56 protein-coding genes are annotated in these 55,286 nt (G+C 67.6%); 42 read left to right on the top strand and 14 right to left on the bottom strand.

The window, feature by feature from the left end; all coding sequences use genetic code 11:
- Positions 1-18: 18 nt before the first annotated feature.
- Positions 19-1,674, bottom strand: coding sequence for an alkaline phosphatase D family protein (locus AC1D1G_RS14135; RefSeq protein WP_283352429.1), 1,656 nt, complete (start codon positions 1,672-1,674; stop codon positions 19-21).
- A gap of 174 nt (positions 1,675-1,848) precedes the next feature.
- Here AC1D1G_RS14135 and AC1D1G_RS14130 point away from each other — a divergent pair, with 174 nt between their 5' ends.
- From AC1D1G_RS14130 to AC1D1G_RS14100, 7 genes are all read left to right on the top strand, one after another.
- Positions 1,849-2,052 carry a CopG family transcriptional regulator gene (locus AC1D1G_RS14130; RefSeq protein WP_095867225.1) on the top strand — a complete coding sequence of 68 codons (204 nt, stop codon included), beginning with the start codon at positions 1,849-1,851 and terminating at the stop codon, positions 2,050-2,052.
- Positions 2,049-2,423: a type II toxin-antitoxin system death-on-curing family toxin gene (locus AC1D1G_RS14125; protein ID WP_317568054.1), complete on the top strand. Its 375-nt coding sequence runs from the start codon at positions 2,049-2,051 to the stop codon at positions 2,421-2,423. Before AC1D1G_RS14130 ends, AC1D1G_RS14125 begins: the two co-directional genes overlap by 4 nt.
- A gap of 66 nt (positions 2,424-2,489) precedes the next feature.
- Complete coding sequence (locus AC1D1G_RS14120) at positions 2,490-2,702, top strand: DUF4287 domain-containing protein (RefSeq protein ID WP_087556750.1); 213 nt, start codon at positions 2,490-2,492, stop codon at positions 2,700-2,702.
- A 151-nt stretch (positions 2,703-2,853) separates the two neighbouring features.
- On the top strand, positions 2,854-4,782 hold the full coding sequence (gene htpG / locus AC1D1G_RS14115) for a molecular chaperone HtpG (RefSeq protein ID WP_477952559.1): 1,929 nt from the start codon (positions 2,854-2,856) through the stop codon (positions 4,780-4,782).
- Between the two features lie 6 nt (positions 4,783-4,788).
- Complete coding sequence (locus AC1D1G_RS14110; protein WP_283331330.1) at positions 4,789-5,778, top strand: SDR family NAD(P)-dependent oxidoreductase; 990 nt, start codon at positions 4,789-4,791, stop codon at positions 5,776-5,778.
- A complete protein-coding gene (locus AC1D1G_RS14105) occupies positions 5,775-6,344 on the top strand; it encodes a mismatch-specific DNA-glycosylase (RefSeq protein ID WP_280781570.1) in 570 nt (189 codons plus the stop codon). The genes AC1D1G_RS14110 and AC1D1G_RS14105 overlap by 4 nt, the downstream gene beginning before the upstream one ends.
- Positions 6,345-6,369: 25 nt before the next feature.
- Positions 6,370-6,720 carry a hypothetical protein gene (locus AC1D1G_RS14100; RefSeq protein WP_280781571.1) on the top strand — a complete coding sequence of 117 codons (351 nt, stop codon included), beginning with the start codon at positions 6,370-6,372 and terminating at the stop codon, positions 6,718-6,720.
- Positions 6,721-6,733: 13 nt separating this feature from the next.
- On the opposite strand, the gene AC1D1G_RS14095 is transcribed toward AC1D1G_RS14100, so the two are convergent.
- Complete coding sequence (locus tag AC1D1G_RS14095; RefSeq protein ID WP_317568051.1) at positions 6,734-8,128, bottom strand: acyl-CoA dehydrogenase family protein; 1,395 nt, start codon at positions 8,126-8,128, stop codon at positions 6,734-6,736.
- Positions 8,129-8,259: 131 nt separating this feature from the next.
- Here AC1D1G_RS14095 and AC1D1G_RS14090 point away from each other — a divergent pair, with 131 nt between their 5' ends.
- The gene (locus tag AC1D1G_RS14090; protein WP_477952556.1) at positions 8,260-9,069 is read left to right on the top strand and encodes a class I SAM-dependent methyltransferase; all 810 of its coding nucleotides are present in this window, start codon (positions 8,260-8,262) and stop codon (positions 9,067-9,069) included.
- A gap of 53 nt (positions 9,070-9,122) precedes the next feature.
- The gene (locus AC1D1G_RS14085; protein WP_477952554.1) at positions 9,123-9,791 is read left to right on the top strand and encodes a L,D-transpeptidase family protein; all 669 of its coding nucleotides are present in this window, start codon (positions 9,123-9,125) and stop codon (positions 9,789-9,791) included.
- A gap of 60 nt (positions 9,792-9,851) precedes the next feature.
- Here AC1D1G_RS14085 and AC1D1G_RS14080 read toward each other — a convergent pair whose 3' ends face one another.
- On the bottom strand, positions 9,852-11,549 hold the full coding sequence (locus AC1D1G_RS14080) for a fumarate hydratase (protein WP_005239073.1): 1,698 nt from the start codon (positions 11,547-11,549) through the stop codon (positions 9,852-9,854).
- Positions 11,550-11,726: 177 nt separating this feature from the next.
- On the opposite strand from AC1D1G_RS14080, the gene AC1D1G_RS14075 reads away from it, so the two are divergent.
- Entirely contained in the window at positions 11,727-12,497 is a 771-nt protein-coding gene (locus AC1D1G_RS14075) for a CPBP family intramembrane glutamic endopeptidase (protein ID WP_280781576.1), read from the top strand.
- 9 nt (positions 12,498-12,506) lie between these two features.
- On the opposite strand, the gene AC1D1G_RS14070 is transcribed toward AC1D1G_RS14075, so the two are convergent.
- Both AC1D1G_RS14070 and AC1D1G_RS14065 read right to left on the bottom strand, forming a co-directional pair.
- Complete coding sequence (locus tag AC1D1G_RS14070) at positions 12,507-13,751, bottom strand: esterase/lipase family protein (protein ID WP_317568048.1); 1,245 nt, start codon at positions 13,749-13,751, stop codon at positions 12,507-12,509.
- A gap of 325 nt (positions 13,752-14,076) precedes the next feature.
- Positions 14,077-14,214 carry a hypothetical protein gene (locus tag AC1D1G_RS14065; protein WP_009479155.1) on the bottom strand — a complete coding sequence of 46 codons (138 nt, stop codon included), beginning with the start codon at positions 14,212-14,214 and terminating at the stop codon, positions 14,077-14,079.
- 304 nt (positions 14,215-14,518) lie between these two features.
- Here AC1D1G_RS14065 and AC1D1G_RS14060 point away from each other — a divergent pair, with 304 nt between their 5' ends.
- Entirely contained in the window at positions 14,519-15,037 is a 519-nt protein-coding gene (locus tag AC1D1G_RS14060; protein ID WP_280781579.1) for an OmpA family protein, read from the top strand.
- Positions 15,038-15,046: 9 nt separating this feature from the next.
- Here the strand turns inward: AC1D1G_RS14060 and AC1D1G_RS14055 are convergent, their stop codons facing one another.
- Positions 15,047-16,177 carry an NADH:flavin oxidoreductase gene (locus AC1D1G_RS14055; protein WP_477952551.1) on the bottom strand — a complete coding sequence of 377 codons (1,131 nt, stop codon included), beginning with the start codon at positions 16,175-16,177 and terminating at the stop codon, positions 15,047-15,049.
- 138 nt (positions 16,178-16,315) lie between these two features.
- Here AC1D1G_RS14055 and AC1D1G_RS14050 point away from each other — a divergent pair, with 138 nt between their 5' ends.
- The 20 genes from AC1D1G_RS14050 (at position 16,316) to AC1D1G_RS13955 (ending at position 39,542) form a co-directional block, all read left to right on the top strand.
- Complete coding sequence (locus AC1D1G_RS14050; protein WP_317568047.1) at positions 16,316-17,947, top strand: amidohydrolase; 1,632 nt, start codon at positions 16,316-16,318, stop codon at positions 17,945-17,947.
- On the top strand, positions 17,944-19,347 hold the full coding sequence (locus tag AC1D1G_RS14045; RefSeq protein WP_280781582.1) for a chloride channel protein: 1,404 nt from the start codon (positions 17,944-17,946) through the stop codon (positions 19,345-19,347). The genes AC1D1G_RS14050 and AC1D1G_RS14045 overlap by 4 nt, the downstream gene beginning before the upstream one ends.
- A 42-nt stretch (positions 19,348-19,389) precedes the next feature.
- Positions 19,390-20,289 carry a restriction endonuclease gene (locus AC1D1G_RS14040; protein WP_005253670.1) on the top strand — a complete coding sequence of 300 codons (900 nt, stop codon included), beginning with the start codon at positions 19,390-19,392 and terminating at the stop codon, positions 20,287-20,289.
- 166 nt (positions 20,290-20,455) lie between these two features.
- Positions 20,456-21,664 carry a serine hydrolase domain-containing protein gene (locus AC1D1G_RS14035; protein ID WP_280781583.1) on the top strand — a complete coding sequence of 403 codons (1,209 nt, stop codon included), beginning with the start codon at positions 20,456-20,458 and terminating at the stop codon, positions 21,662-21,664.
- A 106-nt stretch (positions 21,665-21,770) separates the two neighbouring features.
- A complete protein-coding gene (locus AC1D1G_RS14030; protein ID WP_283352419.1) occupies positions 21,771-22,193 on the top strand; it encodes an Rv3143 family two-component system response regulator in 423 nt (140 codons plus the stop codon).
- A 218-nt stretch (positions 22,194-22,411) separates the two neighbouring features.
- A complete protein-coding gene (locus AC1D1G_RS14025) occupies positions 22,412-22,771 on the top strand; it encodes an NADH-quinone oxidoreductase subunit A (protein WP_005239104.1) in 360 nt (119 codons plus the stop codon).
- Positions 22,772-22,820: 49 nt separating this feature from the next.
- A complete protein-coding gene (locus AC1D1G_RS14020) occupies positions 22,821-23,375 on the top strand; it encodes a NuoB/complex I 20 kDa subunit family protein (protein ID WP_005239105.1) in 555 nt (184 codons plus the stop codon).
- 132 nt (positions 23,376-23,507) lie between these two features.
- Positions 23,508-24,230, top strand: a complete 723-nt coding sequence (locus AC1D1G_RS14015) for an NADH-quinone oxidoreductase subunit C (protein ID WP_411194572.1) — start codon at positions 23,508-23,510, stop codon at positions 24,228-24,230.
- The gene (gene nuoD, locus AC1D1G_RS14010; protein WP_477952548.1) at positions 24,230-25,546 is read left to right on the top strand and encodes an NADH dehydrogenase (quinone) subunit D; all 1,317 of its coding nucleotides are present in this window, start codon (positions 24,230-24,232) and stop codon (positions 25,544-25,546) included. The genes AC1D1G_RS14015 and nuoD overlap by 1 nt, the downstream gene beginning before the upstream one ends.
- A 67-nt stretch (positions 25,547-25,613) precedes the next feature.
- Positions 25,614-26,573: an NADH-quinone oxidoreductase subunit NuoE gene (gene nuoE, locus AC1D1G_RS14005; RefSeq protein WP_418342157.1), complete on the top strand. Its 960-nt coding sequence runs from the start codon at positions 25,614-25,616 to the stop codon at positions 26,571-26,573.
- 1 nt (position 26,574) lies between these two features.
- Positions 26,575-27,873: an NADH-quinone oxidoreductase subunit NuoF gene (gene nuoF, locus AC1D1G_RS14000; RefSeq protein ID WP_477952546.1), complete on the top strand. Its 1,299-nt coding sequence runs from the start codon at positions 26,575-26,577 to the stop codon at positions 27,871-27,873.
- A gap of 76 nt (positions 27,874-27,949) precedes the next feature.
- Positions 27,950-30,415 carry an NADH-quinone oxidoreductase subunit G gene (locus AC1D1G_RS13995; RefSeq protein WP_477952545.1) on the top strand — a complete coding sequence of 822 codons (2,466 nt, stop codon included), beginning with the start codon at positions 27,950-27,952 and terminating at the stop codon, positions 30,413-30,415.
- Positions 30,412-31,764 (top strand): NADH-quinone oxidoreductase subunit NuoH, encoded by a 1,353-nt coding sequence (nuoH, locus tag AC1D1G_RS13990; RefSeq protein WP_477952544.1) that lies wholly within the window; start codon positions 30,412-30,414, stop codon positions 31,762-31,764. The genes AC1D1G_RS13995 and nuoH overlap by 4 nt, the downstream gene beginning before the upstream one ends.
- The gene (gene nuoI / locus AC1D1G_RS13985) at positions 31,757-32,323 is read left to right on the top strand and encodes an NADH-quinone oxidoreductase subunit NuoI (RefSeq protein WP_164061114.1); all 567 of its coding nucleotides are present in this window, start codon (positions 31,757-31,759) and stop codon (positions 32,321-32,323) included. Before nuoH ends, nuoI begins: the two co-directional genes overlap by 8 nt.
- Before the next feature lie 31 nt (positions 32,324-32,354).
- Positions 32,355-33,164 (top strand): NADH-quinone oxidoreductase subunit J, encoded by an 810-nt coding sequence (locus tag AC1D1G_RS13980; protein ID WP_198602243.1) that lies wholly within the window; start codon positions 32,355-32,357, stop codon positions 33,162-33,164.
- Positions 33,161-33,460: an NADH-quinone oxidoreductase subunit NuoK gene (nuoK, locus tag AC1D1G_RS13975; RefSeq protein WP_005239116.1), complete on the top strand. Its 300-nt coding sequence runs from the start codon at positions 33,161-33,163 to the stop codon at positions 33,458-33,460. Before AC1D1G_RS13980 ends, nuoK begins: the two co-directional genes overlap by 4 nt.
- A 72-nt stretch (positions 33,461-33,532) precedes the next feature.
- A complete protein-coding gene (gene nuoL / locus AC1D1G_RS13970) occupies positions 33,533-35,455 on the top strand; it encodes an NADH-quinone oxidoreductase subunit L (RefSeq protein ID WP_164061115.1) in 1,923 nt (640 codons plus the stop codon).
- Positions 35,452-37,023, top strand: a complete 1,572-nt coding sequence (locus AC1D1G_RS13965) for an NADH-quinone oxidoreductase subunit M (protein ID WP_280781591.1) — start codon at positions 35,452-35,454, stop codon at positions 37,021-37,023. Before nuoL ends, AC1D1G_RS13965 begins: the two co-directional genes overlap by 4 nt.
- Entirely contained in the window at positions 37,020-38,642 is a 1,623-nt protein-coding gene (gene nuoN, locus AC1D1G_RS13960) for an NADH-quinone oxidoreductase subunit NuoN (RefSeq protein ID WP_477952541.1), read from the top strand. Before AC1D1G_RS13965 ends, nuoN begins: the two co-directional genes overlap by 4 nt.
- 165 nt (positions 38,643-38,807) lie before the next feature.
- Positions 38,808-39,542: a DUF1906 domain-containing protein gene (locus AC1D1G_RS13955; RefSeq protein ID WP_280781593.1), complete on the top strand. Its 735-nt coding sequence runs from the start codon at positions 38,808-38,810 to the stop codon at positions 39,540-39,542.
- Between the two features lie 3 nt (positions 39,543-39,545).
- Here the strand turns inward: AC1D1G_RS13955 and AC1D1G_RS13950 are convergent, their stop codons facing one another.
- A complete protein-coding gene (locus AC1D1G_RS13950) occupies positions 39,546-40,049 on the bottom strand; it encodes a nuclear transport factor 2 family protein (RefSeq protein ID WP_283331319.1) in 504 nt (167 codons plus the stop codon).
- A 103-nt stretch (positions 40,050-40,152) separates the two neighbouring features.
- On the opposite strand from AC1D1G_RS13950, the gene AC1D1G_RS13945 reads away from it, so the two are divergent.
- Positions 40,153-40,299 carry a hypothetical protein gene (locus AC1D1G_RS13945; RefSeq protein WP_477952539.1) on the top strand — a complete coding sequence of 49 codons (147 nt, stop codon included), beginning with the start codon at positions 40,153-40,155 and terminating at the stop codon, positions 40,297-40,299.
- A 75-nt stretch (positions 40,300-40,374) separates the two neighbouring features.
- Positions 40,375-40,845, top strand: coding sequence for a MarR family winged helix-turn-helix transcriptional regulator (locus tag AC1D1G_RS13940; RefSeq protein ID WP_280781595.1), 471 nt, complete (start codon positions 40,375-40,377; stop codon positions 40,843-40,845).
- 10 nt (positions 40,846-40,855) lie between these two features.
- On the opposite strand, the gene AC1D1G_RS13935 is transcribed toward AC1D1G_RS13940, so the two are convergent.
- Both AC1D1G_RS13935 and AC1D1G_RS13930 read right to left on the bottom strand, forming a co-directional pair.
- Complete coding sequence (locus AC1D1G_RS13935) at positions 40,856-41,206, bottom strand: hypothetical protein (protein WP_280781596.1); 351 nt, start codon at positions 41,204-41,206, stop codon at positions 40,856-40,858.
- Between the two features lie 110 nt (positions 41,207-41,316).
- The gene (locus AC1D1G_RS13930) at positions 41,317-42,099 is read right to left on the bottom strand and encodes an Rv1157c family protein (RefSeq protein WP_198602241.1); all 783 of its coding nucleotides are present in this window, start codon (positions 42,097-42,099) and stop codon (positions 41,317-41,319) included.
- Positions 42,100-42,417: 318 nt separating this feature from the next.
- Between AC1D1G_RS13930 and AC1D1G_RS13925 the strand changes: the two genes are divergently transcribed.
- Entirely contained in the window at positions 42,418-43,749 is a 1,332-nt protein-coding gene (locus AC1D1G_RS13925) for a mannosyltransferase (RefSeq protein ID WP_280781597.1), read from the top strand.
- Here AC1D1G_RS13925 and AC1D1G_RS13920 read toward each other — a convergent pair.
- Complete coding sequence (locus AC1D1G_RS13920; RefSeq protein WP_005239148.1) at positions 43,697-43,981, bottom strand: 4a-hydroxytetrahydrobiopterin dehydratase; 285 nt, start codon at positions 43,979-43,981, stop codon at positions 43,697-43,699. The two genes, AC1D1G_RS13925 and AC1D1G_RS13920, sit on opposite strands and share 53 nt — an antisense overlap.
- A gap of 58 nt (positions 43,982-44,039) precedes the next feature.
- Between AC1D1G_RS13920 and AC1D1G_RS13915 the strand changes: the two genes are divergently transcribed.
- Positions 44,040-44,420 (top strand): (deoxy)nucleoside triphosphate pyrophosphohydrolase, encoded by a 381-nt coding sequence (locus AC1D1G_RS13915; RefSeq protein WP_477952561.1) that lies wholly within the window; start codon positions 44,040-44,042, stop codon positions 44,418-44,420.
- Positions 44,421-44,422: 2 nt separating this feature from the next.
- Here AC1D1G_RS13915 and AC1D1G_RS13910 read toward each other — a convergent pair whose 3' ends face one another.
- Positions 44,423-44,599, bottom strand: a complete 177-nt coding sequence (locus AC1D1G_RS13910; protein WP_005253649.1) for a hypothetical protein — start codon at positions 44,597-44,599, stop codon at positions 44,423-44,425.
- Positions 44,600-44,932: 333 nt separating this feature from the next.
- On the opposite strand from AC1D1G_RS13910, the gene typA reads away from it, so the two are divergent.
- The 6 genes from typA to AC1D1G_RS13880 all read left to right on the top strand — a co-directional run bounded on the left by typA (position 44,933) and on the right by AC1D1G_RS13880 (position 51,907).
- Positions 44,933-46,840, top strand: a complete 1,908-nt coding sequence (gene typA / locus AC1D1G_RS13905; protein ID WP_009479182.1) for a translational GTPase TypA — start codon at positions 44,933-44,935, stop codon at positions 46,838-46,840.
- A gap of 122 nt (positions 46,841-46,962) precedes the next feature.
- A complete protein-coding gene (locus AC1D1G_RS13900; RefSeq protein ID WP_477952535.1) occupies positions 46,963-48,783 on the top strand; it encodes an ABC transporter family substrate-binding protein in 1,821 nt (606 codons plus the stop codon).
- Positions 48,780-49,658, top strand: a complete 879-nt coding sequence (gene mshB, locus AC1D1G_RS13895; RefSeq protein WP_477952533.1) for an N-acetyl-1-D-myo-inositol-2-amino-2-deoxy-alpha-D-glucopyranoside deacetylase — start codon at positions 48,780-48,782, stop codon at positions 49,656-49,658. Before AC1D1G_RS13900 ends, mshB begins: the two co-directional genes overlap by 4 nt.
- A 99-nt stretch (positions 49,659-49,757) precedes the next feature.
- On the top strand, positions 49,758-49,916 hold the full coding sequence (locus tag AC1D1G_RS13890; protein WP_005239161.1) for a hypothetical protein: 159 nt from the start codon (positions 49,758-49,760) through the stop codon (positions 49,914-49,916).
- A gap of 14 nt (positions 49,917-49,930) precedes the next feature.
- On the top strand, positions 49,931-50,359 hold the full coding sequence (locus tag AC1D1G_RS13885; protein WP_477952531.1) for a hypothetical protein: 429 nt from the start codon (positions 49,931-49,933) through the stop codon (positions 50,357-50,359).
- A gap of 30 nt (positions 50,360-50,389) precedes the next feature.
- Positions 50,390-51,907 carry a catalase gene (locus AC1D1G_RS13880; protein WP_477952530.1) on the top strand — a complete coding sequence of 506 codons (1,518 nt, stop codon included), beginning with the start codon at positions 50,390-50,392 and terminating at the stop codon, positions 51,905-51,907.
- On the opposite strand, the gene AC1D1G_RS13875 is transcribed toward AC1D1G_RS13880, so the two are convergent.
- Positions 51,904-52,281: a VOC family protein gene (locus tag AC1D1G_RS13875; protein WP_477952529.1), complete on the bottom strand. Its 378-nt coding sequence runs from the start codon at positions 52,279-52,281 to the stop codon at positions 51,904-51,906. The two genes, AC1D1G_RS13880 and AC1D1G_RS13875, sit on opposite strands and share 4 nt — an antisense overlap.
- A gap of 39 nt (positions 52,282-52,320) precedes the next feature.
- On the opposite strand from AC1D1G_RS13875, the gene AC1D1G_RS13870 reads away from it, so the two are divergent.
- Positions 52,321-53,154, top strand: coding sequence for a uroporphyrinogen-III synthase (locus AC1D1G_RS13870; RefSeq protein WP_477952527.1), 834 nt, complete (start codon positions 52,321-52,323; stop codon positions 53,152-53,154).
- A 66-nt stretch (positions 53,155-53,220) separates the two neighbouring features.
- Here the strand turns inward: AC1D1G_RS13870 and AC1D1G_RS13865 are convergent, their stop codons facing one another.
- A complete protein-coding gene (locus AC1D1G_RS13865; protein ID WP_477952526.1) occupies positions 53,221-53,934 on the bottom strand; it encodes a uracil-DNA glycosylase in 714 nt (237 codons plus the stop codon).
- A partial coding sequence (locus AC1D1G_RS13860) for a PH domain-containing protein (protein WP_477952525.1) occupies positions 53,919-55,286 on the bottom strand: 1,368 nt, incomplete at its 5' end. The genes AC1D1G_RS13865 and AC1D1G_RS13860, both read right to left, overlap by 16 nt.

Below are 55,286 nucleotides of genomic sequence, written 5' to 3'. Positions count from 1 at the left end.
GGCGGCGGCCGAGCAGCGTCAGTAGTCGTTTCCCGTCGTCAACTCGAGGTCGGTCATGGTCTTGAACCGCGGCGTGCCGTCGCGGTCGTTGCGTGCCTGTTCCATCACGAGGCGGGCGGTCCGTCCGTTCAGGTGGAGCGTCGCGACCTGATCGCCGAAGAACGGTCCGGCGACCTTCGACCAGTGGATGGGTACGGGTGGCACTCGCGACACCCGGCCGAGGATGAAACGCACGGTCCGCTCGGTGGCGCGCCGCCACGAGATCCGGAATGCCACTTTCATGGCGGCCGGAACGTAGTTGTGCAGGGGAGAGCACGTCAGCTGATACACCAGTGACTGCAGCTTCTCGGCGTAGTGCGCCTGCGCGACGTAGGCGTGGTGGACGTCCCCGGACAGCACCGAGATGGTGGACGGCGCCCGCCCGGCCGGCCCGGCCTTGCGGCCCGCGCCGACCTCGGCGAAGAGGCGGGCCAACCGGTCGAACGAGTCACGGAACGCCGCCCAGTGCTCGAGGTCCGCCCCCCGCCGGATCTTCTCCGCCACGGCCGCCACCCGCGGGCCGCGGGACCCGGCGGCGAGCCGTTCGTCCCAGGACTCCAGGTCGTGAAGGGCGCGGGGCAGCAACCACGGCAGAGACGTCCCGACGAGCAGGTGGTCGTAGTCGCCCTCGGTCTGACGTTCGATCCAGGAGAATTCGGGGTCGGACACCATCTCGCGGCGACCGCCGGAGAGGACACGCCCGCACCGCGAGTCGATGACGAGCAGCCGCGCGACCCCGAGGTCCCGGCGATACGACCATTGCGTGCCCTTGGCCCCGTCCGCTTCYTCGTCGGCGGCAGACGCGAATTCGCGGAGCATCGGCTCGACGTCGCCACCGTGCTTCCGAACCCGTTGATACAGTTCGTTTTCGGCTAGGTGGCTCGGCGCCAGGTTCCCGAGGTGCTGGTACACCCAGTACGAGGACAACGCGCCGACGATGCGCTCCTCCCACCACGACGTGGCCTCGAGTTCGTCGCGCCAGGATTCCGAAGTGTTCCAGTCGTCCCGGACGTCATGATCGTCGAAGATCATCGACGTCGGCACGGTGGACATCAGCCAGCGCACCTGAGGGTCCGTCCACGATTCGGCGTAGAGCCAGGTGTACTCCTCGAAATTGCGCACCTGCGGCCCCGGTGGCTCGTTCACGTCGTGGATCTCGGCGACCCGGGCCTCGGTCTCGGGGGAGAGTTCGTCGGCGTACACCTGATCCCCGAGCAGCAGCAGGGCGTCGGGCCACTGGTCCGGGGACTGTTCGGCCATCCGCACCGCATACGCGTCCAGGGCGTCGGCGCCGAGGTGCCGGTTGCCCTCCGTCGTGGACATCGTGGCGAACCGGCACGACCCGAACGTGAGAACCAGCGTGTCGTCGTCCTTCCGGAGCGTGCGGATCATCGACGGGACGGCACTCGGCAACGGCCACACCGGGCGGCCGTCGAGCGTCACCTCGTACGGGGTGGTCGACCCGGGCTCCAGACCCTCCACGACGACGAGCGCATAGTGGTGACCCGACACGTTCCACGTGCGTTCCTCGTGGCCGAGGACCCGGACGGTGCACGCCTCCGACGTCTCGACCCACACCGTCGCGTCGCACGTGCCGACATGTCTCAGCAGTGGCCCCAGAATCAGCTCCGCCATGACGTCACCCTGCCGGAATTCTCTTCGCGCGTGACGGATACATACGCTCAGCCTACGGATCCCCGAGCAAACCCGAGAAGGCTTCCGTCGCGAAAGAGTCGTGCGGTTCGCGGCGGCTCGTGGTGATTCGCCGGGAGGTGCCGTCAGCTGGTACCACTTTGGTATCATTGGTACATGGCCATGACATTGCGACTGACCGAGGAGCAGGAGCGCGCGCTCACGCTTCTCGCCGACGCTCAAGGTGTCAGCAAACAAGAGGCGACCGTCCGCGCGATCGTGGAGGCTGCTGCCCGACACACCCATGACGAGCGGGTTCGCGCGCTGTCCCGTCGCGGCCGCGACCGGTATGCCACTTTGCTGGACCGCCTCGCTCAGTGACGATCGACTACCTGACTCTCGAGGACTTGCTCGCGCTGGCTGAGGATCTCGGCGTTGCGTCCGTCCGGGACCTCGGACTGCTCGACTCGGCGGCTCATCGTCCGCAGGCGTCATTGCTCGGCGAGGAGGCGTACCCGTCGATTCACGACAAGGCTGCCGTTCTGCTCGAGTCCCTGACCAGGAACCATGCGCTAGTCGACGGGAACAAGGGGCTGTCCTGGCTGGCGGTTCACGTGTTCTATGGACTGAACGGTTACGACCTGGATGCTCCCGAAGATCCGGCGTACGACTTGGTCATCGCTGTCTCGAGCGGGGAGCGGGGGTACCGGGAGGTGTCGCGGCAGCTCGCCGATTGGGCGCGTCCCGTCTGAGTGTCGCTACATCCGAAGATGCTTGTCGGACAGTATGTGTCGGAGGGTTCGGCTAGCCTGTCGCGCATGGCTGAACCAGTGAAGGGCCCCGCGTCCTATTTCCCGTCGATCGAGGAGAAGTACGGTCGGCCGATCAGTGAATGGCAGACGCTCATCCGGTCGTCCGAGCTGACCAAGCACATGGAGTTGGTGAGCTGGCTGAAGTCCGAGCACGGCCTCGGTCACGGCCACGCCAACGCGCTGGTCGCGCACACCCTGAAGGAGGACGCCGCCGGCTGACGGTCTCGGTCCAGGTCGGCGCCGGAGGTCCTCGCCGCCCTGGCGCAGCTATATCCGGACCTCTCGCCGCGATGAATCCGGTATTCGGCCGCGGGCTATCATTCCGACGACGAATCTGGTGTCGAGGGTTCTGCTGTCGAAGGGAATCGAAGTGAGCACGAAAATCGAACAACTGGAGTTCCAGGCGGAGACCCGCCAGCTCCTGGACCTCATGATCCACTCGGTGTACTCCAACAAGGACTCGTTCCTGCGGGAGCTCATCTCCAACGCGTCGGATGCGCTGGACAAGTTGCGGCTCGAAGCCTTCCGCAACAAGGAGCTCCACGTCGACACGTCGGATCTGCACATCGAGATCGAGGTGGACGCGGAGCAGCGCACGCTGACCGTCCGCGACAACGGCATCGGCATGTCGCACGACGAGGTCGTCGACCTCATCGGCACGCTGGCCAAGTCCGGCACCGCAGACCTGCGCCGCAAGTTGAAGGAAGCGAAGGACGCCGCCGCCTCCGAGGAACTGATCGGACAGTTCGGCATCGGCTTCTACTCGACGTTCATGGTCGCCGACAAGGTGACGCTGCTGACGCGGAAGGCCGGCGAGAGCGAGGCCACGCGCTGGGAGTCGAGCGGCGAGGCCACCTACACGATCGAGGCGGTCGACGACGCCCCGCAAGGCAGTTCCGTCACCCTGCACCTCAAGCCCGAGGACGCCGAGGATCACCTGCACGACTACACGTCGGAACGGAAGATCAAGGAACTCGTCAAGCGCTACTCCGACTTCATCGCGTGGCCGATCCGGATGAACGTCGAGCACACGGTTCCCGCGGAGGGTGACGGCGAGGACGAGGTCACCACGACGTCCGAGACGATCAACTCGATGAAGGCGCTGTGGGCGCGCTCGAAGGACGACGTCTCCGAGGACGAGTACAAGGAGTTCTACAAGCACATCGCCCACGCCTGGGACGATCCGCTCGAGGTCATCCCGATGAAGGCGGAGGGCACGTTCGAGTTCCAGGCACTGCTGTTCATCCCGTCCCACGCCCCGTTCGACCTGTTCATGCGGGACGGGAAGACGGGTGTGCAGCTGTACGTCAAGCGCGTCTTCATCATGGACGACTGCGACCAGCTGATGCCGGAGTACCTCCGCTTCGTCAAGGGTGTGGTCGACGCTCAGGACCTGTCCCTCAACGTGTCTCGTGAGATCCTTCAGCAGGACCGCCAGATTCGTGCCATCCGGCGCAGGCTCACCAAGAAGGTCCTCACCACGATCAAGGACCTCAAGGCCGGGCGGCCCGACGACTACCGCACGTTCTGGGCGGAGTTCGGCCGCGCGGTCAAGGAAGGCCTGATGTCGGACACCGACAATCGGGATGTGCTGCTGGGAATCTCGTCGTTCGCGTCCACCCACAGCGAGGAGGAGCTGACCTCGCTCGAAGACTACGTGGCACGGATGAAGGACGGTCAGGAGCAGATCTTCTACGCGACCGGCGAATCCCGGCAACTGCTCGAGAGCTCACCGCACATGGAGGCCTTCCGCGCGAAGGGCTTCGAGGTGCTGCTGCTCACCGATCCCGTGGACGAGATGTGGGTCGGCGCCGTGCCGGAATTCGACGGCAAGTCGTTCCAGTCGATCGCCAAGGGCGAGGTCGATCTCGACACCGAGGAAGACAAGAAGGCGCACGAGTCGGAGCGGGAGGAGCAGGAGAAGGACTTCGCCGGCCTGCTCTCCTGGATGGCCGACGCCCTGAGCGAGCAGGTCAAGGAGGTGCGACTGTCGACGCGGCTGACCACGTCCCCGGCCTGCATCGTCGGCGATGCGTTCAGTATGTCGCCGGCACTGGAGCGGATGTACCGGGCATCCGGGCAGCCCGTCCCCGTCACGAAGCGCATCCTCGAGCTGAACCCGACCCACCCGCTCGTCACCGGGCTGCGGGAGGCGCACGGCGAACGCAACGAGGATCCGGCGCTGGGGGAGACCGCGGAGCTCCTCTACGGGATGRCGTTGCTGGCCGAAGGCGGCGAACTCGAGGATCCGGCCCGGTTCACCACCATGCTYGCCAACCGTCTCGCCAGGACGGTGTAGTTCACCTTGCTGGTATTGGTCACGGGGGGAACAGGGTTCGTCGGGGCGTGGAGCGCGAAGGCGGCGGTGGACGCCGGTCACCGGGTGCGCTTCCTCGTGCGGGATCCTGCTCGCCTCGTGACCAGTGCCGCGGCACTCGGACTCGACACGTCCGATCACGTGGTCGGTGACATCACGGACGCCGAGTCCGTGCGCCGCGCGCTCGACGGCTGCGACGCCGTCATCCACGCCGCGGCCGTGGTCGCGGTCGACCCGCGACGGGCGGAGGAGATGCTGCAGACCAACCTGGCAGGTGCGCAGAACGTGCTGGGAACCGCGGTCGAGCTGGGCCTCGATCCGATCGTCTACGTCTCGAGTATCGCCGCGCTGTTCCAGCCGGGGGCCCGGCTGCTCACTCCCGAACTGCCGGTGTGCGGGCCACCCGACGCGTACGGCCGGAGCAAGGCACGTGTGGAGCAGTACGCCCGCGACCTTCAGGCCGACGGCGCACCGATCGCGATCACCTATCCGGGCATGATCGTCGGCCCGCCGGCGGGGACCCAGTTCGGTGAGGCCGCCCAGGCGGTCGAGGCCGCCGTCCACCTGCGGGGTCTGCCCGGGCGGGGCGCCGCGTGGACGATGGTCGACGTCCGGGAGGTGGCGAGCGCGCACGCAGCGCTCCTCGAGCCGGGAGGCGGGGCCCGCCGGTACATGCTCGGTGGTCCCCGGATTCCGATCGCGGGGATCGCCGAGATGCTGGGCGTGATCACCGGCAAGTGGATGGGGGTGTTCCCGATTCCGGACGCCGCGTTGCGCCTGGTGGGCAGGCTGGTCGACGCCGTCGACCGGTTCGTCCCTATCGACACCCCGATCTCGGAGGCCGCGATGGAGTACTACACGCGGATGCCGGACACCGACGACCGGCCGAGCGAGAGCGAACTGGGTGTGAAGTACCGCGATTCGGCGGAAACCCTGGCCGACACCGTCGCGGGATTAGCGGAGGCGGGCCGGCTGTGAGCTTTACGCGTGCGGAGTTGGAGTCGTTCCGCGACGCGGAGGTTCCGGACCTCATCGGACCGGGCTGCCGTCTGCTGTTCGTCGGCATCAACCCGGGACTGTGGACGGCCGCGACCGGGGCGCATTTCGCACGCCCGGGCAACCGCTTCTATCCGGCCCTGCTGGCCGCCGGAATCATCGAGCGTCCGATCGATCCGACGGCCGGGATGTCGGACGCGGATCGCGATCACCTGATCGGGCGGGGCGTCGGCATCACCAACCTGGCCCCGCGGGCCACGGCGAAGGCGGACGAGTTGTCTGGTGAGGAACTGGCCGTCGGCGCCGAGCGCCTGCGCGCGGTGGTCCGCGACACCGCTCCCCGGGTGGTCGCCGTCGCCGGAATCACCGCCTATCGCACGGCTTTCGGGGAGCGTGCCGCGAAGAAGGGTAGGCAACCCCGCGATCTCGAGGGCGTGGAGTTGTGGCTGGTGCCCAATCCCAGCGGGCTCAACGCTCACGAAACAGTCGCCACGCTGGCCGCGTCGTACCGGGAGGCGGCGATCGAGGCGGGAATCGTCTCCGGTTGACCGGGCAGATCGCTAGGCTGCGGAGATGACCGTCGTCTACAACCTCTTCCTCGTCTGCCACCTGCTCGGCATGGCTGCCCTCGTCGGCGGTTATTTCGCGGTGCTCGGAGCGCCGCGGATCTCCGAGGTGATGGTGTGGGGTGCGCGGCTCCAGTTCGTGACGGGACTGATCCTGGTCGGGCTCGGGGAGGCAGTGCTGGACAAGGACTACAACCACGTCAAGATCGGCGTGAAGCTTCTGCTCTCACTGGTGGTGGTCGCGCTCGCCGAGATCGTCCGGGGCAAGCAGAAGAAGGGGCAGGAGAACCCGAACCTGGTCCACGTGACCGGTGGGCTCGGCATCGTCACCGTCTTGGTGGCCGCCCTCTGGACCTGATCTCGGGCGGGTATCACTTCTTCGGCGGGGCAAGGATTTTCATCGCCAGTCGCTGCGCGGAGTCGGGCATCCGGTCTTTCATCGACATCGCGAACTCGCCCGCCTTCGTGCGCACGGACGTGCCCCTGCCGAACCGCCGGTTGAAGGCGGATCCCTCGGTCGGCTGATCGAAGTGGAGGGGCGGGGCCCCGTCCGCGGCGCCGAGTGCGCGCCCGATCACCATCCGCTGAATCTCGCTGGTGCCCTCGAAGATGGTGTACAGCTTGGCGTCCCGGTACCACTTCTCGACGGGGTGGTCGCTGATGTATCCCCACCCGCCCATCGTCTGCAGTGCGCGTTCCGTGGTCTTCACCGCGACCTCCGACGCCGCGAGTTTCGCCATCGAGCCCTCGCCGTGGCGGAACTCCACGCCCGCCGCCGCCATCCACGACGCCCGCCACGTGAGCAGTCGCGCGGCGTCGATCTGGGTTGCGAGGTCGGCCAGCGGAAACGCGATGCCCTGGTTGTCGATGATCGGGCCGCCGAACGCCTCGCGGCGGTTCGCGTACTCGGTGGCGTATTCGAGCGCGGCGCGGGCGATGCCCAGCGCCTGAGCGGCGACCATGGGGCGTGTCTGCTCGAACGTGCCGAGGGTGGCCGACTTCCGCCGGGGCGCGCCGGTGGCCACCTCCTCCTGCACCTCACGGGCCTTCCGCATGCGGTTTTGCAGCTTGTCGTCGCCGCCGAGCAGATGGTCGGAGGGGACCCGCACCTGATGGAATTTCAGCTCCGCCGTGTGCGACGCGCGGCAGCCCAGCTTGTCGAGCTTGCGGACGAGTTCGATACCCGGGCTTCCTCCGGGGATCACGAAGAGCGCCTGCCCGCGATGGCCCAGATCCGGATCGACGGTCGCGTTCACGACGTGCACGTCGGCGATGCCCCCATTGCCGATCCACATCTTGTGGCCCTCGATCACCCACTCGTCGCCGTCGCGCGTCGCGGTGGTCCGCAGATTGCGGACGTCGCTGCCGCCCTCGGGTTCCGAGATACACAGTGCGGCGAGTTTCAGGTTGCCGGGCTCGCCGAAGCATTCCGGTGCCCACCGCAGCATCTGCTCCGGCGTGGCGGCCTGCCCGATCGACGACAGCGCCAGCGCGGGCATCACGACGGCCAGCCCGATTCCGGCGCAACCCCAGAACAACTCCTCCATGAACAGCGGGAGGGACAGCCCGGTCGGGTCGCCGATGAGGTCGCGGTAGAACAGCGGACTGTAGAAGCCCTCTTGCGCGGCCTTCTCGAGAACGTCCCAGGGGAACTCCTGCGCGCGGTCGTGCTCGGCCGCCACCGGCCGGATGACATTCTCCGCGAAGGCGTGCGTCCGCTCGACGAGGTCTTTCTGCGCCGGTGTGAGAGCGAGGCTGAAAGTCATGGCAGTCCCTCGGTTGCCGCGTTGGTGTGCAACAACGTAACACTCACGACTCGCCGCTACCGGAATTCACGATATCTTGAAGGGTGAGAGCACTATCCCATTATCTGGTCGACATTGCTAGCGTCGAAGACATGAACGGCGACGAGACGGTCTACACCCACGGTCACGACGAATCGGTGCTGCGTAACCATCGGTGGCGCACCGCCGAGAACTCCGCCGGTTATCTGCTCCCGCACCTGCGCGCAGGCATGACCTTGCTCGACGTCGGGTGTGGGCCGGGCACGATCACCGCCGACCTCGCCGGACTCGTCGCACCCGGAGTCGTCACCGCCGTCGAGATGAACGACGAGGCGCTGTCCCTCGCCCGGAACGAGTTCGCGAAGCGGGGAGTCCCGAACGTCTTGACCGTGGTGTCGGATGTCCACGCCCTCGACTTTCCCGACGACAGCTTCGACATCGTGCACGCGCATCAGGTCCTGCAACACGTCGGTGACCCGGTGCAGGCACTGCGCGAGATGAAGCGAGTGTGCAAGCCCGGTGGGATCGTCGCCGCCCGCGACGCGGACTACGGCACCTTCACGTGGTTTCCGGCGACACCGGAACTCGACGAATGGCTGACGCTCTACAAGAAGATCGCTCGGGCGAACGGTGGTGAACCGGACGCCGGTCGACGCCTGCGGGCCTGGGCACATGGGGCGGGTCTTGGCGACGTCGTGAACACCGCGAGCACGTGGTGTTTCTCCTCCGACGAGGACCGCGAATGGTGGGGAGGATCCTGGGCCGATCGCTCGGTGCAGTCGAACTACGCGGACCGGGCGCTCGAACTGGGGCTCGCCAGCGAGGCGGACCTGGAACGCATCGCGGCGGGCTGGCGTTCGTGGGTGCGGGAGGACGGCGGCTGGTTCGCGCTCCTGCACAGCGAGATCCTCTGCCGCGTGTAGCAGCGCGGGGGGAAAATCTCGCGACGAGTGCCCGAGGATGGAACACTCGCCCCATGACGACGTTACGGGTGGGTCGACTGTGGTTGGCGGGACTGATGGTGGCTCTGATCGGGCTAATGCTCGTACCCGGCGCCTCCGCGGCACCGGACCGAGCAGTCTTCTCCGGCGGCTCGGACCAGGTGATCACCGTCTACGCCCCGTCCGCGGGGGCAGTGGTCGCCGAACTGACCGCCTGGGAACGGAATGCGGACGGCACGTGGCAGGTGTTCGCGGGCCCCGTCCCCGCCGACGTCGGCGCGGAAGGAATCGGCGCGGCGAACGAATTCTCCACCCGCACGCCTGCCGGTGTCTTCCCGCTGTCGCAGGCATTCGGCCGGCAGCCCGCACCTGAGACGGCGATGCCGTACTTCCAGTCCGATCGACGTGACTGGTGGGATGCGAATCCGCTCTCGCCGACCTACAACACGCACGTCCGTCAGGACGCGAGCCCCGGTGGGAACAGCGAGAACCTCTACGCGGCTGGACCGCTGTACGACTACGCGGTCGCGATCGGCTACAACGCCGCCCGCATTCCCGGCCTGGGTTCGGCGATGTTCCTGCACGTCACGGACGGCACCACCACCGAAGGGTGCGTCGCCATCGACCGCGACACGCTGACCTCACTCCTCGGCCGGCTCGACCCCGCGAAGAATCCGGTCATCGAGATCGCCGTAGGCGCGTAGCGCCCGTGCGCCTTTCTGGTTGCTCCAGCTACCAAAAAGGCGCACGGGCGGCGGAGCCGCCTACAGGCCGGGACGCTTGCCGATGGTGAGGGTGGGGGTGGAGACACCGGCGAAGAAGTCCTCGCCCTTGTCGTCGACCACGATGAACGCGGGGAAGTCCTCGACCTCGATCTTCCAGACCGCTTCCATGCCGAGTTCTTCGTACTCGACGATCTCGACCTTCTTGATGCAGTCGAGGGCGAGACGCGCCGCGGGACCGCCGATGGACCCGAGGTAGAAGCCGCCGTACGACTTGCACGCGTCGGTGACCTGCTTGGAGCGGTTGCCCTTCGCGAGCATCACCATCGAGCCGCCCGCGGCCTGGAACTGCTCCACGTAGGAGTCCATGCGACCGGCGGTGGTGGGTCCGAAGGAACCGGACGCCATGCCGTCGGGGGTCTTGGCCGGACCGGCGTAGTACACCGGGTGGTCCTTGAGGTACTGCGGCATGTCCTCGCCGGCGTCGAGCCGTTCCTTGATCTTGGCGTGGGCGATGTCGCGTGCGACGACGAGCGGGCCGGTCAGTGACAGCCGTGTCTTCACCGGGTGCTTGGACAGCTCGGCGAGGATCTCCGGCATCGGCTTGGTGAGGTCGATCTTCACGGCGGCGCCCTTGCCGGTGCCGGAGACGCCGTCGGTCTCGGCGTCGAGTTGGGCGTCGGTGACCTCAGGGAGGAACCGGCCGGGGTTGAATTCGAGCTGCTCGAGGAAGACGCCCTCGGGGGTGATCTTCGCCTTGGCCTGGCGGTCCGCCGAGCAGGACACGGCGAGAGCGACGGGCAGTGACGCGCCGTGGCGGGGCAGGCGGATGACGCGGACGTCGTGGCAGAAGTACTTGCCGCCGAACTGTGCGCCGATGCCGATCTGACGGGTCAGCTCGAGCACCTTCTCCTCGAGTTCCAGGTCGCGGAAGCCGCGGCCCGTGATCGCTCCCTCGTTGGGGAGTTCGTCGAGGTAGTGCGCGGACGCGTACTTGGCCGTCTTGAGCGCGAACTCCGCGGACGTGCCGCCGACGACGATCGCGAGGTGGTACGGCGGGCAGGCTGCGGTGCCGAGGGCGCGGATCTTCTCCTCGAGGAACCGCATCATGCCGTCCGGGTTCAGGATCGCCTTGGTCTCCTGGAACAGGTAGGACTTGTTGGCGCTGCCGCCGCCCTTGGCCATGTACAGGAACTTGTAGGCGTTCTCGTGGCCGGTCGCTGTGTCGGCGTAGAGCTCGATCTGGGCGGGGAGGTTGCTTCCGGTGTTCTTCTCGTCCCACATCGTGATCGGCGCGTTCTGCGAGTACCGCAGGTTGAGCCGGGTGTAGGCATCGTAGACGCCCCGGGCGATGGCCTTCTCGTCGTCGCCGGGGGTGAGGACGTGCTGGCCGCGCTTGCCCATGACGATCGCGGTGCCGGTGTCCTGGCACATCGGCAGCACGCCGGCCGCGGAGATGTTGGCGTTCTTGAGCAGATCCAGTGCCACGAACTTGTCGTTGCCCGATGCCTCGGGGTCGTCGAGGATGCTCGCGAGCTGCGTCAGATGGTCGCTGCGCAGGTAGTGCGAGATGTCGTGGAGTGCGGTCTCGGTGAGCAGGCGCAGCGCCTCGGGCTCGACGGACAGGAAGGTGCGGCCGTCGGGTCCTTCGACGGTCGACACCCCCTCGGTGGTCAGCAGCCGATATTCGGTGGGGTCCTCACCGATGGGCAGCAAGTCCTCGTAGAGGAAGTCGGCCATTCTATCTCCTGGACAGCGGGTTGTGTGAAGTTCGTATCCAGGCTAGACGCGGGCTCCGGCGGCCCTGTGACGCGGGGGCATGCTTCGACCTGCGCAGTGGCGTGGCTCACAGAGGTTTCACAGACGAATCCGTACACTTGACTTGATGCGTGTTCACGAACCAGATCGGCCGGCCGAATGACCCTTGAAGTCCAGTACGCCGGAGCTATCGACGGCGAGACGTCCGGTGCACGCGCGAAGCGGCCCGTGCTGCATGCCTACCTCGACATCGCGATCGTGGTGGTCGTCCTCGTGGCCACGAATCTGATCGCACACTTCACCACCGCGTGGGCGAGCATCGCCACCGTTCCCATCGCCGCTGTCGTGCTGCTCGTGCTCACCCGCCGCCGCGGACTCGGCTGGGTCGAACTGGGGCTCTCGCCCCGGCACTGGCGAAAGGGTTCGTTGTACGCGCTGGCGGCGATGGGACTCGTGATCGGCGTCGTGGCGATCGGCGCGGCCCTGCCGATCACCCGCCCCTTCTTCATGGCCGACCGGTACGCCACCCTGTCCGGTGCGCTCGTCGCGTCGATGATCGTCATCCCGTTGCAGACCGTCATCCCCGAGGAGCTCGCGTTCCGCGGCGTGCTGCAGGGCACCCTCGGCCGGGTCTACGGCGCACGTGGCGTGTTCGCGGCCGGATCGCTGATGTTCGGTCTCTGGCACATCGCGTCGTCGCTGGGACTGACGTCGGGCAACAAGGGACTGTCCGGGTTCCTCGGAGGCGGGGTTGCCGGTCAGGTGCTGGGCATCCTGGGGGCGGTCGTCGCCACCGCAGCCGCGGGCGTCGTGTTCACCTGGCTCCGCCGCCGCAGCGGCAGTCTGATCGCGCCCATCGCGCTGCACTGGTCACTGAACGGTGCGGGCGCGCTCGCCGCCGCCATCGTGTGGCACACGACCATGGCCTGAGTCCGGACGTCAGCCGGCTTGCGGCGTGCCCAGCCATTCGAGCAGCTTCTCGTACACCGACTCGTGGTTGAGCATCGTGAAATGGTTCGCGGGCGCGAGGTGCATGCCGTGCTCGGCGCGGAAGCCGATCATCCGCGTCCTGTTCCGGCCGGACGCGCTCGGCACGAGCACCATGCCGTCACCGAGCAGGCGACCCAGCGGATGCCTCGGGCTGCGCGTGATGGTCGCGGAGACGAAGTAGTACGTCACGCCGTCGAGGAGTGGGACCTCGCTGCACGCCGCGGCGCGGAGTGCGTCCGGATCGCGATCGCGCCAGTCCTCGTCGACGAGTGAACCCTGGTTCAGATCCCGGATGCCGGCGCTCCTTCTGCGCAGGAGCCCGGAGATCGCACGCGTCTCCGGCAGTGCGGCCAGGCCGGCACTCGCATAGTGGACGGCCTGCTCCAACGGGGCGCCGAGGTGGGGTGAGCCGAGACTCACGACGTGCCGAACCCGGTCCACCCACGGCCGGTCGTCGAGGAAGGCGATCCGGCAGGCGCTGCGGGCCACGAGGCCTCCCATGGAATGCCCGACGAGTGCGATCGACTCGACCTCGACCGGCCAGTTCTCGGTGACCGCGTCCAGAAGTTCGGACAGGCTCCTGCCGTTGTCCGAGATGTGCCTGCCGGAGTTGTACCGGATCTGCAGCGCTGTGTACCCCAGGTCGGTTCCGAGCCGTTCACCGTAGGTGGGACGGCGGCCCAGCGCCCACGCGTCCTCGGTCTCGACGAGTCCGTGCAGGAAGACGACGATGCGGCCGCCGGCGTGCGGGAAGGCGTCGGCGAGCGCGGATCTGTCCGGCGCGAGCGCGACACCGTTCACCCGTATCGCCAGGGGTTCGGCGAGCGGCGATCCCTCGGCTTCCAGTACGTCACCGATCAGCCCCTGGATCGCGGCGATGGCCTGGGCTCCGCGGCGTGTCTGGGACGGGGCGAGGTTCTCCGACGACGGGAGGTCGAGGAACCGACCTGCGAGGGAGCCGCCGAGACGCGCGGTGTCGGCGACAAGTGCGTACACGGCGCCCGAGATCTCGTCGTGGAGCAGCTTGGCAGGAAGGGCGTGGGAGCCGACGCCGAGTCGGACGCCGGCGAAGACGCGATCCGAGATCGCGCGGTGGATGCTGCCGATGCCGGTGGCGGCGCCTCCGATTTCCTCGAGGGCCAGCCGGGCGAGTGCCCGTACCTCGGAGCGGCGTCTGATCTGCGCATCGGTCACGAAATTTGAGTGTACGCATGTGCACTGAGATGTGCGCGTGTTACGGAAGTGCCGAGAATATGCAGTGCAGTCGATTATTTCGAGAATAAATCAACCGTGAAGCGGAAAAGTTGATCTTCGACGCTCCGCTCAATTGGTCGCCCGACCAATTTCGGGAAAAATGCTGGTGACGCGGATAATGAACATGTTCACGTAGGGAATTAGCCGTCGTTATAGATACGTGATTGAATCGATCGAAGAGCGCCGACAACGCCGTGACGGGGTCCGCGAGCCTGAAGCGTGCGAACCCCGTCTCGGGTGTTCAAGTCTTGTGCCAGCGGAAATGCTAGCCAATCGTGGCCGCGGCCGCGGTTGCGGCGTCTGCGCCACCGCCCAATGCGTCGGCGGAACCCGAGAAGAAGTCCAGGGCACCGGCGAGGTCGGAGAAGGCGGAGAAGAATTCGGACAGGAAGGCGAGATCCATGCTTTTAACTCCTTGCTCGGTTGTGGGCATTTATGTCGGCGCTGAGCGGGCGCCGGATTCATTCCTACCGTTATTGAAATGAGATCGCAATCCGAAGGTTTAACCGAAATGAAACGCGGGCTGAATTACCGGGTTCCGACCAGGTGAGAGGCCCGTGTCCGGATTCACATCCGACGCCTCGGATCCCACGATGTGGGAGCCGGGACACTGCCCGAATACCGCCGTCGAAGAGCGTCGGCGGGGCTATCCTCGTCCCACGACGTGTAGCGCCTTCCGGACATACCGACGTATAGGGGAATCCATCATGCGCAAGACAATCGTCACCGGTATCGCGGTCGCGGCCATCGCGCTGCTCGGCGCCGCCGGCTGTTCCGACGACTCGAACGAGGCCCCGATCGCGACCACGACGACCTCGTCGGCGTCCGAACGGGTGGAGGGCGCGATCAGCAGCGTGCAAGCCACGGCGTCGTCCGCCGTCAACACCGCGCGCGAGGCCACCCAGAACGCGATCAACTCGGCCATCGCGGCGGTCCCGATCGGATTCGAGTCGGGAACCGCCGAGCTCAACGCCGTCTCGGACGTGACGATCAAGGCGGTGGCCGCCGCGATGAAGGCCGGCGACAGCAAGATCGAGATCGAGGCGTACGCCACCAACTCGGACGAAGCGGCCGCCGAACTACTCGCCGATCAGCGCGCCCAGGCCGTCGCCAACGCGCTCGAAGCGCAGGGCGTCGACAAGGGCCGCATCTCGGTCGACGGAACGGCCAACCCGCCCGAAGGTGTCAACGTCGATCAGGCGAAGATCACCGTCGAGGACAGCTGACCGGCCCGGTCAGTGCAGGACCGCCCGGTGCTCGTTGCTGTACGGGATGTGCTCGGCGGTCCTGCCGTCGCGGAGTTTGAGCACCCACTCGGGATCGGACAGCAGTGCGCGGCCGACGGCCACGAGATCGAACTCGCCGTTCTCGTACTGCGCGAGCAGGCGGTCGATACCGGCGGTGTTCGACGCGCCGTCCGAGGTGAAGGCCGTCGTGAACACGTCGTCGAGACCCACCGAACCGACCGTGATGGTGGGTAGTCCGGTCAGCCGTTTGGTCCAACCCGCCAGACCGAGTTTCCCGTCGTCGCCGGCCAGCTCGGGGAAGGCGGGTTCCCAGTGCCTGCGGGTGGAGGGGTGCAGCACGTCGACGCCGGCGTCGACGAGGGGTGCGAGCACGGCCGCGAGWTCGTCGGGGGACTGCGCGATCCGCGAGTCGTAGTGGTTCGACTTCCACTGGCTGAACCGGTAGACCATCGCGAAGTCCTCGCCGACGGCCTCGCGGATCGCTGCAACCACCTCGACGGGGAATCGGGTGCGGGCCTCGAGGGATCCGCCGTAGCCGTCGGAGCGGACGTTCGTCCGATCCCACAGGAACTGGTCGAGGAGGTAGCCGTGCGCCCCGTGCAGTTCGATGCCGTCGAAGCCCACGTCGCGCGCGTTGACGGCGGCCGCCACCCAGGCCTCGCGCAGCGCGTCGAGATCGGACGCGGTGAATTCGCGTCCCAGGCGGGTCCCGTCCAGGGCGAGTCCGGACGGGCTGGCGGTGATCACGTCCGGATTCATGCGGGGCTGCGGGCCGCGTTCGACGCCCAGATGCCACAGCTGCGGGATGATCTGCCCGCCCTCGTCGTGGACCGCGTCCACCACCGATTTCCAGCCCGCAAGGCTGTCCCGCCCGTAGAGGACCGGCACCCGGGTGTGCGATCCGGCGGCCGGGTCGGGAATGTACGTGCCCTCTGTGATGACGAGTCCGACCCCGCCCGCCGCGCGTCGGCGGTAGTACGCCGCCACATCGTCCCCGGGAACGCCGCCGGGGGAGAAAGCCCTGGTCATGGGTGCCATCGCGAAGCGGTTCCGTAGCCGGAGGGATTTGACGGCGAACGACTCGAAGAGCCCGTCCACGGGTAGCGGTGTTTCGGTCATGCCTGTCTGCAACTGATCTTGGTTACGCACTATTCCTGCATACGGCCTGCTGTGTAGTTGTAATCTGAAGTCACAGTCGACACTCGCTGCCGGCGCGTGGGCTCTCGCCCACGCCCGGTCTGACGGGAGGGTGCACTGATGGGCACGAACGACGGAAAACCTGCCGATCTGGTGCTGTTCGGTGACGTGGTCACCATGAACGACGCCGCGCCACGCGCTCGGGCAGTCGCGGTGCGCGACGGGCGGATCGCCGCCGTCGGCAACGATTCCGCGGTGTTCCCGCTGATCGGACCGGCAACGATCACGGTCGACCTGCACCGCGCATGCATACTCCCGGGCTTCATCGAGGCGCACGGCCACCCGCTGAACTCCGCGGTGTTGCTCGGCGAACCGGTGGTGGACATCAGGCCGGTGACCATCGCCGATGCGGGGGAGGTGGTCGACGCCGTGCGCCGCGCCGTCGACGAACACCCCGACGGCGCCGTCCTCAACGGCTGGGATCCCCTGCTCCAGAAGGGACTGCCCGAACCGACCCGTGAATGGCTCAATTCGATCGCTCCCGACACGTCCCTGGTGATCCTGCACAACACCGGCCACGTGGCCTACTTCAACGACGTCGCCGCGCGGGATTCCGGATTGACCAAGGACACGCCGGACCCCGAGGGCGGTAGTTTCGGCCGCGACGAGTCGGGTGAACTGGACGGTTCGGCGTTCGAGGCGCCCGCGGTGATGGCGGTGGCCGCCACGATCCTCGCCGGCGCCAGCACCCGGCTCCCGGAGCTCCTCGCCGCGGAATGCGCGCGGATGAACGCGGCAGGGATCACCACCGCCAGTGAGATGGCGTTCGACCCACGCTTCCGTAGCGCCCTGACCGCGTTCGCGCGGTCCGGCGCTCTCACCACCCGGCTGCGGCTGTACGAGATGTCGAACCCGGAGCGCGCCACGGACGTGTCACCCGGAGTCGGAAACGACCTGCTGCGCCAGGTGGGCATCAAGATCTGGTCGGACGGCTCGCCGTGGGTGGGCAACGCCGCCACCAGCTTTCCGTACCTCGACACGGACGTCACCCGGTCGCTCGGCCTCGCCGGAACGCGTGGTGAGGCCAATTACACGACGGACGAGATTCTCGAGATCAGCAAGCCGTACTTCGAGAAAGGCTGGCAGATCTCCTGTCACGCCAACGGCGACGCCGCGGTCACCCTGGTACTCGACGCATGGGAGCGGATGCTGGCCGACTCCCCACGTGAAGATCACCGGCTCCGGCTCGAGCACGTCGGTGCGATGACCCCGGACCAGTTCCGCCGAGCGACCGAACTCGGCGTCACGTGCAGCATTTTCGTCGACCACCTCTACTACTGGGGCGACGTCCTCGTCGACGATCTGTTCGGTCCCGAGCGCGGAGCACGTTGGGCGGCTGCAGGTTCCGCGATCAAGGCGGGGCAGCGGATCTCGTTCCACAACGACGGCCCGGTCACCCCGACAAACCCGCTGCGCAACATCGCCGACGCCGTCACCCGCCGCACCCGGTCGGGACGTGTGCTCGCTCCCGAGGAACGGATCTCCGTCCCGGACGCCCTGCGGGCCGAGACGATCAACTCGGCGTGGCACCTCCGGAGTGAGGACGCCATCGGGGCGATCGTCCCCGGTATGCACGCCGATCTCGTCGTGTTGTCGGCCAATCCACTGCTGGTGGATCCCGACGACATCGCGGACCTCGAGGTGCTCGCCACGATCCTGGAGGGTCGGACGGTCTTCGGGAAGCTGGAGTGATCCGGGTGGCGCCCGGGTCGAGGGCTCTGCGGTCGATCGGGACGTCAGCCGGAAAGTGGATCCGGACTTCGGGTTACACCCGCAAATGGCTGGTTCTCGGCGTCGTGATCGGGATCGTCGCCGGGCTCGGAGCGGTCGTGTTCTACGTCGCGCTGAGGGAGGCGACGCAACTGCTGATCGTCGGCATCGGGGGCTACACCCCGCCCACTGCGGCGGGCGATGGTGGGGCGGTCGGCAGCCGGGAGTTCACGAGACCGTGGGCGATCCCGCTCGTGGTGTGCCTGGGTGGTCTGGTGTCGGGCATCATCGTGTTCACGCTGGCGCCGGAGGCCGAGGGGCACGGCACCGACGCGGCGATCGACGCCGTTCACCGGGACCCTCGGATGATCCGCGTCCGCGTCGTCCTCGTGAAGCTGGTCGCGTCCGCGATCACGATCGGGTCCGGCGGGTCCGGCGGTCGCGAGGGACCCACCGCGCAGATCTCGGCGGGTTTCGGATCGCTTCTCGCCCGCAGGCTGGACCTGTCCCCACGGGACGGTCGGATCGCCGTGGCGATCGGGATCGGCTCCGGCATCGGCGCGATCTTCGGGGCCCCGCTCGGCGGCGCGGTGTTGTGCTGCACGATTCCCTACAAGGAAGACTTCGATTTCGAGGTGCTCGTGCCGGCGCTGGTCACGTCGATCGTCAGCTACACCGTGTTCGGCAGCTTCCTCGGTTTCGGTCCACTGTTCGGGTATGCCGCTCAGGACTACGTCTTCGACAACCCGGTCCAGCTGGTGTGGTTCGCGCTCATCGGTGTGCTCGGCGGTCTGATCGGATTGCTGTACAGCGGGACGTTCTACACGGCCGTCGATCTCACCCACCGTCTGCCCGGCAGCCGGATCGTCAAACCGGCGGTCGGCGGGCTGCTCGTCGGGCTGATGGCGCTCGTGTTGCCGGAGGTGCTGGGCAGCGGTTACGGCTGGATCCAGCAGTCGATGGCCCGCGGCGACCTCACGGCCATCCCGTTGTGGGTGGTGCTGCTCCTGCCGTTCGCGAAGATCCTCGCGACGTCGCTGTCCATCGGCTCGGGGGGATCGGGCGGCATCTTCGGCCCGGGAATGGTGATCGGGGCGTTCACCGGCGCCGCGGTGTGGCGACTGCTGGAACCGATCGCCCCGGGCGTCCCCGACAATCCGGCGCCCTTCGTCATCGTCGGAATGATGGCCTGCTTCGGGAGCATCGCCCGCGCGCCGCTCGCGGTGATGCTGATGGTCGCGGAGATGACGGGAAGCGTCGGTGTGCTGGTGCCGGGGATGATCGCCGTCGGCCTCGCCTATCTCATCGTGCGCCGATCCGGGAAGACGATCTACCGGGCGCAGCTCGAGAACCGCGCGGAGGCTCGGCTCGCCCCGGGATGATCGGATCGGGGTCCGTGTGTGGAGGGCCGGGTGGATTCCGGCATGCTTGTGGCCATGACTGTTCACGTTCCTCAGTACGTCGACCTCCTCTGGCCAGCGCTTCAGGCTGCCATTGCTCTCGGTGGTTCGGCGTCCAACGAGGAACTCGACAGCGCCGTCGTTGAGCGAGAAGGACTTTCGTCCGACGTGCAGGGGGTGCTGCACGGTGACGGTCCGAGCACCGAGATCGAGTACCGCTTGGCGTGGGCCCGCACCTACCTCAAGGGGATGGGTCTGCTCACGAACAGCCGGCGCGGGGTGTGGAGCGTGACGGAGAAGGGCCGCGAGGTCGCCGAGAGCGAGATCCGCCCCCTGCACGCCGAGTTCTCCGCCGAGAACCGCAAGAAGAATGCTGCCCGCAAATCGGCGAAGGCGGCGTCCCGACGCAACGACGAACCGGATGCCAACATCGCCGAGGCCGAGAACGACGCCGACTGGAAGGACCTCCTGCTCGACACGGTCCTGAAGATGTCGCCGCCCGCGTTCGAGCGGCTGACCCAGCGGTTGCTGCGGGAGGCCGGGTTCTCGAGCGCATCCGTCACCGGTCGCGGCGGCGACGGGGACATCGAGGGACTCGGCGTGTACCAGTTGTCGCTGCTCAGTTTCCCCGTGTTCTTCCAGTGCAAGCGCTACAGCGGCAGCGTCGGGGCGGGTGCGGTGCGCGATTTCCGCGGCGCGATGGCGGGCCGCGGCGAGAAGGGCCTGCTCATCACCACCGGAACCTTCACCGGTGACGCCCGCACGGAGTCCAAGAGGGACGGTGCGCCGCCGATCGACCTCATCGACGGCGACCGGCTGTGCGACCTGTTGAAGGAGCATTCACTGGGTGTCCAGACCACCACGCGTCTCGTCGAGGACGTCGAGGTCAGGTCCGATTATTTCCACTCGCTGGAGCCGAAATGACGAGCGCCGGGTCACCTACCCGGCGCCCGGACACTCTTTCCCGTTGCGGTATGGCCACGAAGCGATCACGCAGGCCCTGAAGCGGTGCCGACAGCGTCTTCTCGYGTGTAAAGAGGAGGTTAAATACACATGTCGCTGACGTGAAAGACGATCGAGGGAAGTCGTAATGACGACCACGGCGCCGTGGCCGTTGAAGGGCCACAGGGCACGGCCGCCCGCCGGGATGCTCGCGGACCGTCGCTTCGGGATGCTCGTCGACCAGTTCTTCCGACTTTTCCACGACAGCAGCCAGGGCGGCGGCGCGCTGGCCGTCTATCTCCACGGTGAACCGGTCGTCGACGTGTGGGCAGGATGGGCCAGCCGCGACACGTTCTGGCAGGACGACACCGTCACCCTCACGTTCTCCACCGGCAAGGGTGTCGCGTCCACCGTGCTGCACCGTCTCGCGGGACGCGGGATCGTCGACTACGACACGCCGGTGGCGCAGTACTGGCCCGAGTTCGCCGCCGAGGGCAAGGACGAGATCACGGTGCGCGAACTGCTGTCGCATCGCGCCGGGCTGCACCGGGTACGCGGGCTCGTGCCCGGACCGCTGAGTCTGATGGACCATTCCCTGGTCAGCGCCGCACTGGCCGCGGCAACCCCGGATCAGCGGCGGCTGAAGGTCCCCGGCTATCACGCGGTGACGTTCGGTTCGCTCGTCGCCGAACTGACGTCCCGCGCGGCCGGGAAACCCTTCACGGAACTGGTCCGCACCGAGGTCGCCGAACCGCTCGGGGTGAAGGAGTTCTGGTACGAGGTGCCGCCGGCCGAGCGTGCCCGGATCGCGAGGACCTTCCCGCACATCAACCCGTTCGGCGTTCCGTGGGGTGCCACGTCGTTCGCGATGTCGCGGCTGCCCGGTCTGCGCAACGTGGCCGACGCCGGCATGCCCGCCGGATTCGATGCCCTCGTCCGCAACCCCGCGATCCACGACAGCGTGATGCCCGGGTGGAACGGCGTGTTCAGCGCCCGCGCGCTGGCGCGGATGTACGGGGCGCTGGCGAACGGCGGAACCGTCGGCGGTGGGGAGTTCCTCCCACCGGACGTCGTGGCGCAGCTGAGTCAGGTGCAGACGACGGCCCGCGACTACGTCCTGGGCATTCCGATGAACTGGCGGCTCGGCTACCACGCGGGGATGGTGGCACGCCGCAGGCAGCCGTCGAATACTTTCGGGCACTACGGGTTGGGTGGGTCGGGTGCGTTCGCCGACGCCGACTCCGGGCTGTCGATCGCCTTCGTCACCAACCGGCTCGGCAACATGCTGACCCCCATCGCAGATCTCCGCCTGCCGAAGCTCGGCTCGACGGCGCTCGCCATCGCCGAGAAGCTGTAGCCGGGCGGCTCGCGCCGCCGGTGGAACCAATTCGATGTCGACGCGCCGTTTTTCGATCGACGCGAGCCGCCGGTCTGGAGGGCGGGGTACCGGTAGCATCGGGTCCGTGACCGACGCGACCGCCCACACCAGCCGTCCTGATCGGTTGCGTGTCCTCGTCTACAGCGACGATGCGAACACCCGCCAGAAGGTCGTTCTGGCGCTGGGGACGCGTCCGCACCCCGACCTTCCGGAGTTGGAGTACGTCGAGGTGGCGACCGCAGCCGTGGTGATCCGGCAGATGGATGCCGGCGGTATCGACCTTGCCGTCCTCGATGGGGAAGCGGTGCCCGCGGGCGGGATGGGGATCGCGAAGCAGTTGAAGGACGAGATCGACGACTGCCCCCCGATCCTGGTCCTGACCGGCCGCCCGGACGACGCCTGGCTGGCCACCTGGTCGCGGGCCGAGGCCGCGGTGCCGCACCCGCTCGACCCGATCCGGTTGTCCGAAGCGGTCATAGCGCTGCTGCGCACCCGCCTCTCAGCTTAGGCTCGCCTGACTCCGTTTCCCGCCGCGTGAAGGTGCATCGAGCGCCTGTGCCGCAGGGGTTTTCCGTGCTTCGAGATCGCCTGGAACTCGCACGGTCAAATCGACCGGGCTCGACGACTTCCCTTGTACGCTGTGGCATAACTCACAAGAGCGTAGCTTCGGAAACGACCGTCCGGGAATCGGGCGGACAGGCTCGGGAAGAGGGGAGCTGAGACGGCGTGAATGTCTATGTGCCGATCCTCGTGCTCGGGGCGATTGCGGTCGCGTTCGCGGTCTTCTCCGTGATCGTGGCGAGGATCGTCGGTCCGAGGCGCTACAACCGTGCCAAGCTCGACGCCTACGAGTGCGGCATCGAGCCGACACTCTCGCCTCTGGGTGCCGGCCGCATCCCGGTGAAGTATTACCTGACGGCCATGCTCTTCATCATTTTCGACATCGAGATCGTGTTCCTCTATCCGTGGGCAGTTCACTTCGATGCTCTCGGCTTCTTCGGTCTCGGGGCCATGGCCCTGTTCATCTTCAACGTCTCCGTCGCCTACGCGTACGAGTGGCGGCGTGGCGGTCTCAGTTGGGACTGATCGGTCCCGTCAGCGATCCAAAAGCTAAGTCGGAAGAGAAGAGTCGGATATGGGCATCGAGGAGAAGCTGCCGAGCGGCTTCCTGCTGACCACGGTCGAGGGGCTCGCGGGTTATGTCCGCAAGGGCTCGCTGTGGCCGGCGAGTTTCGGGCTCGCCTGCTGCGCGATCGAGATGATGGCCACCGCAGGCGGACGCTTCGACATCGCCCGTTTCGGCATGGAGGCGTTCCGGGCGTCGCCGCGGCAGGCGGACCTGATGATCGTGGCGGGCCGGGTGAGCCAGAAGATGGCGCCGGTGCTGCGGCAGATCTACGACCAGATGGTGGAGCCGAAGTGGGTGCTGGCGATGGGCGTCTGCGCGTCGTCGGGCGGCATGTTCAACAACTACGCGATCGTGCAGGGCGTCGATCACATCGTGCCGGTGGACATCTATCTGCCGGGGTGCCCGCCGCGGCCGGAGATGTTGCTGAACGCGATCCTCACCTTGCACGAGAAGATCCAGCAGATGCCGCTCGGCGTTCATCGCGAGGAGGTGGCGCGGGCGGCGGAGCAGGCGGCGCTGGCCGCCACCCCCACCATCCAGATGAAGGGCCTCCTGAGATGACCGGCGCGGAAACGAGGGAGCGAAGCGAACCGGGCAGGTTGGAGCCGGGCCGTGGTTCGAGGGAGCGAAGCGAACCGAGCGGTTGGTGCCGGGGCCGTGCGGTCTGGACTGAGGAGCGAGGGAGCGTAGCGAGTGAGTGACGAAGGAAGACCGCACGACCAAGCCCCGGCACCCGCGAGCAAAGCGAGCCATGTCCCAGAACAGATCGGTGTGCGCAAGGGACTGTTCGGGGTGCGGGGTAGTGGGGATACGTCGGGGTATGGGCGGTTGGTGCGTCCGGTGTTGTTGCCGGGGAGTACGCCGCGGCCGTATGGCGGGTATTTCGACGAGGTCGCGGATGGGCTGGGGGCGGCGTTGGCGGACTCGGGTGTGGGTTTCGAGGTGGCGATCGAGTCGGTTGTGGTGTTTCGGGGTGAGGTGACGTTCGGTGTGCGGCGGGAGTTTTTGCCGTTGGTGGCGCGGGCATTGCGTGATGAGCCGGATCTGCGGTTCGAGATGTGTCTGGGTGTGAATGGTGTGCATTTCCCGCAGGATGCGGGCCGGGAGTTGCATGCGGTGTATCCGTTGTTGTCGATCACGCACAATCGTCGGATTCGTTTGGAGGTGGCGGCACCGGATGCGGATCCGCACATCCCGTCGTTGTACGAGGTGTATCCGACGAATGATTGGCACGAGCGGGAGACGTACGACTTCTTCGGGATCGTGTTCGATGGTCATCCGTCGTTGACCCGGATCGAGATGCCGGATGACTGGCCGGGTCATCCGCAGCGGAAGGACTATCCGCTCGGCGGCATTCCCGTCGAGTACAAGGGCGCGGAGATCGCGCCGCCGGACGAGCGGCGGGGGTACAACTGATGAGCGAGGACACGGTTTTCACTGTCGCCGGTCAGGACTGGGACGAGGTCGTCGATGCGGTGAAGGCGTCGTCGGGTGATGCGGGTTCGGAGGGCGCCGAGGAGCGGATCGTCGTCAATATGGGTCCGCAGCATCCGTCGACGCACGGGGTGTTGCGGCTCATCTTGGAGATCGAGGGTGAGACGGTCACGGAGGCCCGGTGCGGTATCGGTTATCTGCATACGGGGATCGAGAAGAACCTCGAGTACCGGACGTGGACGCAGGGCGTGACGTTCGTGACGCGGATGGATTACCTGTCGCCGTTCTTCAACGAGACGGCGTATTGCCTCGGTGTGGAGAAGTTGCTGGACATCACGGATGAGGTGCCGGAGCGGGCGAGTGTCATCCGGGTGATGTTGATGGAGCTCAACCGCATCTCCTCGCATCTGGTGGCGTTGGCCACGGGTGGTATGGAGTTGGGGGCGGTCACGGCGATGTTGTTCGGTTTCCGGGAACGTGAGCTGGTTCTGGACGTGTTCGAGATGATCACGGGTCTCCGCATGAATCATGCGTATATCCGGCCGGGCGGGTTGTCGCAGGATCTGCCGGAGGGTGCGGTGGAGAAGGTGCGCGAGTTGCTCGCGTTGATGCCGGAACGGCTGCGAGACATGGAGAATCTGCTCAACGACAACCGCATCTGGAAGGGGCGTACTCAGGGTATCGGGTATCTCGATCTCACGGGGTGCATGGCGCTCGGTATCACGGGTCCGATGCTGCGGGCGACGGGTCTGCCGCACGATCTGCGGAGGTCGCAGCCGTATTGCGGTTACGAGAATTACGAGTTCGACGTCAGTACCGATACGGGGTGTGACGCGTACGGCCGCTATTTGATCCGGGTCGACGAGATGAAGGAGTCGCTGAAGATCGTCGAGCAGTGCCTCGACAAGTTGCGACCGGGCCCGATCATGGTGGAGGACGAGAAGATCGCGTGGCCGGCGGATCTGACGTTGGGTCCCGACGGTCTGGGTAATTCGCCCGGGCACGTCCGCGAGATCATGGACTCTTCGATGGAGTCGCTGATTCATCACTTCAAGTTGGTGACGGAGGGTTTCCGGGTGCCGCCGGGGCAGGTGTATGTGGCGGTGGAGTCGCCGCGGGGTGAGCTCGGTGTGCACATGGTGAGCGACGGCGGCACCCGCCCGTTCCGGGTGCATTTCCGGGATCCGTCGTTCACGAACCTGCAGTCGGTGGCGGCTACGTGTGAGGGCGGCATGGTTGCGGATGTCATTGCGGCGGTTGCGAGCATCGATCCGGTGATGGGGGGCGTGGACCGATGAGGCCCCTGCCAAGGAGCTCGGTGGGTGGGCCGTGTGGTCTGGATCGAGGAGCGAGGGAGCGCAGCGAGTGAGTATCGAGGGAAGAGCGCACGACCAAGCCCAGGGACCCGCGAGCGTAGCGAGCCGAAGCGCACAAGTCTTCATCGAGTTCGGACCCCGGCCGGAGGAGAACGGGCTGTTGGTGCGGCCGGGTGCGCGTGAGGAGTATCCGCCGGAGGTCGGTGCGCGGCTGGACGCCGATGCCGACGTCGTCATCGGGCGTTACCCGAATTCGCGGTCCGCGCTGCTGCCGCTGCTGCATCTGGTGCAGGCGGAGGACGGGTGTATAACGCCGGCGGGGATCGAGTTCTGTGCCGGCCGGCTCGGGTTGACCGGCGCGGAGGTGGCTGCGGTGGCGACCTTCTATTCGATGTACCGGCGCGACCCGACGGGCGACTACTACGTCGGAGTGTGCACCAACACGTTGTGCGCGATCATGGGCGGCGACGCGATCCTCGCCGCGCTGGAGGAGCATCTCGACCTGCCGCACGGTGGCACGTCCGAGGACGGCAAGGTGACGCTGGAGCACATCGAGTGCAATGCGGCGTGCGATTACGCCCCGGTGGTGATGGTCAACTGGGAGTTCTTCGACAATCAGACCCCGGAGTCGGCTCGATCACTCGTCGATTCCCTGCGGTCGGGGGAGCGGGTGTCGCCGAGCCGCGGTGCGGCGCTGTGCACGTTCCGGGAGACGGCCCGCATTCTCGCCGGGTTCCCCGACGAGCGTCCCGGCGCGTCGGCAGAGGGCGGCACCGCGGGCGACGCCACACTGGCCGGCCTGCGTGTGGCGCACGAACGGGGCATGACGGCGCCGGATCCGGCGGAGACGTCGCTGATCCCGGAGCCGTCGTCGCGGAACACCGAGCCGGTGGCGGCGGAATCGGCGAAGGACCAGCCGGCGCCTGCCCCGTCCGCGACGGTGCCTGCGGAGCGGTCCACCTCGGAGACGGATCCGGCGGCCACCGACCCGGGTCGAAAGGGAGACTGACATGCCGCTGACCCCTGTCCTGAGCCGCTACTGGGACGAGCCCGAGTCGTGGACCCTCGACACGTACCGTCGCCACGACGGGTACGAGGGCCTGCAGAAGGCGCTGCGCATGGACCCGGACGAGGTCATCTCGACCGTCAAGGAGGCCGGACTGCGGGGTCGTGGTGGTGCCGGGTTCCCGACCGGGATGAAATGGTCGTTCATCCCGCAGGGCGACGACAAGCCGCACTACCTCGTGGTCAACGCCGACGAGTCGGAACCCGGCACCTGCAAGGACATGCCGCTCATGCTGGCGACGCCGCACGCGCTCGTCGAGGGCGTCATCATCGCGGCGTACGCGATCCGCGCAGGGCATGCCTTCATCTATGTGCGCGGTGAGGTGGTGCCGGTGCTGCGCCGGCTGCAGGCCGCGGTTGCGGAGGCGTATGCGGCGGGCTACCTCGGCACGAACATTCTGGGCAGCGGTTTCGACCTCGAACTGGTCGTGCACGCGGGTGCGGGGGCGTACATCTGCGGGGAGGAGACGGCGCTGCTCGATTCGCTGGAGGGTCGCCGCGGTCAGCCTCGGTTGCGTCCGCCGTTCCCCGCGGTGGCCGGTCTCTACGCGTCACCGACCGTCGTCAACAACGTCGAGTCGATTGCGAGCGTCCCGCCGATCATCGTGAACGGCATCGAGTGGTTCCGGTCGATGGGCAGCGAGAAGTCGCCCGGCTTCACCCTGTATTCCCTGTCCGGGCACGTGAYGAAGCCCGGACAGTACGAGGCCCCGCTCGGAATCACCCTGCGGGAGTTGCTCGAGTACGCGGGTGGAGTCCGCGCCGGGCACCGGTTGAAGTTCTGGACTCCGGGCGGTTCCTCGACACCGATCTTCACCGACGAGCACCTCGACGTCGCCCTCGACTACGAGGGTGTGGGGGCCGCCGGGTCGATGTTGGGCACCAAGGCTTTGCAGATCTTCGACGAGACCACGTGCGTGGTGCGTGCCGTGCTGCGCTGGACCGAGTTTTATGCGCACGAGTCTTGTGGCAAGTGCACGCCCTGCCGGGAAGGCACCTATTGGCTGGTGCAGATCCTGGAGCGGCTCGAGCGAGGGGAGGGGACCGACGCCGATCTGGAGAAGCTGCTCGACATCGCCGACAACATTCTCGGCAAGTCGTTCTGCGCTCTCGGTGACGGTGCGGCCAGCCCGATCATGTCTTCCATCAAGTACTTCCGCGACGAGTACCTCGCACACTTCGAGCAGGGCGGCTGCCCGTTCGACCCGTATCAGTCCACGCTCATGGCGGGAGTACATGCATGAAGCCAGCRAGCGTAGCGAGCGATGTTACGGCGCGGAGGCCGCGCGTTCTGGACCGAGGAGCGAGGGAGCGCAGCGAATGAGCGACGAGGGAAGGGCGGGCGTGAAAGCCCCCGTGCCCGCGAGCGGAGCGAGCCCTGACGCAGTGAGCGTTGTCATCGACGGTGTCGAGGTCAGTGTTCCCAAGGGCACGTTGGTGATTCGTGCCGCGGAGATGATCGGCATTCAGATCCCGCGGTTTTGCGACCACCCGCTGCTCGATCCGGTCGGCGCCTGCCGTCAGTGCCTCGTCGACGTGGAGGGGCAGCGTAAGCCGCTCGCTTCCTGCACCACGACCGTCACCGACGRCATGGTCGTCCACACCCAGCTCACGTCGCCCGTCGCCGACAAGGCGCAGAAGGGTGTGATGGAGTTGCTGCTGATCAACCATCCCCTGGACTGCCCGGTGTGCGACAAGGGCGGCGAATGCCCGCTGCAGAATCAGGCGATGTCCAACGGGCGCGCGGAGTCGCGCTTCGGGGAGGTCAAACGCACGTTTCCCAAACCGATTCCGCTGTCCACGGAGGTCCTGCTGGACCGCGAGCGGTGTGTGTTGTGCGCGCGGTGTACCCGGTTCTCGCAGCAGGTCGCCGGCGACCCGTTCATCGAACTCATGGAACGGGGCGCGCTGCAGCAGGTCGGGATCTACGCGAAGGAACCGTTCGAGTCGTACTTCTCCGGCAACACCGTCCAGATCTGCCCGGTGGGTGCGCTGACGGGTTCGGCGTACCGGTTCCGGGCCCGCCCGTTCGACCTGGTCTCCAGCCCCAGCGTCTGCGAGCACTGCGCGAGCGGGTGCGCCCAGCGCACCGATCACCGGCGGGGGAAGGTGCTGCGCCGGTTGGCGGGCGACGATCCCGAGGTCAACGAGGAGTGGAATTGCGACAAGGGGCGGTGGGCGTTCGCCTACGCCACCGAGCGCGACCGGATCACCGCCCCGTTGGTCCGCGGCGACGACGGCACGCTGGCACCCGCCTCCTGGTCCGAGGCCCTGGCCGTCGCGGCGCGGGGATTGGCCGCCGCGCGGGGCAACGCGGGTGTTCTGGTCGGGGGCCGGTCGACATGGGAGGACGCCTACGCCTACGCGAAGTTCGCGCGAACAGCGCTCGGCACCAACGACATCGACTTCCGCAGTCGCGCGCACTCCGGCGAGGAGGCCGAGTTCCTGGCCGCCCGGGTGGCGGGGCAGCGACTCGCGGTCACATACGACGATCTCGACGCCGCTCCGGTCGTCCTTCTCGCCGCGTTCGAGCCGGAGGAGGAATCACCGATCGTCTTCCTCCGCCTGCGCAAGGCCGCGCGGGCGAAGGCCGTTCCGGTCTACTCGATCGCGCCGTACACATCCCGTGGCCTGGAGAAGACGTCCGGCCGGCTGCTCCGGTCCGCGCCGAATGCGGAGGCGGAGGTCCTCGACGGACTCCGCACGGGTGATCTGGACTCCGGTGTCACCGAGCTGCTGCGCAGGCCGGGTGCGGTCATCGTGGTCGGGGAACGACTCGCCGGGGTGCCGGGGGCCCTGTCTGCAGCGGTCCGGCTGGCCGACGAGACCGGGGCCCGGCTGGCCTGGGTGCCGCGACGGGCCGGCGAACGCGGTGCGCTCGAGGCGGGCGCGCTGCCCGGACTGCTCCCGGGTGGCAGACCGGTGGACGATCCGGAGGCGCGGCGCCAGGTCGCGTCGATGTGGAACGTCGCAGATCTGCCGGAGACGGCAGGCCGGGATACCGCGGGCATCCTCGCCGCGGCCGAGGCGAAGACGCTGGGGGCGCTCCTGATCGGCGGTGTCGAGGCCGACGATCTCCCCGACCCGCAGGCCGCGTTGGCCGCCGTCGAGGCGGCAGGTTTCGTGGTGAGCCTGGAACTGCGGCACAGTGCGATCAGCGAGCGCGCGGACGTGGTGTTCCCCATCGCACCGGTCATGGAGAAGCCGGGCACCTTCCTCGACTGGGAAGGGCGCGCACGCGATTTCGACGCCGCCCTCCGCGCCACCGGGTCGATGCCCGATCAGCGAGTCCTCCACGCGATCGCCGGCGAAATGGGTGTTCCGCTGGGTCTTCCGGACGCCGCGACCGCACGGCGCGAACTGGAGAGGCTCGGCGCCTGGGACGGTGACTTCCCGGATCCGCCCGGCCACCCGCAACCGCCGCGGCGGGAACCCGGGCCGGGGGAGGCGGTGCTCGCCACCTGGCGGATGCTGCTCGATTCGGGACGACTGCAGGACGGGGAACCGCACCTGGCGGGCACTGCCCGGACGCCGGTCGTGCGGATGTCCGCGGCCTCGGCGGCCGAGTCGGGTGCCGGTGACGGAGATCCGGTCACCGTGACGACGGAACGGGGCGCCGTCACCCTGCCGTTGGTGATCACCGACATGCCGGATCGAGTGGTGTGGCTGCCGCTCAACTCGCCCGGATCGGCTGTCTACCCGCAACTGGCTGCCCGGGCGGGGGACGTCGTGAACGTCCGCCGGGCGGCCGGCACCAACGGGATGGTTCCGGGAGGTCCGCTGTGACGATCGAGGGCGTCTACCCCGACCCGGCGCTGTTCGGGCACGACCCGTGGTGGCTGGTGCTCGGCAAGGCCCTGGCCATCTTCGTGTTCCTCGTCCTCACACCGCTTCTGACGATCCTGGCCGAACGCAAGGTCATGGCGTGGATGCAGATGCGCGTCGGCCCGAACCGGGTGGGCCCGCGGGGAATGTTGCAGAGTCTCGCCGACGGCATCAAGCTCGCGCTGAAGGAGGGGATCGTCCCGAAGGGTGTGGACAAGCCGATCTACATCCTGGCGCCGGTCATCGCCGCGGTACCTGCGTTCATGGCGTTCGCCGTGATCCCGTTCGGCCCGGCGGTGTCGATCTTCGGGCACTACACGCCACTACAGCTGACGGACCTCCCGGTGGCCGTCCTCTACGTCCTCGCGGCCACGTCGATCGGCGTCTACGGCATCGTCCTCGCCGGCTGGGCGTCCGGCTCCACGTACCCGTTGCTGGGARGGCTGCGCTCGACGGCGCAGGTGATCTCGTACGAGATCGCGATGGCGTTGTCGTTCGCGGCCGTCTTCCTGGACGCCGGAACGATGTCCACGTCGGGCATCGTCGCCGCCCAGGAACACACCTGGTACGTCTTCCTGCTGCTGCCGTCGTTCCTCATCTACGTCACGTCGATGGTCGGCGAGACCAACCGGGCGCCGTTCGACCTGCCCGAGGCCGAAGGCGAACTGGTCGGCGGGTTCCACACCGAGTACTCCTCGCTGAGCTTCGCGATGTTCATGCTCGCCGAGTATGTGAACATGGTGACGGTCTCGGCGCTCGCCACCACGCTGTTCGTCGGCGGCTGGCACGCCCCGTTCCCGCTGAGCCTGTGGGACGGCGCGAATTCCGGGTGGTGGCCGGTGCTGTGGTTCACGCTGAAGGTCTGGGGCTTCCTGTTCGTGTTCGTCTGGCTGCGCGCCACGCTGCCCAGGCTGCGGTACGACCAATTCATGGGTCTCGGCTGGAAGATCCTCATCCCGATCTCGCTGGTGTGGGTCATGATCGTCGCCACCGTCCGGGCCTTCCGCAACGAGGGGTACGACGCCCGGACGATCGCGCTCGTCGTCGCGGGCCTCGTCGTGGCCCTCGTCGTGGTGGTGCTGTTGTGGAAGCGGCTGCGCCCGGGTCGCGTTCGCGCAGCCGAGAAGCCGGTCGAGCCGCGCGGACGCGCCGAACTGTCCCCGGAGACACTCGAACCGTTCGACCCCATGGCCGGTGGATACCCGGTTCCTCCGATGCCGGGTCAGACGCTGCCTGCGTTCCGGCGCACGCCCGTCTCCGTCACCGGCGCGCACTCCACCGGATCGACCCAGGAGAACAGCGATGACTAAATTCCTCGGCCCCATAGCGGGTTTCGGCGTGACCTTCTCGACGATGTTCAAGAAATCGAACACCGAGTTCTACCCGGAGGAGAAGGTGCCGACGGCGGCCCGCTACCACGGCAGGCACCAGCTCAACCGTTACGCGGACGGGTTGGAGAAGTGCATCGGGTGCGAACTGTGTGCCTGGGCGTGCCCCGCCGACGCCATCTACGTGGAGGGCGCCGACAACACGGACGAGGAACGCTTCTCGCCCGGCGAGCGGTACGGCCAGGTGTATCAGATCAACTACCTGCGCTGCATCGGGTGCGGGCTGTGCATCGAGGCGTGCCCGACGCGGGCGCTGACCATGACCAACGAGTACGAGATGGCCGACGACAACCGGGCCGGCCTGATCTACGAGAAGGATCGGCTGCTGGCCCCGCTCGAGCCCGGCATGGTCGAGTCGCCGCACCCGATGGCCCCGGGCACCACCGCCGAGGACTATTACCGCGGCACGGTGACCGGGGGAGCGGCGGCTGCGGCTCAGGACGAGTCCGAGGTCGAGGACACGGCGGGGGACAGGCCGTGATCGCGGGAGGAGAGCCGACGTGGTGAACACGATGCCGTCCGCGGTCCAACTGGTCGCGGAACCCTTCACCCAGACCTCGACGGGCGAGGGTGTGCAGTTCTGGGTCCTCGCGACCGTGGCGGTGATCGGCGCGCTCGGGGTGGTCAGCGCAACCAAGGCCGTCTACTCGGCGATCTTCCTCGCGACGACCATGATCATCCTGGCCGTGTTCTACATCGCCCAGGGCGCGCTCTTCCTCGGTGTCGTACAGATCGTGGTGTATACCGGGGCGGTCATGATGCTGTTCCTGTTCGTGCTCATGCTCATCGGTGTCGATTCCTCCGAATCCCTCGTCGAGAACCTCCGCGGTCAGCGGGTGGCCGCGATCGCGGCGGGGCTGGGATTCGGACTCCTGCTGATCGGCGGCATCGGCAGTGCGTCCGTCTCCGCGTTCACCGGTCTCGATCAGGCCAACGCGGGAGGCAACGTCGAGGGGCTGGCCGAACTCGTGTTCGTCCGGTACGTGTGGGCTTTCGAACTCACCGGCGCGTTGCTGATCACCGCGACCATCGGTGCGATGGTGCTGGCCCACCGGGAGCGTTTCGAGCGGCGGAAGGACCAGCGCGAGCTGTCCCAGGACCGCGTCCGCGAGGGGGCCCGGGTCACACCGCTGCCCAGTCCGGGTGTGTACGCGCGGCACAACGCGGTCGACATACCGGCGTTGCTGCCCGACGGCACATTCTCCGAGCTGTCCGTCAGCCGATCGCTCGAACGGCGGCCGAGCCTGCCCGCGCGGGCGCTGGGCACCGCGGACGTCGCGACTCCCGAACCCGGTGCGACAGACGAGGAGGGTCGGCGATGAACCCCGAGAACTATCTCTACCTGTCGGCGCTGCTGTTCACGATCGGTGCGGCCGGGGTGCTGATCCGGCGCAACGCGATCATCGTGTTCATGTGCATCGAACTGATGCTCAACGCCTCGAATCTGGCGTTCGTGACGTTCGCCCGGATGCACGGCAACCTCGACGGTCAGGTCTTCGCGTTCTTCACGATGGTCGTCGCGGCCGCCGAGGTCGTGGTCGGTCTGGCGATCATCATGACCATATTCCGTTCCCGCCGTTCGGCTTCCGTCGACGACGCCAACCTCCTCAAGAACTGACGGGTCCCCGATGACGCACATCCTCGAGAAGGTGACTTTGCCCGACGACGACGCCCCGATCGGCGGTGCGGCATGAGCGGAACGCTCTCGTCGGCCGTGTGGCTGCTGCCGGTTCTGCCCCTACTCGGCGCCGCCGTGCTCCTGCTGGCGGGCCGCCGCAGCGATGCGTGGGGCCATCTCCTCGGCTGCGCGACGGCATTGGTCTCCTTCGCGCTCGGCGTCGTCTTCTTCGTCGACATGCTGGGCAGGGACGCCGCCGAGCGGGTCGTGCACCAGACCCTGTTCAGCTGGGTGCCGGTCGGCGAACTCCAGGTGGATTTCGGTCTCCAACTCGACCAGCTGTCCGTGTGCTTCGTTCTGCTGATCACCGGGGTGGGTTCGCTGATCCACATCTACTCGGTGGGCTACATGGCGCACGATCCGGAGCGCAGGCGATTCTTCGCCTACCTCAACCTGTTCCTCGCGGCGATGCTGCTGCTGGTGCTGGCCGACAACTTCCTGGGCCTGTACGTCGGCTGGGAGGGCGTCGGTCTCGCCTCGTACCTGCTCATCGGGTTCTGGCAGTACAAGCCGTCCGCGGCGGCGGCCGCGAAGAAGGCGTTCGTGGTCAACCGCGTCGGCGACATGGGCCTGGTCCTCGCGATCATGATCATGTTCTCGACTTTCGGCTCGATCGAATTCGCCGACGTGTTCACGCGTGCCGACGCCGCGAGCGAGGGGGTGCTCACCGCGATCGGGCTCGCGCTGCTGCTCGCCGCCTGCGGCAAATCGGCGCAGGTCCCGTTGCAGTCCTGGCTCGGTGACGCGATGGAGGGCCCGACACCGGTGTCGGCGCTCATCCACGCCGCGACCATGGTCACGGCGGGTGTGTATCTGATCGTCCGGTCCAACGCGATCTTCGACCTGGCCCCGAATGCCCAGCTCGCCGTGGTGATCGTCGGGGCGGTGACCCTGCTGTTCGGCGCGATCATCGGCTGCGCGAAGGACGACATCAAGAAGGCGCTGGCGGCCTCCACGATGAGCCAGATCGGGTACATGGTGCTGGCCGCCGGTCTGGGACCGGCCGGGTACGCGTTCGCGATCATGCTGCTGCTCACCCACGGCTTCTTCAAAGCCGGCCTGTTCCTCGGCGCCGGCTCGGTGATGCACGGCATGAACGACGAGGTGAACATGCGCCGCTACGGCGGTCTGCGCACCGTCATGCCGATCACGTTCGTCACGTTCGGGCTGGGATACCTGGCCATCATCGGGATTCCGCCGTTCTCCGGCTTCTTCTCCAAGGACAAGATCATCGAAGCGGCGTTCGCCGCCGAGGGCGTCCAGGGCGTCGTCCTCGGAACGGTCACGCTGCTCGGCGCGGGACTCACCGCCTTCTACATGACCAGGGTGATGCTGATGACCTTCTTCGGACAACCGCGGTGGGCTTCCGGGGCGGGCGACGGAAAGGGGGATGTTCCCGTCGCCGACCCACACGAATCGCCAGGGGTGATGACGGTGCCGATGATCCTGCTCGCGGTGGGCTCGGTCGCCGCCGGCGCCCTACTCGCCGTCGGCTCCTCCCTGCAGCACTGGCTGGAACCGGTGGTCGGTGCCCACCACGGCGAGCCCGCCCTGCCCGTGTGGGCGATCACCGCACTCACGCTGGTGGTGGTGCTCGCGGGAGTCGCGGTGGCCTACCGGCAGTACGCCCGGCAGCCGATCCCCGAGGTCGCGCCTGCCGACGTCACCGCGTTCACTGTTGCGGCCCGGAAGGACCTGTACGGCGACGCGTTCAACGAGGCGGCGCTGATGCGTCCCGGGCAGGAACTGACGCGAACACTCGTGACCGTCGACGGCAGCGGCGTCGACGGTGCCGTCAACGGGTTCGCCGCGCTCGTCGGCGGAACGTCGATGCGGGTGCGGCGCCTGCAGACCGGGTTCGTCCGGTCGTACGCGCTGTTCATGTTCGCGGGTGCGGCCCTCCTGGTCGCCACGATGCTGGTGAGGCTGTGGTGAGCGGCTTCCCGTGGCTGACCGCCCTCTGGGTACTGCCACTCGTCGGCGCCGGTGTGGTCCTGGCATTGCCCGTCCACAAGCGCGCCCTCGCGAAATCCGTCGCCGTGGGCGTGTCCGTGGTGGTGCTGTGCCTGGCGGTCGTGCTGGCGATCCGGTTCGATCCGACCGGCGAGCAGTACCAGTTCGTGGAATCCCACGCCTGGATCCCGGCGTTCGGCACCCGGTACATCCTGGGCCTGGACGGCATCGCGCTCGTCCTGGTGCTCCTCACCACCGTTCTGGTGCCGCTGCTGTTGCTGGCGGGGTGGAACGACGGTGACACCGCGCCCGACTACGGGCAGCGGCGGATGGCCCACACGTACGTGGCGCTGACGCTGATGGTCGAGGCGATGGTGATCGTGTCGTTCACCGCCCTCGACGTCCTGCTCTTCTACATCTTCTTCGAGGCCATGCTCATCCCGATGTACTTCCTGATCGGAGGATTCGGCGGGGTGGGGAGGTCGTACGCCGCGGTGAAGTTCCTGCTCTACAACCTGTTCGGCGGCCTGATCATGCTCGCCGCGGTCATCGGGGTGTACGTGGTGACGGCGCGTCAGGACGTCTTCGGCGGCGGCACCTTCGACTTCCGGGTGATCGTCGCCGAAGGGCTGGACGCCGACCCCGGCGTGCTGAAGGCACTGTTCCTCGGTTTCATGTTCGCGTTCGCGGTCAAGGCGCCGTTGTGGCCGTTCCACACGTGGCTGCCGGGCGCCGCGGTGGAAGCCACCCCTGCGAGTGCGGTGCTCATGATGGCCGTGGTGGACAAGGTCGGGACGTTCGGCATGCTGCGGTACTGCCTGCAGATGTTCCCGGAGGCGTCCGCATACTTCGCTCCGTTCGTCACGGTGCTGGCGGTAATCGGAATCATCTACGGCGCGGTACTGGCCATCGGTCAGACCGACGTGATGCGACTGATCGCCTACACGTCGATCTCGCACTTCGGGTTCATCATTCTCGGCATCTTCGCCATGACGAGCCAGGGACAGGCCGGTTCGACGCTGTACATGGTCAACCACGGCATCTCGACCGCGGCGCTGTTCCTGATCGCGGGGTTCCTGGTGTCGCGGCGCGGCACCCGCCTCATCGCCGACTACGGCGGCGTGCAGAAGGTCGCGCCGGTGATGGCCGGGACGTTCCTCGTGGCGGGCCTCGCAACGCTGTCGCTGCCGGGGCTGGCACCGTTCATCAGCGAGTTCCTCGTCCTGGTCGGCACGTTCTCGCGCTACCAGATCGCTGCCGTGGTCGCGACTTTCGCGCTCGTCCTCGCCGCGATCTACGTGCTGTGGCTCTATCAGCGGATGATGACCGGGCCGCTGAAGGAGGGCAACGAGACCGTCCGCGATCTCGTGCGCCGTGAGATCGCGGTGGTGGCACCGCTGATCGCCCTGCTGCTCGTCCTCGGCGTCTACCCCAAGCCCGTGCTGGACGTCATCACCCCCGCGGTCGGCCACGTCCTCGTCACTGTCGGTCAGCACGATCCTGCACCCACCGTCGCCGGGCAGGACCCAGAGGGAGGCACACACCGATGAGTACCTCCGAACTCGTACTCGCCCAGTCCACGACGCTGCGCGCGCCGGACATCGAATACGGTCAGCTGGCACCCATGTTGATCGTGTTCGGCGTGGCCGTCGCCGGTGTGCTCGTCGAGGCGTTCCTGCCCCGGCGCGGCCGCTACTCGAGCCATCTCGTCCTCGCGCTCGGGGGACTCACCGCCGCGTTCGTGGCCGTCGTCATGCTCGCCGGGACCCGCGACTCCGCAGTCGGGGGCGCGGTGGCCGTCGACGGTCCGACGCTGTTCCTCCAGGGGACGATCCTGCTGATCTCGATACCCGCGATCCTGCTGATCGCCGAGCGGAGCGTCGACAGTGGGGTCCGAGTGGCGACCGCGGAGGTCACAGCCGCGAGCGGAGCCGAGCCGGAAGGCGGAACCGACGCCTTCACCCCGCAGGCGTTCGCCGTCCCCGGCAGCGTCGCCGAACGGGAGGCCACCAAGAACGCCCCGGGGCATACCGAGGTCTTTCCCCTCACCCTGTTCGCGGTCGGCGGGATGCTCCTGTTCCCGGCGTCCAACGACCTCCTCACCATGTTCGTCGCGCTCGAGGTGCTCTCGCTGCCCCTGTATCTGCTGTGCGGGCTGGCGCGGCGTCGCCGTCTCCTGTCGCAGGAGGCCGCCCTCAAATACTTTCTGCTCGGGGCGTTCTCGTCGGCATTCTTCCTGTTCGGTGTGGCCTTGCTGTACGGCTACGCGGGCACCGTCGAGTTGCCGCGGATCGCGGACGCGCTCGCCCGGGGCGCCGACGACAAGACGCTGGCGCTGATCGGTACCGCGCTCCTGTCGGTGGGCCTGCTGTTCAAGATCGGCGCCGTCCCGTTCCACTCGTGGATTCCCGACGTCTATCAGGGTGCGCCGACTCCGATCACCGCCTTCATGGCGGCGGCCACCAAGGTCGCGGCCGTCGGCGCGATGCTGCGCATCTTCTACGTGGCTCTGCCCGACCTGCGCGCGGACTGGCGGCCCGTGATGTGGGGCGTCGCCATCCTCACCATGGTGGTCGGTGCGGTCATGGCCGTCACGCAGAACGACGTCAAGCGGATGCTCGCGTACTCGTCGGTCGCGCACGCCGGGTTCATCCTCACCGGTCTGATCGCGGCCAACCGGGCGGGTCTGTCGTCCACGATGTTCTACCTCCTGGCATACGGATTCAGCACACTCGGCGCGTTCGCCGCCGTCACCCTGGTGCGGGACAGCCGGGGCGAGGCGACGGACCTGTCGCGGTGGGCGGGGCTGGGTCGGCGTTCGCCACTGGTCGGCGGGGTCTTCGCACTGTTCCTGCTCGCATTCGCCGGAATCCCGCTGACGAGTGGGTTCGTCAGCAAGTTCGCGGTCTTCCAGGCCGCCATCGAGGGCGGTGCCGTTCCGCTCGTCCTCGTCGGTGTCGTCAGCAGCGCGATCGCGGCGTTCTTCTACGTCCGCGTCATCGTCCTGATGTTCTTCTCGGAGCCGCAGAGCGACGCCCCGACGATCGTGGTGCCCAGCATGTTCACCGCCGCGGCCATCGCCGTCGGAGTGGTGGTGACGGTGGTGCTCGGAATCCTGCCGCAGGGGGCACTCGATCTGGCCGACCAGGCTGCGGTGTTCTTCCGCTGACGCGTTGCGCCACCCGGTTCGGCGCGGGTCGCGAGTGTCCGATGTGACGGATGTAGTCCAAGTGGCTGGCGGGACCCGTGTGAGTGTGGTGGAATGCAAACCGGACAACATACCGACTGAGCGAGAGTGAATGTCGGAGACACGCCGGAGCGCGACCGATCGGATATGGGGGCCACAGTGCAGATTTCTCGGAGAGACCTGTTCCGGTACGCGGCAGCGGGATCCGCCGTGGCCGGGATCGCGGCGCTCACGTCCACCACGTCCTCGGTCGCCGTCGCGAAGGCGGACAGTCTCGGCATCCTGATCGACTACGCCGGTGGGGTGCCGTCGGCGGACGCCATCCTCGAGGCCGGTTATGCCGGCGCCATCCGCTACGTGTCCGACCGCCGTCCCGGCGCCGAATGGATGGAAGGCAAGCCGATGCTCGCCGACGAGGCGCAGGCGTTGCTCGACGCCGGACTGTCGGTCGTCTCGTGCTATCAGTTCGGCAAGGGTCCGACGGCCGATTGGCGCGGCGGTCTCGAGGCGGGCAAGCGGCACGCGGAGCGTGGGCTCGAATTGCATCTCGCCGCAGGAGGTTCCGAGGATCGACCCATTTACGCGTCCATCGACGACAATCCCACGCCCGCCGATTTCCTCACCATGATCGCCCCGTACCTCGCCGGGTGGGAGTCAGTGGTCGGCAAGGCGAACACCGGCATCTACGCCAACTCCACGACGCTGGATCTGGCGGTGCTCGCCGGCCTCGGGTCGTGGTACTGGCAGCACGACTGGGGCACACCCGAGGGGTACGTCCACCCGTCGGCGCACCTGCACCAGTACGAGATCGACGCGAGCAACGTCGACGGGATCGGTATCGATCTCAACGACATCCTCAAGCCCGACTACGGCCAGTGGTGACCGCTAGGCCGCCGGTTGCCCGCCCATCCTCGTGAGCCACTCCCGGGCGTCGTCGGGTAGCGTGCCAGCGGCTTCCGCTGCGCGACACCACTTCTTGGCCGCGGCGAGGAAATTCATCGGGTTGTACGCGTCTTCCTCACGCGACCACAGGTTGTCGCCGGCGTAGTGCAGGATCGTGATGTTCGCTGCGGCGTGCTCCGAACCGTCGCCGGGATCCTCCATGGGGTTGTCGATCTCGCAGATGACCCATCCGCGGTCCTCGTCGAGCACGTACCAGTTCGCCGGGAACGCGGTCATCCGGCTACCGGGGAAGGCCGACATGGTGCGCGTGACCCATTTCCGAATGGCCTCGCGTCCGTCGAAGTGTCCGAAGGCGTGCTCGACGTACACGGCGTCCTCCGTGAAGAGGTCGGCGAAGCCGTTCCAGTCTCCGAGTTCGACGCAGCGGCTGACGGTTCGCTGGTAGTGCGCGAAGGCCTCTTCGAGCTCGGCACGACTCCACGGCATGTGTGCATCCCCTTCTCTCGTCCGGCACCCGAGCGCGAGCGCCTCCGGAAATAAGAACACGTTTCAGTTCGTGGGTGGGGCATTTTCCGGTGGATGGGACGGCGTGAAACGCTCCTCGGCGCAACTCCGATTACCTGTTGTCGCTCTTTTCACTCTGGAACCCGGAGGTTCTCCCATGGAGCTGCTCGTCAATTTCGTGTACACCGTCGCCTCGGTCCTCTACACCGCGCTGTTCGTCAACGGGTCCTGATCGGGATGTGCACGCTACACATCTTGTGTATGGTGCACAATAATGCCTCGGGCAGAATGACGGTAACTACGGGAGGTGTCGGTGTCCGAACGCGACGAGGTGGCGGCTGCTGTCGAGAACGAATTGACATTGCTGTCGCGCTATCACGCCCATGCGCAACGGGCGGGATTCCAACTCGACCGTTCCGCCTACCTCCTCCTCGGACGACTGGAACTGGAACATCCGCTCAGCCTGAAACAGCTCGCCGAGGCCTTCCGGCTCGACATCTCGACGATCAACCGGCAGATCGGCGCCTTGCTGAAGCGCGGCCTCGTCGAACGCGTCCCCGACCCGGACGGGGGAATGGCCCGCAAGGTCGAGGCCACCGCGCTGGGACTCGAACAGCTTCACGCCGACCGGGCGCTGGGCCGAAAAGGCGTCGAGCGCATCATCGCCGAGTGGAGCGACCACGACCGGGGCGAGCTGCGCCGGCTGCTGACGAAGTTCAACGGCGAAATCGAGAAGTACGACGGCAACTCCTGGCCGCGCACCGGGCGGACGTCCTGACCGGACCGAGTCAGGACTGGACGTGCGCGGTCGCGTCCCGGGCGAGGTCCGGTTCCTCGGCGATGACCGTGAGGTGAGGGTGTTCCGGCGGCGAGTCGTGCCACCCCCTCCAGGACATCAGGGACCACCGCGACAGCCCCGACAGCGCAGACCCGAGGCTGGCGAACGAGGCGGTGCTCAGTGCCGAGCCGGCCGACCCGACCGACCCGATCGAGAGCACTGAGCCGACACTCCCGATGGACAGGATGGAGTAGGCGGAGCCGATCGAGAGAATCGACCCTTCCGAACGGATCGACAGTATCGAACGCCGGGCGTGTCGCGATCGCAGTGAGTGGTCGGGTGTGTGATGCGTCGAGGGCATTCCTCGGTCTACCACGGTGGTGCCGTCGGCAAACAGTGAACCGGTGCAGACGTGAGTGAAGGGCCCTTCCGAATTTTCCGGAGGGCCCTTCACTCGTCAGCTGTGAGGAGTTACGCGACCTGGAACATGCCGACGGTCGGGAGGAAGCTGCACGTGATCGGCGCGGCGCCCTCTTTCTGCGTGGTCAGTCCACCCGACACGACCGCGAGGACGCGGCCGGGGCCGGTGTCCGCGATCGCCGACAGGGTTGCCGGTCCGTCGGGGTTGATCTTGGCCTCGTTGGTGAGGTTCTGGGTGGCGCGGCGCTGGTTGTCCAGGTTGATCCACGTCACGGTCAGCGGCTCGGGCTGTTCGGCGGCAACGGAACTGGTTCCGAGGGCGGTGAACACGAAACCGGCCTGACCTGCCTTGGGTCCGGGCGGGGGCAGCTGGGCCGGACCGGGGACCGCGAGTGCGGTGCCCACGGAGTCGGCGCCCTCTCCGATGCAGCCCTTGCCGATCGTCGGGTAGAGGAACTGCGCGATGACGGGTGCGTTCTCCTGCGGGATCTCGGGGCCGCCGCCGCCGCTGCCGTCGAGGAACGTGATGACGCGCTCGAGAGTGGACTTGAGCTCCGGCGGGATGCCGGGGGACTCGAGGAGGATGCGGGCCTGGTCCAGGATCGCGTCCTGAGGTCCTGCGGCGATGTCTTCGGTACCAGCGGCTGCGCCGATGATCGCGGGTGCGAACGATGCGAGCATCTCCACGGGGATGCCTTCGGGCACGGGCGGCGGCGTCGGCTGCGCATTCGCCTGGGCCGGCACTGCCATTGCGGCTGCTGCGGCAACAGCGAGAGCAGTTACTGCTCTGCGCATACCTCGGGTTCGAAGCACAGTCTCCCCATCCTTAGTCATAACAGCGTGGACGACAACTCAATCCACGTCTGACGGCTCGGGGGGTCACTCTATGTACAGCGCCCCCGGGTTGTACAGCTCACGAGTTCGTTCACCGATAGCTGCGGCATCCCGGTGGGAGTGTATGGCATACAGACCCCGACGGTGATCTTCCGGTGACCATAGCTTGTGGCACGTGTGGTTCGTGTGATTGGTGATGCAACTGTTACGCGCGGCTACGGACACCTCGGGGTCCGCGGCGGGCGCCGTCTACGCTGTGCGGGACCGTTTCGGGATCGGCTGAGACATCTACACACCTCACGGGGAGAGCACCACACTGTGTCCGACCATGCAGCGTCCGACGACGGAGCAGCCTCCGACGACCCGTCATCCGAGCGTTCTCCCACGTCGTCCCGGGGAGCGTCCGCCCTGCACGGCCTGTTACGGTGCGCGCCTGTACTTCTCGTGCTGTCGGTGCTCGGGCGAATGGCGTGGACGCTGTTGAGTCCCAACGGGATGAACCTCGTCGACCTGCACGTCTACGTCGACGGTTCCGAGGCGCTCCGCGGTGGCAGTCTCTACGACTTCACCTATTCGGAAGTGACACCGGACTTTCCGCTGCCGTTCACCTACCCGCCGTTCGCCGCGCTGGTCTTCTTTCCCCTGCACTACCTGCCGTTCCCGCTGGTCGGGGTCGGCTGGCAACTGCTCACCATCCTCGCCCTGTACGCGCTGGCGCGCATGAGCCTCGGGCTCGTGCTCGGTGACGCCGCGCGCAGCCCACACTGGCGGGCGGTCGCGGTGCTGTGGACCACGGTGGGGGTGTGGGTGGAACCGGTGCGCACCACGCTGGACTACGGCCAGATCAACGTGTTCCTCGCGCTGCTCGTGATGACCGCGGTCCGCAGCTCCCGGTGGTGGCTGTCCGGTGCGCTCGTCGGTTTCGCCGCCGGGATCAAGCTGACCCCCGCGATCACCGGCCTCTATTTCCTGATGCAGCGCCGATGGAAGGCCGCGGTCTTCTCGGGTGTCGCGTTCGCCGCGACCGTCGGAGTCAGCTATCTCCTGATCGGCTCGGAGGCGCGGGAGTACTTCACCCACCTGCTCGGCGACGCCGACCGCATCGGGCCGGTCGGCTCGGTGTGGAATCAGTCCCTGCGCGGCGCGTTGTCGCGGCTGCTCGGGTACGACGTCGAGACGGGCGCCCTCTGGCTGCTGGCCGTGGCGGTCACGGTGGTCCTCGCCGTCCTGGCCTGGCGGGCGATCGCCCGGGACGATCGGCTCGGCACCCTCGTCATCGTCGAGCTCCTGGGGCTGCTCGTCTCACCGATCTCGTGGTCACACCACTGGGTGTGGGTCATTCCGATGCTGATCTGGCTGCTGCACGGCCCCTACGGATCGATGCTGGGAACCCGGATCCTCGCCGGATACTGGCTCGTCACCACCCTCATCGGCGTGCCGTGGGTGCTCAGCTTCTTCCAGGACTCGATCTGGCTGATCTCCCGGCCCGCGGTACTCGCGTGGCTGGGCACGGTCGACGTGGTCGGCGCGTTCGGTGTCTACGCCTGGGTGGCCTACGCCGGGCGCCGCCCGAAGCGTGCCGTGGCCGCCGCCCCGGTCAGCCCGCCAGTGAGTCGATCTGCGCAGCAAGATCCAGATCCAGCTGCGTGAGCCCGCCCGCGGAATGCGTCGACAGCGTGTAGGTGACCTTGCGCCACCTGATGTCGATGTCCGGATGGTGGTTCGCGGCCTCCGCCGCCTCCGCGACCTTCCGGACCAGCTCGACGGCTTCGGGGAAACTCGGCGACTCGACGGTGCGGACGAGGGAATCACCCGCCCGCCGCCACCCGGGCAGTTCTGCGAGCGCGGTGTCGATCTCTCCGTCTGACAGCAACTCGGCCATACCCCATGATGGTGCGGTGCCAGTGGAACGTGCAAGGCCTGTCGACCACGCCGGCGAGGTGGTGGCGGCCGCGATCATCGTCGACGGCCGGCTGTTGCTCGCGCAGCGGACGCGGCCACCGGAACTCGCGGGACTGTGGGAGCTGCCCGGCGGCAAGGCGGAGGCGGGGGAGACCGCCGAGGACGCGCTGCGCCGCGAACTGCGGGAAGAACTCGGGATCGAGGTGTCGGGCGGCGACCGGATCGGCGACGACGTGCCGTTGCCCGACGGCCGGGTGCTCCGCGCGTACCGGGTGGAACTGGTGTCGGGAACACCCGTCGCGCTCGACCACGCGGATCTGCGGTGGGTGGACGGACGGGAACTGGGGGRGATCGACCTCGTCGGCAACGACCGCGGGTGGGTGCCGGACCTGCGGCTGCACCTGAACGGGTGGGGCTGACCTCAGGCCGCGCGGGCCTTCTTGAGCCCCTTCTTCAGTTCCTTCTTGGACGCGCCCTCGTTCTCGAGCTTCTTCATGCGCATGATGACCACCGGGCACTTGATGCAGCGCGTCTTGCTGCGGCAGCACTTCTTCTTCGGCTTGAGACCCGAGACCTTGCTGGCCTTCACCTTGCCCATACTCGGCTCGGCCTTCCTACTACGGGGAACACCGGTATCGCCGGCTCCACCCAGGTTAGCGTCCCCTCAGCTTTCGGCCCCGACTCACGCGCGATTCGGGCCGAATTCGACGTGGCGCAGATCACTTTACGCTGGTCGGGCAGGGCTCGGGCAGCCGGCGATGCGCGAAGTAGCCGCTCGGGCGGGTAGTATTCACGTGGCCGCGATGCCTGCACTGGGCGATTTACCATCGCCTCGACGAGGATTCTGAATCGAGATGACAAGGCGGCCGCCAGAAAGCCGTGCGAGGGAACTTTCGCGTGGCCGAATCAACTCAGCCAGGAGAGCCACCGCGTGACCATCACCAGCTTCCGTAACGTTGCCATCGTCGCACACGTCGACCACGGCAAGACCACTCTCGTCGACGCCATGTTGCGTCAGTCGGGGGCATTCGAGGAGCGCGCCGAACTGGTCGATCGCGTCATGGACTCCGGCGACCTCGAACGCGAGAAGGGCATCACCATCCTCGCGAAGAACACCGCCGTCCACAAGCATCACGCCGACGGCAGTGTCACGGTCATCAACGTCATCGACACCCCCGGTCACGCCGACTTCGGTGGCGAGGTCGAGCGCGGCCTGTCCATGGTCGACGGTGTCGTCCTGCTCGTCGACGCATCCGAGGGCCCGCTGCCCCAGACCCGCTTCGTGCTGCGCAAGGCGCTCGCCGCGTCGCTGCCCGTCATCCTCGTGGTCAACAAGACCGACCGTCCCGACGCCCGCATCGAAGAGGTCGTCTCCGAGAGCCACGACCTGCTGCTCGACCTGGCGTCCGACCTCGACGACGAGGCCGCGGAAGCCGCCGAGCTCGCCCTCGACCTTCCCGTTCTGTACGCCTCGGGCCGCGAGGGCAAGGCGTCCAAGGTTCAGCCCGAGAACGGTCACGCACCGGACGCCGAGAACCTCGACGCCCTGTTCGAGGTGCTCCTCAACTACGTGCCCGCACCCAAGGGCAACGTCGACGCGCCGCTGCAGGCCCACGTCACCAACCTCGACGCCTCCGCGTTCCTCGGCCGCCTCGCCCTGGTCCGTATCCACAACGGCGAGCTGACCAAGGGCCAGACCGTCTCCTGGTGTCGCGAGGTGGACGGCGAGCCCGTCGTCACCAAGGCCAAGATCACCGAACTGCTCGCCACCAAGGGCGTCGAGCGTCAGCCCGCCGAGAAGGCCGTCGCCGGTGACATCGTCGCCGTCGCCGGTTTCCCCGACATCATGATCGGCGACACCCTCGCCGACCTGGAGAACCCGGTCCCGCTGCCGCGGATCACCGTCGACCAGCCCGCCATCTCGGTGACCATCGGCACCAACACCTCGCCGCTCGTCGGCCGGGTCAGCGGACACAAGCTGACCGCCCGCATGGTGAAGTCGCGTCTCGACCAGGAACTCGTCGGCAACGTCTCGCTCAAGGTCCTCGACATCGGTCGCCCCGACGCCTGGGAGGTTCAGGGCCGTGGTGAGCTCGCGCTCGCCATCCTGGTCGAGCAGATGCGCCGCGAGGGCTTCGAACTGACCGTCGGCAAGCCGCAGGTGGTCACCCGTCAGGTCGACGGCAAGGTGCACGAGCCCTTCGAAGAGCTCACCATCGACAGCCCCGAGGAGTACCTCGGCGCCATCACCCAGCTCCTCGCCAACCGCAAGGGCAAGATGGTGCAGATGGCCAACCACGGCGCGGGCTGGGTCCGGATGGAGTTCATCGTCCCGTCGCGCGGCCTGATCGGCTTCCGCACCGACTTCCTCACCGAGACCCGCGGCACCGGCATCGCGAACGCCGTGTTCCACGGCTACGCGCCGTGGGCCGGTGAGATCCGCGCCCGCCACACCGGCTCGCTCGTCTCGGACCGCACCGGTTCGGTCACCCCGTTCGCGATGATCCAGCTCGCCGATCGCGGAACGTTCTTCGTCGAGCCCGGCGCCGACACCTACGAGGGCATGGTCGTGGGCATCAACCCGCGCCAGGAGGACCTCGACATCAACGTCACCCGCGAGAAGAAGCTGACCAACATGCGTCAGTCCTCCGCCGACGTGATGGAGACCCTCGCCAAGCCCATCAAGCTCGAGCTCGAAGGCGCGATGGAGTTCTGCGCCGGCGACGAGTGCGTGGAGGTCACCCCGGAGGTCGTGCGCGTGCGCAAGGTGCACTTGTCGGCCACCGACCGTGCCCGTGAGCGTTCACGCTCCAAGGCCCGCGACAAGGCTGCTCTGTAGTCGGCACGTCCGACCACGTCATACACAACCGGGCGAATGTACCTTCGGTCGATCGCCGGCCGAAGGTACATTCGCTCGTGGGTTTCCGGAGCCTTCCGGTATCTCTGAGGAAAGGCGGCGCGGTGGTTGCTGGGGGTCGACTCGCGAGAGTTCGAGGAGTACGGGGCCGTAGGCGCGGGAACGGTGCGGCGGTGACCGCGCTCCTGCTGGCAGTGTCGACGGCGATGCTCACGTCGTGCACCGCCGATCCGCCCCCGCCGGTCGAGAGCACCGACAGCCCCAAGCCGACGGTGTCGCCGACCGAGAAGCAGCCCGTCGTCGTCGCCATCGACGACGTGGGCAGCGGATTCAACCCGCACCTCCTGTCGGACCAGTCGCCGGCGAATTCCGCGGTCAGCGCCCTCGTGCTGCCGAGCCCGTTCCGGCCGGTGCCCGATCCTGCCCGCCCGGGCGGCAGCACCTGGATTCCCGACTCCTCGCTGGTGATCTCCGCGGACGTCACGTCGCAGGAACCGTTCACCGTCACGTACCAGCTGCGGAACGAGGCGCAGTGGTCCGACGGCGCGCCCATCGCCGCCGAGGACTTCCGCTATCTGTGGCAGCAGATGATCAGTGCCCCCGGCGTGGTCGACCCCGCAGGCTACGAGCTGATCGAGGACGTCAGGTCGTCCGGTGGCGGCAAGACGGTCAGCGTCGTCATGAAGGCCGCCTACCCGGCGTGGCGTGAACTCTTCACCGACCTGCTGCCGTCGCATCTCATCAAGGATTCCCCCGGCGGCTTCGCGACCGGACTGTCCGAGAACATTCCGGTGTCGGGCGGGCACTTCCACATCAAGTCGATCGACCGCGGACGCGACGAGATCCTGCTCGAACGCAACGACCGGTTCTGGGACAAACCGGCGACGCCCGACCAGATCCTGATGCGCCGCGACGGCACCCCGTCGCAGCTCGCCGACTCGATGCGCAACAACGACACGCATATCGTCCAGATTCACGGGGGCACAGCCACTTCCGCCCAGCTGGCGGCGATCCCGACGGTGCGGACGGGTTCGTCTTTCCAACCGCGCGGACTCGACCTCACGCTGAACGGCCGGGTTCCCGAACTCGCGGACGTCCGGGTGCGGAAGAGTCTTCTGGAGCTGCTGGACACCGACCTGCTCGCCGTCGTCGGCGCCGGCAGTGAGGCGGCGGCGGTCCCGGCGCGCTCGCAGGTCTACGCCCCCTCCGATCCCGGTTACACCGCGACCGCACCCGCACGGCCGGGCCGCGAACAGGTGCTCGCGCAGCTGGCCGAGTACGGATACGTCGCCGAAACTTCCACGGGCACCGTCGTTCCCACAGGCGTGGCGCCGTCGACCCGGCTCGTCCGCGACGGCGTCCCGCTGACGCTCGCCATCGGGACACCCGAGGGTGACGACACCGCCAGTGCAGTCGCCAACACGGCCGCCGACGAGTTGCGCGGCGCCGGTGTCGACGCCACCGTGACGTCGCTGCCCGCCGAGGAGTTGTACGGGGAGTCGTTGAGCAAGGGTGAGATCGGGGCGGTCGTGGGTTGGTCGCGCGCCGGATCCGACCCGGCGACGGCGCTGGCCTCCCGTCACAGTTGCCCGCCCGCAGTGGTCGCGGCAACGCAGCCGAACACCGAACCCGCCGACCCCGAACGTGATTCGGTTGCGGAGGCCGAGGCCCCGTCGAATCTGTCGGGAGTCTGCGACCCCACCCTTCAGCCGTCCATCGACGCCGCGCTGCGGGGGGTCGGTGATGTGCCGCAAGCTCTCGCCGACGCCGACCGCAAACTGTGGGATCTGGCCGCGGTGCTACCGATCATGCAGGACCGCACACTCGTCGCGGCGGGACCTGGCGTCGACGGGGTGTCGCTGTCGGGGGCCGTGCCGGTCGGAATATTCAGTGACGCAGCGGACTGGAGCAGGATCAAGGAATGAGTGAGCGGCGACTTCTGCTGGTTCATGCCCATCCCGACGACGAGGCCCTCACCACCGGCGGCACCATCGCCCGCTACGCCGCCGAGGGCGCCGACGTTCACGTCCTGACGTGCACGCTCGGCGAGGAAGGCGAGGTGATCGGCGACGAGTGGGCGCAGCTGGTCGTCGCCGCCGCCGATCAGCTCGGCGGTTTCCGGATCGGCGAACTGACGTCCGCGCTGTCGTGTCTCGGTGTGGGAAGGCCGCGGTTCCTGTCGGGGGCGGGGCACTTCCGTGATTCCGGTATGGCGGGCACGGCGTCGGCGGCCAACCCGCGCGCCTTCGTCAACGCCGACCGCGACTCCGTGACCGCCGCGATGGTGGCCGTCATCCGGGAACTGCGGCCGCACGTCGTGGTCACCTACGACCCGGACGGCGGGTACGGGCACCCCGACCACATCCAGGAGCACACGGTCACCACCGCGGCCGTCGAGGCGGCGGGTTCGGCGCAGTACCCGGACTGCGGCGAACCGTGGGAGGTCGCAAAGCTGTACTGGACGGTGACCGAGGCGAGCGCGCTCGAGTCGGGAATCTGCCGTATCGGCGACATCCCCGACGGCTGGCGGTTGCCGGAGCCCGGCGAATTGCCGAGCGTCCCGGACGCGGACGTGACGACGGTGATCGACGTGCGGGGCGTGCTCGACGCGAAGAGGGAAGCGCTGTCGGCGCACGCCACCCAGGTGACGGTGGCGCCGAGCGGCACCGAGTACGCGCTCTCCAACGACATCGCACAGCCGATTCTGGCGGAGGAACACTTCGTGCTGGTCCGCGGCGCCGCCGGGGAGCGGGACGCCGACGGCAGGGAACGGGACCTCTTCGGTGGCATCGGTCACTGACCGCAGGTATCTGTGACGAGCCTTACGTATTACACTGTGGCCCACGTCACGCAGCGGCCCCGGTCGAGTCCGCGTGTCACCCGTCAGGAGAGGCGATAGATGTACAACTGGGATGTTCAGAACGCCATCGTCGCGTTCGTCGATACGCTCCGGCCGTCGTGGCCGGCCCAGCACGACCTGTACTACAGCGTGCTGTACGGATTCGCCGACATGCAGAGCCATTTGCTGACCCTGCTGGGCTACCCGCCCGTCGCCTGATCCACTATTGACACATGACCGTCGGCACCGCAGCGAAACCCGGGCACCTCGATGTTCTGGGGAGGGTCACCCTCGCGCTGCTGGTGTTCGACGGTTTTCTGTGCGCCGTCCTCTCGGTGCTCTTCCTGCCCACCTACCTCGGCGCCACGCCGTTCCCGATCAGCATCCTCGCCGCCGCGGTCGCCAACCTGGCGCTGGTGATCGCAGCCAGGTCGACGACCGGCCGGGTGGGCACGGGCGTGCTGCCGCTCACGGGGTGGGGGTTCGGTTTCCTGCTCTGCATGTTCGGCGGTCCGGGCGGCGACGTGCTCATGCTCGCGTCCGTCTGGACGCTCCTGCTCCTGATCGGTTCACTGGTCCCGGCGGCGGTCTACCTGTGGAAAGTCAGCGCGAAGGCGGCGTTCGGATCTGTTTCACCGACGGTGGGCGAGGGTACGCGGTAGCGACCAGCAGTCTGCTGAAGGAGCACCGCGATGACAGATCAGAACTTCACGACCGACGACGCCGGCATCCCGGTACCGAGTGACGAGCACTCGCTCACGATCGGGACGGACGGGCCGATCCTGCTCCAGGATCACTATCTGATCGAGAAGATGGCCCAGTTCAACCGCGAACGCGTTGCGGAGCGCCAACCGCACGCCAAGGGAGGCGGGGCGTTCGGACGGTTCGAAGTTACCGAAGATGTCTCCGCCTACACGAAAGCCGATCTATTCCAACCTGGCAAGAAGACGGACCTGCTGATCAGGTTCTCGTCCGTGGCCGGCGAGCGCGGCAGCCCGGACACGTGGCGCGACCCACGTGGATTCGCCGTGAAGTTCTACACCGACCAGGGCAACTACGACATGGTCGGGAACAACACACCTGTTTTCTTCGTGCGCGACCCGATGAAGTTCCAGGACTTCATCCGCTCGCAGAAGCGGCGTGCCGACAACAACCTCCGCGACCACGACATGCAGTGGGACTTCTGGACGTTGTCCCCGGAGTCGGCGCACCAGGTCACGTGGCTCATGGGCGACCGCGGCATCCCGCGCACCTGGCGGCACATGAACGGGTACTCCAGCCACACGTACATGTGGGTGAACGCCGCCGGCGACAAGTTCTGGGTGAAGTACCACTTCAAGACCGACCAGGGCATCGAGTTCTTCACGCAGCACGAGGGCGACCAGATGGCGTCCATGGACACCGATTACCACACGCGAGACCTGTGGGAGCACATCGAGGGCGGCGAGTACCCGAGCTGGACCTTGAACATGCAGATCATGCCGTTCGCGGATGCCGACGACTACCGGTTCAACCCGTTCGACCTCACCAAGGTGTGGCCGCACAGCGACTACCCGCTGATCCCCGTCGGCCGGATGACGCTCGACCGCAACCCCACGGACTACCACTGTGAGATCGAACAGGCCGCGTTCGAGCCCAGCAACCTGGTCCCCGGCATCGGCTCGAGCCCGGACAAGATGCTCATCGGCCGGCTGTTCTCCTACCCGGACGCCCACCGCTACCGTATCGGCGCCAACTACAAGGAGCTGCCCGTCAACAGGCCGCACGTGCCCGTCCGCTCGTACTCGAAGGACGGCAACATGCGGCACCACAACCCCGGGGATCCGGTCTACGTGCCGAATTCCAAGGGCGGCCCGCACGCCGACCCGTCGCAGGTCGGGGCGACCGCCACCTGGTACAGCGCCGGCGACATGGTCCGCTCTCCGTACGCGCTCCACAGGGAGGACGACGACTGGGGGCAGGCCGGGACGATGGTCCGTGAAGTGCTCGACGACGCCGCCCGGGACCGCTTGGTGGACAACATCGTCGGCCATCTGCTGAACGGCGTCAGCGAACCGGTTCTGGCGAAGGCGTTCGAGTACTGGCGCAACGTCGACAAGACCCTCGGCGATCGGATCGCCGACGGTGTCGGGAAGAAACAATCGGAGACCGATCCCAAGGCGGGCGAACAGGCCAATGCGGCGCGCAGCAGCGCGCAGGCGAAGGCCTAACTCTCGAACGCCACCGGGTGCCGGGGCTGGTACAGCATCATCTCGCCCGCCCCGGGAATCTGCAGCGACGTGGTGAGGCCGTACCCGTCGTCGCGGATCCCGCGGGTGAACTCGGCGCCCTTGGCCTCGAGTTCCGCAACGGTCGATTCGATGTCGTCGCACATCAGCGAGATCTCGTGGTGCGGCCGCGTCGACCACGGCTCACCGCCCCGATCGTCCGAGGTGGGGTGCACACCCAGCTCGGACGGTCCGGTGCGGAAAATCAGCCAACCGCCGCCGGCGTCGACGTGTGACCAGCCGAGCACGTCGCGGAAGAAGTCGCGGGCCGCCTCGGCGTCGTCGGCGTAGACCAATGTGTGCACAGCAGTGATCATGTGGGCAGCTTAGTGCGATTCGTCCGTCACACTGGGAGAATGTCGAACGACGAACTTTCCGGACTGACCATCGCCGTCACCGCCGAACGCCGGGCCGCCGAGTTCATCACGCTCCTCGAACGGCACGGGGCCGCCATCGTCCACACACCGGCCATCCACGTGCTGCCGCTCGTCGACGACACCGATCTGCGGTCCCGCACCGCCGACATCATCGCGTCGCCGCCGGACCTACTCGTCGTCAGCACCGCCGTCGGATTCCGCGGATGGCTGGACGCGGCGCGGGCCTGGCACGAGGAGGACGCACTGCTCGCCGCCCTGCAATCGGCGCGGATCATCACCCGCGGTCCCAAGGCGAAGGGCGCCGTCCGCGGCGTCGGCCTGCGCGAGGAGTGGTCGCCGGAAACCGAATCGTCCGAAGAGGTGCACCAACACCTCGTCGCCGAGGGTGTGCGCGGTCTACGAGTCGCGGTCCAGTTGCACGGCACCATCACCGAATGGGAACCGATGACCGACCTGAGCGTCTCCCTCGCCGGCGCCGGGGCCGAGACGACGGCCGTGTCGGTGTACCGGTGGATCAGACCCGAGAACCAGCAGCCGCTGCTCACACTGCTCGACCAGATCATCCGAGCCGAGGTCGACGCCGTCACCTTCACCAGCGCACCCGCCGTGTCGTCGCTCCTCAGCACCGCGAAGGACATCGACCGCGTCGAGCCCCTCCTGCACGCATTCGCAGGTCCGGTCGCACCCGTCTGCGTCGGCTCGGTGACCGCCTCGCCCCTCACCGCCCTCGGCGTCGACACCATGCAACCCGCCCGCCCCCGGCTCGGCAGCATGGCCAAATACATCATCGAGGAACTCCCGAACCGGCGGTAGCTGGGGTGAACGGCACCTTCGACGCTTCTGACAGGTCGGATGTACCGTTCGCCCCCCGAGGTGTGGTCACCCGATCAAGCCGGCGACGCGGGCGGCCTCGGAGAGCACCGACTCGAGCATGGCGGGCGTGAGGCGGCCGGTGAAGGTGTTCTGCTGGCTGACGTGGTAGCAGCCGAACAGGTGCAGGGGACGTTCGGCGCCGGGGAGTTCGACGTGCGCGCCGTGCCCGAACTTGGGTCGTGGCCGGGGGACGGCCCAGCCGGCGTCGTTGAGGACGGGGAGCAGCGACTGCCAGCCGAATCCGCCGAGCACGATCACCGACCGCAAGTGGGGTTGCAGGATGCGCAGTTCGGCGTCGAGCCAGTGGCGGCAGTTGTCGCGTTCGTCCGGGGTGGGCTTGTTCGCGGGCGGTGCGCAGTGCACCGGGGACGTGATGCGGACGCCGAACAGTTCGAGGCCGTCGCCGATGTGGGTGGCGGTGGGCTGGCTTGCGAGTCCCACGGCGTGGAGTGCGGCGTAGAGGAAGTCGCCGCTGCGGTCGCCGGTGAACATGCGCCCGGTGCGGTTCGCGCCGTGGGCGGCGGGGGCGAGACCGACGATCAGCAGGGACGCGTCGGGTGGACCGAATCCGGGAACCGGACGTCCCCAGTAGGTTTCGTCGCGGAACGACGCGCGCTTCTCGCGTGCGACCGTTTCCCGCCACTCGACGAGGCGGGGGCAGGCTCGGCATTCGATCAGCTGCGCGTCGAGACCGGCGATGTCGGTCAGCGCCGCGCCCACACGTCACCTCCGCCGGGTGTCACCGACTCGACGAGCGACCACGCCTGGTCGGCAGGCAGATCGATCACCAGGTATTTTCCGGTGCCTGCGGGTGTGGCGGCGATGATGGTCGCCACCCCGGCCCGCCGCTGGAAGAATGTCTGCCGGACGGTCCACCCGATGATCCCGTCGGCTTCGAGGCTGTCCCGGGCGCGGTCGAGGGAGCCGCTGCGGGTGATCAGCCACCCGGGGAGCACCGCATGGCCGAGGCCGCGGTACCGGTCCCACGCCAGCAGCACACCGCCGACGGCGAGCGCGACGATCGCGGCCCACGCGGCCCAGAACACGGGCCGATCGAGGATCACGAAGACCAGGGCGACGGCGAGCGCGATCTCGGCGGGAATCAGGGCCCGCGTGTAGCGCCGCCGCTGGGCGACCGGTCCGTGCGGGGTGAGCGGTGCGGCGGCCTGGCGGTGGTCGCCGATGACGGTGGCCATCACCCGTTCCGCTTCCGCGCGCGGTGCCTGGGGGAGCAGGAGTGACGACTCCCGTCTCTCGGCGCTGACGCCGGTCATGACGGCATCCAGTCGGGCGCCGCCGGCGAGTCGGAGGAGGAGTGGTTCCTTGAGGGTCGTCCCGCGCAGGCGGGCGCGGTCCAGGGTGGTCTGACGGGTCTTCAGCAGGCCGTGGCTGACGTGCAGGGTGCGGCCGTTGTCCGTCAGCGCCATGTTGCCGTACGTCAGGAGGTACCGGATGCACGCCAGGGCGCTGGCGGCGATCAGGAGGACGACGATCCCGACGACGACGGCGATCGCGATCCCGACGCGCTCAGCGGATTCGATGCCTTCGGCCACCGTCGACGAGCGGGCGAGCTTCGCGCCGATCCCGTACTGGAACGCGAGACCGACGATCGCCGCGATGGTCACCACGCCGGTCACCGAGAACGGGGCGTAGCGGACCCAGGTCGGTGTCCAGTGGCCGATCTCGGTGACCGCGGGCTCCCGCGCGATCGCGGTCGGCTCGACGTCGGGGGAGGGCTTCCGGGCGAGGAGCGCGGCCCGCAGGTCGGGAACCAGCCCGGTGGAGAGGGCGTTGAGTTCGAACTTCGCCGCGTCGGGTTTGGAACCCACCTGCTGGCCGGTGCCGATGCGCACGATCGACAGCCCGAGCAGGCGATGCAGGACCCCCGCCTCCACGTCGACGGACCGGATGCGGTTGCGTGGTACCGACAGCAGGCGTGTGCGGAACAGGCCCTGCCGCAGTTGCACGTGGACCGGGCCGATGCGGTAGCTCGTCGTGAACCAGCGCGAGATGCCGAACACCACGAACACGACGATGGCGACGAGACTCCACACGTGGTTGCCGCTCTGGGT

The sequence above is a fragment of the Rhodococcus sp. P3_B8 genome, assembly GCF_056402775.1.
This window is presented reverse-complemented; position numbering and strand designations above follow the sequence as displayed.

Coding starts and splice junctions, on each gene's coding strand:
- nuoD (WP_477952548.1), top strand. CDS start 24,230: ATGAGCGAGGACACGGTTTTCACTGTCGCCGGTCAGGACTGGGACGAG.
- nuoK (WP_005239116.1), top strand. CDS start 33,161: ATGAACCCCGAGAACTATCTCTACCTGTCGGCGCTGCTGTTCACGATC.
- AC1D1G_RS13885 (WP_477952531.1), top strand. CDS start 49,931: ATGACCGTCGGCACCGCAGCGAAACCCGGGCACCTCGATGTTCTGGGG.
- AC1D1G_RS13880 (WP_477952530.1), top strand. CDS start 50,390: ATGACAGATCAGAACTTCACGACCGACGACGCCGGCATCCCGGTACCG.
- AC1D1G_RS13980 (WP_198602243.1), top strand. CDS start 32,355: ATGCCGTCCGCGGTCCAACTGGTCGCGGAACCCTTCACCCAGACCTCG.
- AC1D1G_RS14065 (WP_009479155.1), bottom strand. CDS start 14,214: ATGGATCTCGCCTTCCTGTCCGAATTCTTCTCCGCCTTCTCCGACCTC.
- AC1D1G_RS13930 (WP_198602241.1), bottom strand. CDS start 42,099: ATGACTAAGGATGGGGAGACTGTGCTTCGAACCCGAGGTATGCGCAGA.
- AC1D1G_RS13950 (WP_283331319.1), bottom strand. CDS start 40,049: ATGCCGTGGAGTCGTGCCGAGCTCGAAGAGGCCTTCGCGCACTACCAG.
- AC1D1G_RS14120 (WP_087556750.1), top strand. CDS start 2,490: ATGGCTGAACCAGTGAAGGGCCCCGCGTCCTATTTCCCGTCGATCGAG.
- mshB (WP_477952533.1), top strand. CDS start 48,780: ATGAGTGAGCGGCGACTTCTGCTGGTTCATGCCCATCCCGACGACGAG.
- AC1D1G_RS13955 (WP_280781593.1), top strand. CDS start 38,808: ATGGGGGCCACAGTGCAGATTTCTCGGAGAGACCTGTTCCGGTACGCG.
- AC1D1G_RS13875 (WP_477952529.1), bottom strand. CDS start 52,281: ATGATCACTGCTGTGCACACATTGGTCTACGCCGACGACGCCGAGGCG.
- AC1D1G_RS14075 (WP_280781576.1), top strand. CDS start 11,727: ATGACCCTTGAAGTCCAGTACGCCGGAGCTATCGACGGCGAGACGTCC.
- AC1D1G_RS14050 (WP_317568047.1), top strand. CDS start 16,316: ATGGGCACGAACGACGGAAAACCTGCCGATCTGGTGCTGTTCGGTGAC.
- AC1D1G_RS13935 (WP_280781596.1), bottom strand. CDS start 41,206: ATGCCCTCGACGCATCACACACCCGACCACTCACTGCGATCGCGACAC.
- AC1D1G_RS14095 (WP_317568051.1), bottom strand. CDS start 8,128: ATGACTTTCAGCCTCGCTCTCACACCGGCGCAGAAAGACCTCGTCGAG.
- AC1D1G_RS14130 (WP_095867225.1), top strand. CDS start 1,849: ATGGCCATGACATTGCGACTGACCGAGGAGCAGGAGCGCGCGCTCACG.
- AC1D1G_RS14080 (WP_005239073.1), bottom strand. CDS start 11,549: ATGGCCGACTTCCTCTACGAGGACTTGCTGCCCATCGGTGAGGACCCC.
- nuoI (WP_164061114.1), top strand. CDS start 31,757: ATGACTAAATTCCTCGGCCCCATAGCGGGTTTCGGCGTGACCTTCTCG.
- AC1D1G_RS13920 (WP_005239148.1), bottom strand. CDS start 43,981: ATGGCCGAGTTGCTGTCAGACGGAGAGATCGACACCGCGCTCGCAGAA.
- nuoN (WP_477952541.1), top strand. CDS start 37,020: ATGAGTACCTCCGAACTCGTACTCGCCCAGTCCACGACGCTGCGCGCG.
- AC1D1G_RS13870 (WP_477952527.1), top strand. CDS start 52,321: ATGTCGAACGACGAACTTTCCGGACTGACCATCGCCGTCACCGCCGAA.
- AC1D1G_RS14040 (WP_005253670.1), top strand. CDS start 19,390: ATGCTTGTGGCCATGACTGTTCACGTTCCTCAGTACGTCGACCTCCTC.
- nuoL (WP_164061115.1), top strand. CDS start 33,533: ATGAGCGGAACGCTCTCGTCGGCCGTGTGGCTGCTGCCGGTTCTGCCC.
- AC1D1G_RS13910 (WP_005253649.1), bottom strand. CDS start 44,599: ATGGGCAAGGTGAAGGCCAGCAAGGTCTCGGGTCTCAAGCCGAAGAAG.
- AC1D1G_RS14020 (WP_005239105.1), top strand. CDS start 22,821: ATGGGCATCGAGGAGAAGCTGCCGAGCGGCTTCCTGCTGACCACGGTC.
- AC1D1G_RS14090 (WP_477952556.1), top strand. CDS start 8,260: ATGAACGGCGACGAGACGGTCTACACCCACGGTCACGACGAATCGGTG.
- AC1D1G_RS14100 (WP_280781571.1), top strand. CDS start 6,370: ATGACCGTCGTCTACAACCTCTTCCTCGTCTGCCACCTGCTCGGCATG.
- AC1D1G_RS14060 (WP_280781579.1), top strand. CDS start 14,519: ATGCGCAAGACAATCGTCACCGGTATCGCGGTCGCGGCCATCGCGCTG.
- AC1D1G_RS13890 (WP_005239161.1), top strand. CDS start 49,758: ATGTACAACTGGGATGTTCAGAACGCCATCGTCGCGTTCGTCGATACG.
- AC1D1G_RS14085 (WP_477952554.1), top strand. CDS start 9,123: ATGACGACGTTACGGGTGGGTCGACTGTGGTTGGCGGGACTGATGGTG.
- AC1D1G_RS14035 (WP_280781583.1), top strand. CDS start 20,456: ATGACGACCACGGCGCCGTGGCCGTTGAAGGGCCACAGGGCACGGCCG.